Source organism: gamma proteobacterium symbiont of Scutellera amethystina (assembly GCF_059730845.1).
Genome location: NZ_AP035935.1, coordinates 3,999,716 through 4,056,647 on the forward strand (window position 1 = coordinate 3,999,716; position 56,932 = coordinate 4,056,647).

General features: G+C 59.2%; 52 protein-coding genes, 4 tRNA genes and 2 other RNA genes (2 of these 58 cut by a window edge). 14 read left to right on the plus strand and 44 right to left on the minus strand.

All coding sequences use genetic code 11. The features are described from left to right. Positions 1-372: the beginning of a Xaa-Pro dipeptidase gene (gene pepQ, locus AC6I79_RS18910; RefSeq protein WP_498027476.1), read on the minus strand. The gene continues 960 nt to the left of window position 1, outside the view; the window shows 372 of its 1,332 coding nt (coding positions 1-372); it begins with the start codon at positions 370-372; its stop codon lies beyond the left edge, outside the window. A 185-nt stretch (positions 373-557) separates the two neighbouring features. On the opposite strand from pepQ, the gene fadB reads away from it, so the two are divergent. Then, positions 558-2,741, plus strand: coding sequence for a fatty acid oxidation complex subunit alpha FadB (gene fadB / locus AC6I79_RS18915; RefSeq protein ID WP_127833540.1), 2,184 nt, complete (start codon positions 558-560; stop codon positions 2,739-2,741). A gap of 10 nt (positions 2,742-2,751) precedes the next feature. After that, positions 2,752-3,915: an acetyl-CoA C-acyltransferase FadA gene (fadA, locus tag AC6I79_RS18920; protein WP_031279606.1), complete on the plus strand. Its 1,164-nt coding sequence runs from the start codon at positions 2,752-2,754 to the stop codon at positions 3,913-3,915. Between the two features lie 88 nt (positions 3,916-4,003). Here fadA and fre read toward each other — a convergent pair whose 3' ends face one another. The 3 genes from fre to pepE form a co-directional block, all read right to left on the minus strand. Next, positions 4,004-4,705 carry an NAD(P)H-flavin reductase gene (gene fre / locus AC6I79_RS18925; RefSeq protein WP_021506940.1) on the minus strand — a complete coding sequence of 234 codons (702 nt, stop codon included), beginning with the start codon at positions 4,703-4,705 and terminating at the stop codon, positions 4,004-4,006. A gap of 31 nt (positions 4,706-4,736) precedes the next feature. Continuing rightward, a complete protein-coding gene (ubiD, locus tag AC6I79_RS18930) occupies positions 4,737-6,221 on the minus strand; it encodes a 4-hydroxy-3-polyprenylbenzoate decarboxylase (RefSeq protein WP_159378071.1) in 1,485 nt (494 codons plus the stop codon). Between the two features lie 73 nt (positions 6,222-6,294). Continuing rightward, positions 6,295-7,026, minus strand: a complete 732-nt coding sequence (gene pepE / locus AC6I79_RS18935) for a dipeptidase PepE (protein WP_275026857.1) — start codon at positions 7,024-7,026, stop codon at positions 6,295-6,297. Between the two features lie 209 nt (positions 7,027-7,235). Here pepE and rfaH point away from each other — a divergent pair, with 209 nt between their 5' ends. Continuing rightward, a complete protein-coding gene (gene rfaH, locus AC6I79_RS18940; RefSeq protein ID WP_031279607.1) occupies positions 7,236-7,724 on the plus strand; it encodes a transcription/translation regulatory transformer protein RfaH in 489 nt (162 codons plus the stop codon). Here the strand turns inward: rfaH and tatD are convergent. The 10 genes from tatD to udp all read right to left on the minus strand — a co-directional run bounded on the left by tatD (position 7,721) and on the right by udp (position 17,107). After that, entirely contained in the window at positions 7,721-8,503 is a 783-nt protein-coding gene (tatD, locus tag AC6I79_RS18945; protein WP_058758125.1) for a 3'-5' ssDNA/RNA exonuclease TatD, read from the minus strand. The two genes, rfaH and tatD, sit on opposite strands and share 4 nt — an antisense overlap. 107 nt (positions 8,504-8,610) lie before the next feature. Next, the gene (gene tatC / locus AC6I79_RS18950) at positions 8,611-9,372 is read right to left on the minus strand and encodes a Sec-independent protein translocase subunit TatC (RefSeq protein ID WP_058781591.1); all 762 of its coding nucleotides are present in this window, start codon (positions 9,370-9,372) and stop codon (positions 8,611-8,613) included. Between the two features lie 2 nt (positions 9,373-9,374). Then, on the minus strand, positions 9,375-9,902 hold the full coding sequence (gene tatB, locus AC6I79_RS18955) for a Sec-independent protein translocase protein TatB (RefSeq protein WP_498027477.1): 528 nt from the start codon (positions 9,900-9,902) through the stop codon (positions 9,375-9,377). Between the two features lie 9 nt (positions 9,903-9,911). Further along, a complete protein-coding gene (gene tatA / locus AC6I79_RS18960) occupies positions 9,912-10,154 on the minus strand; it encodes a Sec-independent protein translocase subunit TatA (protein ID WP_010618194.1) in 243 nt (80 codons plus the stop codon). A 110-nt stretch (positions 10,155-10,264) separates the two neighbouring features. After that, complete coding sequence (ubiB, locus tag AC6I79_RS18965) at positions 10,265-11,902, minus strand: ubiquinone biosynthesis regulatory protein kinase UbiB (protein ID WP_021506947.1); 1,638 nt, start codon at positions 11,900-11,902, stop codon at positions 10,265-10,267. Beyond that, a complete protein-coding gene (gene ubiJ / locus AC6I79_RS18970) occupies positions 11,899-12,504 on the minus strand; it encodes a ubiquinone biosynthesis protein UbiJ (RefSeq protein ID WP_058758122.1) in 606 nt (201 codons plus the stop codon). The genes ubiB and ubiJ overlap by 4 nt, the downstream gene beginning before the upstream one ends. Before the next feature lie 6 nt (positions 12,505-12,510). Further along, positions 12,511-13,269, minus strand: coding sequence for a bifunctional demethylmenaquinone methyltransferase/2-methoxy-6-polyprenyl-1,4-benzoquinol methylase UbiE (gene ubiE, locus AC6I79_RS18975; RefSeq protein WP_021506949.1), 759 nt, complete (start codon positions 13,267-13,269; stop codon positions 12,511-12,513). Between the two features lie 75 nt (positions 13,270-13,344). Then, positions 13,345-14,856: a DNA recombination protein RmuC gene (gene rmuC / locus AC6I79_RS18980; protein ID WP_166720200.1), complete on the minus strand. Its 1,512-nt coding sequence runs from the start codon at positions 14,854-14,856 to the stop codon at positions 13,345-13,347. A 117-nt stretch (positions 14,857-14,973) separates the two neighbouring features. Then, a complete protein-coding gene (locus tag AC6I79_RS18985) occupies positions 14,974-16,245 on the minus strand; it encodes a tetratricopeptide repeat protein (RefSeq protein WP_159378067.1) in 1,272 nt (423 codons plus the stop codon). A gap of 100 nt (positions 16,246-16,345) precedes the next feature. Continuing rightward, complete coding sequence (gene udp / locus AC6I79_RS18990) at positions 16,346-17,107, minus strand: uridine phosphorylase (protein ID WP_021506952.1); 762 nt, start codon at positions 17,105-17,107, stop codon at positions 16,346-16,348. 300 nt (positions 17,108-17,407) lie between these two features. Between udp and AC6I79_RS18995 the strand changes: the two genes are divergently transcribed. Next, on the plus strand, positions 17,408-18,247 hold the full coding sequence (locus AC6I79_RS18995; RefSeq protein ID WP_021506953.1) for a dienelactone hydrolase family protein: 840 nt from the start codon (positions 17,408-17,410) through the stop codon (positions 18,245-18,247). Positions 18,248-18,300: 53 nt separating this feature from the next. Here the strand turns inward: AC6I79_RS18995 and metE are convergent, their stop codons facing one another. Next, positions 18,301-20,571: a 5-methyltetrahydropteroyltriglutamate--homocysteine S-methyltransferase gene (gene metE / locus AC6I79_RS19000; protein WP_159378066.1), complete on the minus strand. Its 2,271-nt coding sequence runs from the start codon at positions 20,569-20,571 to the stop codon at positions 18,301-18,303. A 226-nt stretch (positions 20,572-20,797) separates the two neighbouring features. On the opposite strand from metE, the gene metR reads away from it, so the two are divergent. Continuing rightward, positions 20,798-21,730 (plus strand): HTH-type transcriptional regulator MetR, encoded by a 933-nt coding sequence (metR, locus tag AC6I79_RS19005; protein WP_021506955.1) that lies wholly within the window; start codon positions 20,798-20,800, stop codon positions 21,728-21,730. Between the two features lie 90 nt (positions 21,731-21,820). Beyond that, entirely contained in the window at positions 21,821-22,303 is a 483-nt protein-coding gene (locus AC6I79_RS19010; RefSeq protein ID WP_021506956.1) for a YehS family protein, read from the plus strand. Here AC6I79_RS19010 and AC6I79_RS19015 read toward each other — a convergent pair. Then, entirely contained in the window at positions 22,300-23,178 is an 879-nt protein-coding gene (locus AC6I79_RS19015) for a carboxylate/amino acid/amine transporter (RefSeq protein WP_021506957.1), read from the minus strand. The two genes, AC6I79_RS19010 and AC6I79_RS19015, sit on opposite strands and share 4 nt — an antisense overlap. A 404-nt stretch (positions 23,179-23,582) precedes the next feature. Here AC6I79_RS19015 and glpT point away from each other — a divergent pair, with 404 nt between their 5' ends. Further along, on the plus strand, positions 23,583-24,923 hold the full coding sequence (gene glpT / locus AC6I79_RS19020) for a glycerol-3-phosphate transporter (RefSeq protein WP_159378065.1): 1,341 nt from the start codon (positions 23,583-23,585) through the stop codon (positions 24,921-24,923). A gap of 34 nt (positions 24,924-24,957) precedes the next feature. On the opposite strand, the gene yigL is transcribed toward glpT, so the two are convergent. Both yigL and pldB read right to left on the minus strand, forming a co-directional pair. After that, a complete protein-coding gene (yigL, locus tag AC6I79_RS19025) occupies positions 24,958-25,758 on the minus strand; it encodes a sugar/pyridoxal phosphate phosphatase YigL (RefSeq protein ID WP_058758117.1) in 801 nt (266 codons plus the stop codon). Between the two features lie 32 nt (positions 25,759-25,790). Next, a complete protein-coding gene (gene pldB / locus AC6I79_RS19030) occupies positions 25,791-26,786 on the minus strand; it encodes a lysophospholipase L2 (RefSeq protein WP_159378064.1) in 996 nt (331 codons plus the stop codon). Positions 26,787-26,889: 103 nt separating this feature from the next. Here pldB and rhtB point away from each other — a divergent pair, with 103 nt between their 5' ends. Beyond that, a complete protein-coding gene (rhtB, locus tag AC6I79_RS19035; RefSeq protein WP_021506962.1) occupies positions 26,890-27,513 on the plus strand; it encodes a homoserine/homoserine lactone efflux protein in 624 nt (207 codons plus the stop codon). A gap of 81 nt (positions 27,514-27,594) precedes the next feature. Here the strand turns inward: rhtB and rhtC are convergent, their stop codons facing one another. From rhtC to pldA, 3 genes are read right to left on the minus strand one after another with little or no spacing between them, the layout of a single operon-like run. After that, a complete protein-coding gene (gene rhtC / locus AC6I79_RS19040) occupies positions 27,595-28,218 on the minus strand; it encodes a threonine export protein RhtC (RefSeq protein ID WP_021506963.1) in 624 nt (207 codons plus the stop codon). 12 nt (positions 28,219-28,230) lie between these two features. Further along, entirely contained in the window at positions 28,231-30,054 is a 1,824-nt protein-coding gene (gene recQ / locus AC6I79_RS19045; RefSeq protein ID WP_058758115.1) for an ATP-dependent DNA helicase RecQ, read from the minus strand. 20 nt (positions 30,055-30,074) lie between these two features. Beyond that, complete coding sequence (gene pldA, locus AC6I79_RS19050; RefSeq protein WP_021506965.1) at positions 30,075-30,953, minus strand: phospholipase A; 879 nt, start codon at positions 30,951-30,953, stop codon at positions 30,075-30,077. A gap of 164 nt (positions 30,954-31,117) precedes the next feature. Here pldA and AC6I79_RS19055 point away from each other — a divergent pair, with 164 nt between their 5' ends. After that, positions 31,118-31,588, plus strand: coding sequence for a thioesterase family protein (locus tag AC6I79_RS19055; protein ID WP_031279610.1), 471 nt, complete (start codon positions 31,118-31,120; stop codon positions 31,586-31,588). A gap of 42 nt (positions 31,589-31,630) precedes the next feature. After that, complete coding sequence (gene rarD / locus AC6I79_RS19060; protein WP_058771068.1) at positions 31,631-32,530, plus strand: EamA family transporter RarD; 900 nt, start codon at positions 31,631-31,633, stop codon at positions 32,528-32,530. Here rarD and AC6I79_RS19065 read toward each other — a convergent pair. The 9 genes from AC6I79_RS19065 to AC6I79_RS19105 form a co-directional block, all read right to left on the minus strand. Next, positions 32,501-33,553 carry an AbrB family transcriptional regulator gene (locus AC6I79_RS19065; RefSeq protein WP_159378063.1) on the minus strand — a complete coding sequence of 351 codons (1,053 nt, stop codon included), beginning with the start codon at positions 33,551-33,553 and terminating at the stop codon, positions 32,501-32,503. The genes rarD and AC6I79_RS19065 overlap by 30 nt on opposite strands. A 231-nt stretch (positions 33,554-33,784) precedes the next feature. Continuing rightward, entirely contained in the window at positions 33,785-34,738 is a 954-nt protein-coding gene (corA, locus tag AC6I79_RS19070; protein ID WP_010617090.1) for a magnesium/cobalt transporter CorA, read from the minus strand. Positions 34,739-35,059: 321 nt separating this feature from the next. Then, complete coding sequence (gene uvrD, locus AC6I79_RS19075) at positions 35,060-37,222, minus strand: DNA helicase II (protein ID WP_021506969.1); 2,163 nt, start codon at positions 37,220-37,222, stop codon at positions 35,060-35,062. Positions 37,223-37,395: 173 nt separating this feature from the next. Continuing rightward, positions 37,396-38,112: a 5-amino-6-(5-phospho-D-ribitylamino)uracil phosphatase YigB gene (gene yigB / locus AC6I79_RS19080; RefSeq protein WP_159378062.1), complete on the minus strand. Its 717-nt coding sequence runs from the start codon at positions 38,110-38,112 to the stop codon at positions 37,396-37,398. Then, positions 38,109-39,020 carry a tyrosine recombinase XerC gene (gene xerC / locus AC6I79_RS19085; protein ID WP_021506971.1) on the minus strand — a complete coding sequence of 304 codons (912 nt, stop codon included), beginning with the start codon at positions 39,018-39,020 and terminating at the stop codon, positions 38,109-38,111. Before xerC ends, yigB begins: the two co-directional genes overlap by 4 nt. Continuing rightward, a complete protein-coding gene (locus tag AC6I79_RS19090; RefSeq protein WP_021506972.1) occupies positions 39,017-39,721 on the minus strand; it encodes a DUF484 domain-containing protein in 705 nt (234 codons plus the stop codon). Before AC6I79_RS19090 ends, xerC begins: the two co-directional genes overlap by 4 nt. Further along, positions 39,718-40,542, minus strand: a complete 825-nt coding sequence (gene dapF, locus AC6I79_RS19095) for a diaminopimelate epimerase (RefSeq protein ID WP_031279612.1) — start codon at positions 40,540-40,542, stop codon at positions 39,718-39,720. The genes AC6I79_RS19090 and dapF overlap by 4 nt, the downstream gene beginning before the upstream one ends. Positions 40,543-40,571: 29 nt before the next feature. After that, a complete protein-coding gene (gene lptM, locus AC6I79_RS19100) occupies positions 40,572-40,778 on the minus strand; it encodes an LPS translocon maturation chaperone LptM (RefSeq protein WP_022548017.1) in 207 nt (68 codons plus the stop codon). 125 nt (positions 40,779-40,903) lie between these two features. Continuing rightward, positions 40,904-43,462, minus strand: coding sequence for a class I adenylate cyclase (locus tag AC6I79_RS19105; protein WP_058758111.1), 2,559 nt, complete (start codon positions 43,460-43,462; stop codon positions 40,904-40,906). 317 nt (positions 43,463-43,779) lie between these two features. Between AC6I79_RS19105 and hemC the strand changes: the two genes are divergently transcribed. Genes hemC through hemY form a run of 4 tightly spaced genes read left to right on the plus strand, consistent with a single transcriptional unit; the run spans position 43,780 to position 47,811 of the window. Continuing rightward, a complete protein-coding gene (gene hemC, locus AC6I79_RS19110) occupies positions 43,780-44,721 on the plus strand; it encodes a hydroxymethylbilane synthase (protein ID WP_127833526.1) in 942 nt (313 codons plus the stop codon). Then, positions 44,718-45,458 carry a uroporphyrinogen-III synthase gene (gene hemD / locus AC6I79_RS19115; protein ID WP_058758110.1) on the plus strand — a complete coding sequence of 247 codons (741 nt, stop codon included), beginning with the start codon at positions 44,718-44,720 and terminating at the stop codon, positions 45,456-45,458. Before hemC ends, hemD begins: the two co-directional genes overlap by 4 nt. Before the next feature lie 23 nt (positions 45,459-45,481). Then, entirely contained in the window at positions 45,482-46,612 is a 1,131-nt protein-coding gene (gene hemX, locus AC6I79_RS19120; protein ID WP_021506977.1) for a uroporphyrinogen-III C-methyltransferase, read from the plus strand. Between the two features lie 2 nt (positions 46,613-46,614). Continuing rightward, positions 46,615-47,811 (plus strand): protoheme IX biogenesis protein HemY, encoded by a 1,197-nt coding sequence (hemY, locus tag AC6I79_RS19125; protein WP_498027478.1) that lies wholly within the window; start codon positions 46,615-46,617, stop codon positions 47,809-47,811. Between the two features lie 628 nt (positions 47,812-48,439). Here hemY and AC6I79_RS19130 read toward each other — a convergent pair. The 14 genes from AC6I79_RS19130 to rffG form a co-directional block, all read right to left on the minus strand. Beyond that, a non-coding RNA gene (locus tag AC6I79_RS19130) (RtT sRNA) lies at positions 48,440-48,569 on the minus strand. A 37-nt stretch (positions 48,570-48,606) separates the two neighbouring features. Further along, positions 48,607-48,736, minus strand: a non-coding RNA gene (locus tag AC6I79_RS19135) — RtT sRNA. A 35-nt stretch (positions 48,737-48,771) separates the two neighbouring features. Continuing rightward, positions 48,772-48,848: transfer RNA gene (locus tag AC6I79_RS19140), tRNA-Pro, on the minus strand. Between the two features lie 36 nt (positions 48,849-48,884). Beyond that, a tRNA-Leu gene (locus tag AC6I79_RS19145) sits at positions 48,885-48,971 on the minus strand. Positions 48,972-48,987: 16 nt separating this feature from the next. Then, positions 48,988-49,063 (minus strand) — tRNA-His (locus AC6I79_RS19150). A 90-nt stretch (positions 49,064-49,153) separates the two neighbouring features. Continuing rightward, positions 49,154-49,230, minus strand: a tRNA-Arg gene (locus AC6I79_RS19155). Between the two features lie 159 nt (positions 49,231-49,389). After that, positions 49,390-50,124 (minus strand): lipopolysaccharide N-acetylmannosaminouronosyltransferase, encoded by a 735-nt coding sequence (gene wecG, locus AC6I79_RS19160; protein ID WP_059010782.1) that lies wholly within the window; start codon positions 50,122-50,124, stop codon positions 49,390-49,392. Positions 50,125-50,152: 28 nt separating this feature from the next. Next, the gene (gene wzyE / locus AC6I79_RS19165; RefSeq protein ID WP_021506980.1) at positions 50,153-51,496 is read right to left on the minus strand and encodes an ECA oligosaccharide polymerase; all 1,344 of its coding nucleotides are present in this window, start codon (positions 51,494-51,496) and stop codon (positions 50,153-50,155) included. Then, positions 51,493-52,563, minus strand: a complete 1,071-nt coding sequence (gene wecF / locus AC6I79_RS19170; protein ID WP_159378061.1) for a TDP-N-acetylfucosamine:lipid II N-acetylfucosaminyltransferase — start codon at positions 52,561-52,563, stop codon at positions 51,493-51,495. The genes wzyE and wecF overlap by 4 nt, the downstream gene beginning before the upstream one ends. Continuing rightward, positions 52,560-53,813: a lipid III flippase WzxE gene (wzxE, locus tag AC6I79_RS19175; protein ID WP_159378060.1), complete on the minus strand. Its 1,254-nt coding sequence runs from the start codon at positions 53,811-53,813 to the stop codon at positions 52,560-52,562. Before wzxE ends, wecF begins: the two co-directional genes overlap by 4 nt. Continuing rightward, positions 53,813-54,943, minus strand: coding sequence for a dTDP-4-amino-4,6-dideoxygalactose transaminase (gene rffA, locus AC6I79_RS19180; RefSeq protein WP_021506983.1), 1,131 nt, complete (start codon positions 54,941-54,943; stop codon positions 53,813-53,815). The genes wzxE and rffA overlap by 1 nt, the downstream gene beginning before the upstream one ends. After that, positions 54,943-55,638, minus strand: a complete 696-nt coding sequence (rffC, locus tag AC6I79_RS19185) for a dTDP-4-amino-4,6-dideoxy-D-galactose acyltransferase (RefSeq protein WP_058758102.1) — start codon at positions 55,636-55,638, stop codon at positions 54,943-54,945. Before rffC ends, rffA begins: the two co-directional genes overlap by 1 nt. Next, entirely contained in the window at positions 55,616-56,497 is an 882-nt protein-coding gene (gene rfbA, locus AC6I79_RS19190) for a glucose-1-phosphate thymidylyltransferase RfbA (RefSeq protein ID WP_159378059.1), read from the minus strand. The genes rffC and rfbA overlap by 23 nt, the downstream gene beginning before the upstream one ends. Positions 56,498-56,520: 23 nt before the next feature. Continuing rightward, positions 56,521-56,932, minus strand: the final stretch of a protein-coding gene (gene rffG / locus AC6I79_RS19195; protein WP_159378058.1) for a dTDP-glucose 4,6-dehydratase. Its footprint extends 665 nt past the window's final position; the window shows 412 of its 1,077 coding nt (coding positions 666-1,077); its start codon lies beyond the right edge, outside the window — the gene reads right to left on this strand; the stop codon is at positions 56,521-56,523.

Here is a 56,932-nt window from a genome sequence, read left to right on the forward strand (position 1 = left end):
GTCGCGCTGTGCCGGCAACAGCTGAGCGATATCGTCAGCGTTTTTCAGGCCGATGACCTCAACATCCTGGGTCCAGAAGCTGTCCGGCAGTGGCTCGACGTTGTGCCAGTAATCGACCGGCGAGTAGAACCACAGTTTGGGTTTATTCACGCCATCGATCCACAGCCAGCAGTTGGGCACCTGCGTCACTGGCACCCAGGCTTTAAACTGGGGATTCACCTTAAACGGATAGTCATGATCGTCAAGAAATACGGTCAGCAACTCGCCTGAATGAATCAGCATGGCGTCCAGCTTAAAGCGCGCCAGCACCTGTTGCGCACGCTGCTGCAGCGTTGAGATATGCGCGTGATACAGGGTTTTCAGTGAATCCATGGACTTGTCTCCGATGTCGCGAAAGTGGCGGCAGTGTAGCACAGCCGCGCGGGGGATGCCGTGCTGCGCGCGCTGTGATCGCCGTATCAAATAAGCAAACTCTCGTTTGCAAAAAATTAACATGACACCCACACTCCTGATCATCTGGTATGACCAGATCACCTTTCGCGTTTCAGGAGACGGACATGCTCTACCAAGGCGATACCCTTTCAGTGCACTGGCTTGACGATGGCATCGCCGAGCTGGTTTTTGATGCGCCCGGTTCGGTGAACAAACTTGATACCAAAACCGTCGCCGCCTTAGGCGAGGCGCTGAGCGTACTGGAGCAGCAAAGCACGCTGCGCGGCCTGCTGCTCTCTTCCGCCAAACCGGCGTTTATTGTCGGGGCGGATATCACAGAATTCCTGTCGCTGTTTGATGCGCCCGCTGAGCAGCTCAGCCAGTGGCTGACATTCGCCAACAGCATCTTTAATCGTCTGGAAGATTTGCCGGTGCCAACCATCGCCGCCATTGACGGCTACGCGCTGGGCGGGGGCTGCGAGTGTGTGCTGGCGACCGACTTCCGCGTGGCCACGCCCACCGCGCGCATTGGCCTGCCGGAAACCAAACTCGGCATTATGCCGGGCTTCGGCGGCAGCGTGCGTCTGCCGCGCCTGCTCGGTGCCGACAGCGCGCTGGAGATCATCGCCGCCGGTAAAGATATTGATGGCCCGGGCGCGCTGAAGCTCGGTCTGGTGGATGCGGTGGTCAGCAGCGAGAAGCTGCGCAGCGCGGCGCTGACCATGCTACAGGATGCCATAGCCCAGGGCAGCTGGCAGGCGCGTCGTGCGCCGAAGCTGGCACCGCTTAAGCTCAGTCCGATTGAAGCCGCGATGAGTTTTACCCTCGCCAAAAGCATGGTGCAGCAAACCGCCGGCAAACACTATCCGGCGCCGATCGCCGCGGTGCGAACCATCGAAGCGGCAGCGGGCTTAGGTCGTGATGATGCGCTGAAGCTGGAAACCGCTGCTTTTGTGCCGCTGGCGCAGAGCGATGTGGCACGCGCGCTGGTCGGCATCTTCCTCAATGACCAGTACGTAAAAGGCCTGGCGAAGAAACACAGCAGCGCGGCCGGCACGCCAGAGCAGGCGGCGGTACTGGGCGCAGGCATCATGGGCGGCGGGATCGCCTGGCAGTCGGCCTGGAAAGGCGTGCCGGTGAAGATGAAAGATATTAATCCGCAGGCGCTGACGCTGGGCATGAATGAAGCCAGCAAGCTGCTTAATAAGCAGCTGGAGCGCGGCAAAATCGACGGTACCAGGCTGGCGAGCGTGCTGGCGAGCATTCAGCCGACGCTGGATTACAGCGGCTTTGATCGCGCCGATGTGGTGGTCGAAGCGGTGGTCGAGAACCCGCAAATCAAAGCCAAAGTGCTGGCTGAAACCGAGCAGCAGCTGCGGGATGATGCCGTGCTGGCCTCGAATACCTCCACCATTCCAATCAGCCAGCTGGCGCAGGCGCTGCAGCGTCCGCAAAATTTCTGCGGCATGCACTTCTTCAATCCGGTGCCGCGTATGCCGCTGGTCGAAGTGATTCGCGGTGCGCAAACTTCTGAAGCCACCATCAGCAAAGTGGTGGCGTGGGCCAGCAAGATGGGCAAAACGCCGATTGTGGTGAATGACTGTCCCGGCTTCTTTGTGAACCGCGTGCTGTTCCCCTACTTTGCCGCCTTCAGCCTGCTACTGCGCGACGGCGCGGACTTCCGCCAGATCGATAAAGTGATGGAGAAGCAATTTGGCTGGCCGATGGGGCCGGCGTGGCTGCTGGACGTAGTGGGCATTGATACCGCGCATCATGCACAACAGGTGATGGCCCGGGGCTTCCCGTCGCGGATGCAGAAAGATTACCGCGATGCCATTGATGTGCTGTTTGAAGCCAAACGCTACGGCCAGAAAAATGGCCAGGGCTTTTACCGCTGGGAGCAGGATAAAAAAGGCAAAGCGCAGAAGCGCGCCGATGCAGATGTCGATGCGCTGCTGGAGCCGGTATGTGAACCGAAGCGGGTATTCAGCGATGAAGAGATCGCCAACCGCATGATGCTGCCGATGCTCAACGAAGTGGTGCGCTGCCTCGAAGAAAACATCATCGCTTCCCCCGCCGAGGCGGATATGGCGCTGGTGTATGGCTTAGGCTTCCCGCCGTTCCGCGGTGGCGCGTTCCGCTATATGGACACGCTGGGCATCAGCAATGTCGTCGATCAGGCTAAACGCTACCTCGCGCTCGGCCCGCTGTACGCGCTGCCTGAGCTGCTGGTTCAGAAAGCCCACCAGCATCAGAGCTGGTATCCCGTCGCCCAACCGATTGACGCAGCGGCGCTGCAAACTGCCTGAGGTAATGAACATGGAAAACGTAGTGATTGTTGATGCCGTGCGCACGCCGATGGGCCGTTCCAAAGGCGGCGCCTTTCGCCAGGTGCGCGCCGAGGATCTCTCCGCCCATCTGATGCGCGAACTCCTCAGCCGCAATCCGGCCGTCGATGCCGCCGCGCTGGATGACATTATCTGGGGCTGCGTGCAGCAGACGCTGGAACAGGGCTTTAATATCGCCCGCAACGCCGCGCTGCTGGCGGAGATCCCGCATCGCGTGCCGGCCAGCACCGTCAATCGCCTGTGCGGCTCGTCCATGCAGGCGCTGCACGATGCGGCGCGCGCGATTATGGTCGGCGATGCCCACAGCTGTCTGATTGGCGGCGTGGAACATATGGGCCACGTACCGATGAACCACGGCGTGGATTTTCATCCCGGCCTGGGGCGCACCGTGGCGAAAGCGGCGGGCATGATGGGGCTGACCGCCGAGATGCTGGCGCGCATGCACCACATCAGCCGTGAACAGCAGGATGCCTTCGCGCTGCGTTCACACCAGCGCGCTGCGGCCGCCACTCAGCGCGGTGATTTCAAACGCGAAATCGTGCCGACCTACGGCCACGATGCCGATGGCGTGCTGAAACGCTATGACAGCGACGAAGTGATTCGCGAGGACACCAGCCTTGAAGGCTTAGCCGCGCTGCGTCCGGCGTTCGATCCGGTCAACGGCACGGTCACCGCCGGCAGTTCCTCGGCGCTGTCCGACGGCGCGGCCGCCATGCTGATCATGAGCGAAAGCCGGGCGCGCGAACTGGGACTGTCGCCGCGCGCACGCATCCGCAGCATGGCGGTGGTTGGCTGCGATCCGTCGATCATGGGTTACGGTCCGGTACCGGCCAGTAAGCTGGCGCTGAAGCGCGCCGGGCTGAGCGTGCAGGATATCGATCTGTTCGAACTCAATGAAGCCTTCGCCGCGCAGACGCTGCCGTGCCTGAAAGATTTAGGGCTGCTGGAGCAGCTGGATGAGAAAGTGAACCTTAACGGCGGCGCAATCGCACTCGGGCATCCGCTGGGTTGTTCCGGCGCTCGTATCAGCACCACGTTGCTGAATCTGATGGAGCGTCGCGATGCACAGTTTGGTCTGGCAACCATGTGCATTGGCTTAGGCCAGGGCATCGCGACGGTATTCGAACGGGTTTAATACGTTGACCACTACACTTGCACGTGTTCCCGCCCAACCGGGCGGGCTTTTTTTTGCAGCGGCACGTGCATGCGCACCGTGTCACGCATCAGATAAAGGCAAACGCATCGCCATACATCTGTGCTTCTAACGCACCACGTTCGGCACAGAAGCGCTCGCGGGCAATTTTTGCCATCTCAAACCGGCCAGCAATATAGATATCGTGTCCGCTCAGGCTGGCATAATCCTGCATCACCGCGGTCAGCACCGTGCCGCTGCGCCCCTGCCAGTCCTCCGCCGGCTGCTCCACCACCGGAATCACTTTCAGGTTCGGATGCTTCACCGCCAGCGCATTGAGTTCATCCAGATCGTACAGATGTCTCAGCTCGCGGCCGCCCCAGTAGATAGCGATATCGCGATCCGGCTGCTGCGCCAGCGCGGTCAGCAAAATCGAACGCGCATAGGAGAAGCCGGTGCCGCCGGCAATCAGCACAATCGGCCGCGCGCTGTCTTCACGCAGCCAGGCGTCGCCGTGCGGCATATCCACGGTGATCTGCCGATCATTTTTGATGCGATCCATCACCGCCATGGCGTACAGGTTCAGCTCTGAGGCACCAATGTGCAGCTCAATGATGTCCTTTTCCATTGGCGTCGATGCCAGCGAAAACGGGCGCTTGTCGCGCTCATCCATCACCACCATCAGATACTGGCCGGCGCGGAAGCTAAAATCCGCCGCCGGAATTAACCGCACGCGGTAAACCGTGTCCGTAATTGCTTCAACCGAAGTCACTTTGCAGCTTAACGTCGTCATAGGTGCCCTTTTTTATGGTTCTCAGCCGCCATCAGCGCTGCGGCGGCTCGGCAAAGATCGCTAACTCATCCCAGATTGCATCAATACGCGCCGTAACCGCAGGATCTTTCACAATCGGCGTCCCCCATTCACGCTGGGTTTCACCCGGCCACTTGTTGGTGGCATCCAGTCCCATCTTCGAGCCAAGTCCGGAAACCGGCGAAGCGAAGTCGAGATAGTCAATTGGCGTGTTTTCTACCAGTACCGTATCACGCGCCGGATCCATCCGCGTGGTGATGGCCCAAATCACGTCGTTCCAGTCACGCGCGTTGACGTCATCGTCACACACAATCACAAACTTGGTGTACATAAACTGGCGCAGGAACGACCACACGCCGAACATCACACGCTTGGCGTGACCGGCATACTGTTTTTTAATCGTCACTACCGCGAGGCGATAAGAGCAGCCTTCCGGCGGCAGATAGAAATCCACAATCTCCGGGAACTGTTTGATCAGAATCGGCACCAGCACTTCGTTCAGCGCTACGCCCAGTACCGCGGGCTCATCCGGCGGACGGCCGGTGTAGGTGGAGTGATAAATCGGGTTGCGCCGCTGGGTCACGTGCGTCACGGTAAACACCGGGAAGCTGTCTACTTCATTGTAGTAGCCGGTGTGATCGCCATACGGCCCTTCCGGCGCCATGTCGCCCGGTTCGATGTAGCCTTCCAGCACGATTTCGGCGCTGGCCGGCACTTCCAGATCGTTCGAGACGCACTTCACCACCTCGGTTTTGTTGCCGCGCAGCAGACCGGCAAACGCATATTCCGATAGCGTATCCGGCACCGGCGTCACCGCGCCAAGAATGGTGGCCGGATCGGCGCCCAGCGCTACCGCCACCGGGAAGCGTTCACCGGGATGCGCTTTGCACCACTCCTGGAAATCCAGCGCGCCACCGCGATGCGACAGCCAGCGCATGATCACACGATTTTTACCGATCACCTGCTGACGATAAATGCCGAGGTTCTGCCGCTCTTTATGCGGTCCGCGCGAAACGGTCAATCCCCAGGTGATCAGCGGTGCCGCATCGCCCGGCCAGCACTTCATGACCGGGATGCGCGCCAGGTCGACCTCGTCACCACTGAAAATCTCTTCCTGACACGGCGCATTACGCAGCCGTTTGGTCGGCATGTTCAGCACCTGTTTGAACTGCGGCATCTTATCGAACAGATCGCGGAAGCCCTTCGGCGGCTCCGGCTCTTTCAGAAACGCCAGCAGCTTACCCACCTCGCGCAGCGCGCTGACCTCTTCCTGGCCCATGCCCATTGCTACGCGCTTCGGCGTGCCAAACAGGTTGCACAGCACCGGCATGCTGTAGCCCTTCGGTTTTTCGAACAGCAGCGCCGGGCCACCGGCCCGCAGCGTGCGGTCGGCGATTTCGGTCATCTCGAGGACAGGATCGATCTCCTGAGTGATGCGCTTTAACTCGCCGCGCTGTTCCAGCAGCGCGAGAAAGTCTCGTAAATCCTGATATTTCATGCGGCGTTAGTCTTCCGGCCAGAGTGAAGCGTCATTATAAGTTTGTTCACGCCAGCGTGTTTGAGTTTCTGCGTCAGGCGGGCTGACAGGAAAAGGGTACCAGCGACTGCAGGGCCAGCACATCGTGATAAGCGGCAATCGCTTCACCGTGACGGAACACTTTGAAATCTTCACCGCGCGCGCTGTAGTAGCGCAGACGGTTCTCACTGACGTGCAGGAAGCTGGCTTCCCGCAGCGCAATCACCGACTCCTGCGGATTCACCGCGCAGAATTCGGCCAGACGCTCATCACGGGTTTCGCCCATATGGCCGCTGACGTGCGCATCAAGATAGTGAGGATTGATTTGCACCGGGAACAGCCCCAGCGCAGGCAGCACCACGCTGCTGCGTACCGGCATATCATTGGTGGTGCGAATCGACGGTGTCGCCACGTTGCAGCCCGCGCTCCAGCCAACGTAAGGGACGTCGCGCTCGCGCACTGCGCGCTGAATCGCCACGATCAGCCCCTGCTCGTGCAGCATCTGGTTCAGCAGCCAGGTATTGCCGCCGCTCACCAGAATCAGCTCCGCCTGCTCAATGGCCGCAACCGGTGTCTCGAACTCGTGTAACGTGCGCACCGGAATGCCCAGTGACTGAGACAACGCCTGCGCACGCTGGGCGTGATCGTCACGAATAATGGCGTAGGGCACCAGCACCGCCGAGGTGATGCCGCGCTGGGCAATCATCGCGTGCAGCTGCGGATGCGCATAGCTCAGCAGCGGCGCATCGTCGGCCACTTTGCCATTGCTCAGTAAAAACAGTTCCATCAGCCCGTCCTTTTTCTTCGTCTAATGGGTTGGCAGTCTGATACAGATGATCGCCAGACGTCAATTTTCTTGCTGAAAAGCGTTAGTTCGCCGCACCAATCGGAAAATTCGTAGAGATTTTTCTTGTGTGACCGGGTTTCCGGCCGCCGATGCGCTATAACTCTGACAACAGGTTTGTTATTCTTAGCGTCCATTATTTGGGAGCAGTTATGGAATCCTGGTACTTACTCTATTGCAAACGTGGTCAGCTGTTGCGCGCGAAGGAGCATCTTGAGCGGCAGGAGGTGAATTGCCTCAGCCCGATGATCGCTCTGGAGAAGATTGTGCGCGGCAAACGCACCACCGTGAGTGAGCCGCTGTTTCCCAACTATCTGTTTATCGAATTCGATCCGGAAGCGATTCACACCACCACCATCAGCAGCACGCGCGGCGTCAGCCACTTTGTGCGCTTTGGTGCCATGCCCGCGACGGTGCCGTATGAAGTGATCGAAGCGCTGCAAACCGATGCGCCGCAGATCCTGCTGGATCCGGAAACGCCGCAGGTCGGTGATGAAGTGCTGATCACCGACGGCACCTTTGAAGGGCTGCGCGCTATCTTTGCCGAGCCCGATGGTGAAACCCGCTCAATCCTGCTGCTTAACCTGCTGAATAAACAGGTGATGCGCAGCGTGGACAACAAGCAGTTCCGTAAGGTTTAAGCCAGCCTGAATAGCTGACGCGCGTTGTGGTCGACGCGTGCCGCCAGTGCGTCTGGCTGTTCACCACGCCAGTGCGCCACCTGCTGAACGATATGCGGCAGAAAGCAGGGTTCGTTACGGCGCGAGGTCGGACGCGGACGCATATCGCGCGGCAGCAGATAGGGCGCGTCCGTCTCCAGCAGCAGACGATCTGCCGGAATCAGCGGCAGCATGTCACGCAGCGCCATTCCGCGCCGTTCATCGCACACCCAGCCGGTAATGCCCACCGATAAACCCAGCGCCAGGCAGGCTTCCAGCTCGTCACGCGTGCCGGTAAAACAGTGCACCACCGCGCCCACCAGTTTCGGCAGCCACGGCTGCAGCACCGCCAGAAAACGTTCGTGCGCCTCACGACAGTGTAAAAACACCGGCAGCTGCAGTTCTGCCGCCAGCTGGAGCTGCGCATCAAACGCGTACTCCTGCTGCTCGTGCGCGGAAAGATTACGGTTGAAGTCGAGTCCGCATTCACCAATCGCCACCACCTGCTCGCTGTCAGCCAGGCGGCGCAGCGTACTGGCGGTTTCCGCCGACCACTCGCTGGCATGATGCGGGTGCACGCCGGCGGTCGACCAGCAGTAGCCCGCGTGCCGGGTCGCCAGCTGACGCGCCTGCTGGCTCTCCAGGGCATTGGTGCCGGTGATTAACAGGCCGGTGACGCCTGCTTCGCGCGCGCGTTTTACCACCTGATCGCGATCTTTTGCGAATTGCGTGCTGGTCAGGTTTACACCGATATCAAACATGTTTGCTCCCCATTCCGTCTTAAAGCGACGGATAGAAAAACCGCCCGGCAGGCGGGCGGTTAAGATTCATCATCACCCCATCAGCGGGATGCCCTGCATAAAAGACATCAGGCGTCGGGGTTCTGTTCCTCATTGTCTGCCGCCTGACGTCCTTTACCCACATAGTAGCGGGAGAAGAATACGCCGACTTCAAACAGGCAGTACATCGGAATAGCGAGCAAAGTTTGCGAGAAAACGTCCGGCGGTGTGAGCAACATCCCAACCACGAACGCGCCGACCAGAATATAGGGCCGTTTCTTTTTCAGATCGTCCGGGCTGGTAATGCCGGTCCAGCACAGCAGCACGATGGCAATCGGCACCTCAAACGCCACGCCAAACGCCATGAACAGCGTCATGACAAAGTCGAGGTAGTTAGTGATGTCCGTGGCGATGGTGACGCCCTGCGGCGCGGTTTTGGCGAAGAAGCCAAACGCCAGCGGGAACACGATGAAGTAGGCAAAGGCCACGCCAACATAAAACAGCAGCGTACTGGAGAACAGCAGCGGCATCACCAGGCGGCGCTCATGGCGATACAGCGCGGGGGCGACAAACGCCCAGACCTGATAAAGAATCACCGGCACCGCAAGAAACACCGACACAATGATGGTCAGTTTGATCGGCGTAAAGAACGGTGAGGCCACGTCGGTGGCGATCATGCTGGCGCCGGCGGGCATCTGGCTAATCAGCGGCGCTGCCACCGCGTGATAGATGTCGTTGGCGAAGTAAACCAGACACAGGAAGATAACAAACACCGCGATGATGCAGTTCAGCAGACGCTTGCGCAGCTCAATCAGGTGGCTGATGAGCGGTTGGGTATCTTCAACGGCCATGTTTATCGTTCATCTTTTACGGGAGGAGTGGTCGCAGGCGCGACGGAATCGGTGTGGCTGGTGGCTGGTGCAGGCTGCGGCGCCTGCGCCGGGGCGCTGGCCTGATGTGCCGCGCTGGCCGGCGTCACAACGCTGTGCGGCTCAGCGGGCTGCGGTGCGGCAGCGGGCTGTGGCGCGGCAGCGGGCGGCTGATGAATGGTGTTGGCTTCATCTTCCGTTTTTTCGATATCGATGCTCTGCTGCACCGAGCGCTTCATGGAGTCCGCAGTTTTACGCAGCTCTTCCATGGATTGCTTCAGCTCCGGCGACAGCGTGCCGCGTCCTGCCTCTTCGACCTTTTTCAGGCTGTCCTGCAGCTCCTGCAGTTTCAGCTCCTGGGCCAGTTCGTTCTGCACATTAGCAGCCAGCGAGCGAATGGCCCGGATCCAGCCAACAACGGTTTTCACCGCAACCGGTAAGCGCTGCGGGCCCAGTACAATCAGCCCGATCACGAACACCAATACCAGTTCACTAAAACCAATATCGAACACAGTTTTACCTTACTTGTCCCGGGCGTCGTCTTTGCTCGCCGGGGTGTGCTGTTTGTCTGCCAGTTTGGCGTTGAAGTCAGCGTCCTGCTCTTTCGGTTGATCCTTTTTCTCGTCTTCATCGCTCATGGCTTTTTTGAAGCCGCGAATGGAAGAGCCTAAATCCGAACCCAGGTTACGAAGCTTATTGGTACCGAACAGAAGTACAACAATGACGGCAATGATTAACAATTGCCAAATACTGATACCGCCCATGAGATATGCCTCTAATATTCTGTGAAAAACGGTTAACTGTAACGCACAGAAAGTCCGTTTTTACCCGGACTTAAGCCTGCGACATTACGCGATTTGCACCAGGCAGACAATCAGTTTGTCTTGCGCCAGCCGATGAGCCAGGTGACGATGCCGGCGGCCATTAACAGCGCCGGGAAGAAGTCCCAGTCAGGCCGGCTCAACAGCACGGCGGTGCCACTTAATAACAGTGTAGCCCCGACGCCAAACAGATAACGTGCCTGATGATGACGGGTGCGCTGCGCGTTCAAATCGGTGACGAGTTTATCGACACTGTGCTGCAATAACTTGTGCTGGCGCATACTGTCGTAAAAAAGCTCCGGCAGCTCCGGCAGTTTCTCTGCCCAGAACGGCGCCTTCTCTTTCACCGCCCGCAGGATGGCCGGAATGCCAATCTGATCCTTAATCCAGTCCTCCAGGAACGGCTTGGCGGTTTTCCACAGATCGAGCTGCGGATAGAGCTGACGGCCGATGCCCTCGATGTACAGCAGGGTTTTCTGCAACAGCACCAGCTGCGGCTGCACTTCCATATTGAAACGGCGCGCGGTGTTGAACAGATTGAGCAGCACGTGACCAAAGGAGATTTCCGCCAGCGGCTTTTCGAAAATCGGCTCGCACACGGTGCGGATCGCGAACTCAAAATCTTCCACGTTGGTATCCGGCGGTACCCAGCCCGAGTCGACATGCAGCTCGGCCACTTTGCGGTAGTCGCGGTTGAAGAAGGCGATGAAATTTTCCGCCAGGTAGCGCTTATCTTCTTTGTTCAGCGAGCCAACGATGCCGCAGTCAATGCCGATATACTGCGGATCTTCCGGATGCTCGTAGCTGACGAAGATGTTGCCGGGATGCATATCGGCGTGGAAGAAGCTGTCGCGGAACACCTGGGTGAAGAACACCTGCACGCCGCGTTCGGCCAGCAGCTTCATGTTGACGCCGTGCTGCTCCAGCGTGGCAACGTCGGAGATAGGAATGCCGTAAATGCGCTCCATTACCAGCATGGTTTCGCTGCAGTAGTCGGAGAACACTTCCGGCACGTACAGCATGCGGCTCTGGTCGAAGTTGCGGCGCAGCTGAATCGCATTGGCAGCTTCACGCAGCAGATTGAGTTCATCAATCAGCGTTTTTTCGTAGTCGCGCACCACTTCCATCGGACGCAGACGGCGACCGTCCGGCAGCAGACGTGGCACCCAGCGCGCCAGGCGGTAAATCAGCTTCATGTCAGCTTTGATCACCGGCAGGATATCCGGGCGAATCACTTTGATCACCACTTCGCGGCCGTTGGATTTCAGCGTCGCGGTATGCACCTGGGCGATCGAAGCCGATGCCAGCGGTTTGATATCGAAGTCGTCGAACCAGGTTTCCACCGGGCCGCCAATCGAACGCTCAATCTGCGCTTTGGCTTTCACGCCGTCGAACGGTGCCACGCGGTCCTGCAGAATCGCCAGCTCATCGGCAATTTTCGGCGGGAACAGGTCGCGGCGCGTCGAGAGCATCTGACCGAACTTGATCCAAACCGGACCGAGCTGCTCCATGGCCAGACGCAGACGGATGCCCATCTCAGCTTCTTTGTGCCGGTTGGGGATCCAGAAAACACAGCGTCGCCACAGCCGCAGCGGCAGCGTAATGCGCATATGCGGAATCAGTTCATCCAGCCCGTAGGTCAGAAAAACTTTGATAATGAAGTATAAGCGCCGAATTTCTCCCAGCGTCATTTCGCCTCCAGCTGTGCCAAACGCGCCTCAAACGCATTAAGCGCACGTTCCATCGCTTCTACCTCCTCACAAAACCACGCCTGCTCCAGCGCCCCCGGTGCCACGCGCCACTCTTCGGTCAGCACCTGCCCCAGATAATCCTGACGGCGGGTGACCTGCTGTCTGAGCTGGGCCAGCGCACGCTGAGCGGCCTGGCTGATGCCCTGTGCCGCGATGTCGCCCACCCACGGCGCGAGATATTCCGCCGGGTCGAGTTCAGCCAGATCCATCAGCGCGGAGAATTGCTGTACCACCTGCAGATCGCCTTCCACGTCCAGCTCACCGCTGCGAATCAGGCTGGTCAGCTGCTGACGATCGCGCAGCTTAGGCAGCGTGCTGAAACGCAGGCTGACGCTGCAGTCGCTGCGGTCCTGCCAGTCACTCAGCACATCCAGCTGGTTTTCACTGAACACCAGCACCAGCGGAAAATCCAGCTCCTGCAGGCGCAGCAGCAGGACTTTGCCGGCCAGACGCTGGCGTGCGGTTTTCAGGCTGCGATCGCGGTACAACACACGGTTCAGGGCGGTCTCAAGACCGCCGGTGATGAGAGGGGTAAAAGTCATGATTAATCAGAACTTAAAGCCACGATGCAGCGCCACAATGCCGCCGGTCATGTTGTAGTAGCTGGTATTTTCAAAGCCAGCGTCGTTCATCATCGCCTTAAGGGTTTCCTGATCCGGATGCATACGAATCGACTCCGCCAGGTAGCGATAACTCTCCGCGTCTTTTGCCACCAGTTGGCCGATGCGCGGCAGAATGTGGAAAGAGTAAGTGTCGTAGGCTTTGCTCAGCGGATCGAAAACCGGTTTAGAGAACTCCAGCACCAGCAGACGGCCGCCCGGCTTGAGCACGCGGAACATCGACGCCAGCGCCTTCTCTTTTTCGGTCACGTTACGCAGGCCGAAGGAGATGGTGATGCAGTCGAAATAGTTATCCGGGAACGGCAGCGCTTCTGCGTTAGCCTGCACGTAGCTGACGTTGCCGGTTACGCCGAGGTTGCGCAGCTTTTCGCGTCCCATCTTCAGCATTGAGCTGTTGATGTCCGCCAGCACCACCTGACCGGTTTCACCGACCAGGCGCGAGAATTTTGCCGTCAGATCGCCGGTACCGCCGGCCAGATCCAGGACGCGCTGACCGCGGCGCACGCCGCTGCTGTCGATGGTAAAACGCTTCCAGACGCGATGGATGCCGAACGACATCAAATCGTTCATCAGGTCATATTTCGCCGCGACGGAGTGAAACACGTCCGCGACTTTATCGGCCTTTTCACTTTTGGCGACGGTCTGAAAGCCAAAATGGGTAGTTTCCTGCTGTGATTCATCTGCCATCGGTTTTACCTGTTCCACAAACAATACTTCCCGAAGTGTATCAGAGTCGGGCGATCCGAGCACGCCACCGGCGTGTTATTCGTTGATGCGGCGCAGGGAGGCGGCGGAAGAATCTGCCGCATTTTCAGCGGGCTCGCTGTCATCGGCCCATGTATCATCCGCCGCGTCGGGCTGCGCCTGCTCTGCCAGCTGCGGGTTGATGGGCCGTTTGATCTCCACGCCAAGCGCACGAAACGACTCGCTCTGGGCGATCAGATTGCCGCGCCCCTGCGCCAGCTTTTTCATCGCCAGCTGATAACTCTGCTGCGCTTTGTCGAGGCTATGCCCGATGCCGCTCATGTCATCGACAAACAGCCGCATCTTGTCGTACAAGCGCGCAGCGCGGTCGGCGATGCGCTGGGCATTACGGCTCTGATGCTCATAGCGCCACAGATTATTGATGGTGCGCAGCGCCACCAGCAGCGTGGTCGGGCTGACCAGCATAATGTTTTGCTGCAGCGCTTCGCTGATCAGCTCCGGCTGACGGTCGATCGCCAGCAGAAACGCCGGTTCGACCGGAATAAACATCAGCACATAATCCAGCGAGCGTAAACCGGGCAATTGTTGATAATCTTTACGCCCCAGCAGCCGGATATGGCCGCGCACCGCGTTGATGTGCTCCTGAATCGCCTGTTCGCGCATCAGCTCATCGTCGGCGTTGAAGTAGCGCTCATAGGCAATCAGCGTCATTTTGGCGTCAATTACCACATCTTTACCCTGCGGCAGACGCACAATCACATCCGGTTGCATACGGCCCTGTTGCTCCAGCTGCACGCTGACCTGGGTCTGGTACTCGTAGCCTTCGCGCAGGCCTGAGGCCTCCAGCACCCGGCTGAGCACCACTTCGCCCCAGTTGCCCTGAATTTTATTGTCGCCCTTCAGCGCTTTGGTGAGGTTGATCGCTTCCTGCGCCATCTGCGCGTTGAGCTGCTGCAGCTGACGAATCTCGTGCGCCAGCGTGTGGCGTTCACGCGCTTCCTGGCCGAAGCTATCGTTGACCTGGCGGCGGAAGCCGTCCAGCTGTTCGCGCAGCGGGCCGATCAGGCTATTGAGGCTCTGCCGGTTCTGCTCGTCGACGCGTTTTCCGCTGTTTTCGAAGATTCGGTTGGCGAGGTTTTCAAACTGCGCACTCAGGCGCTGTTCGCTGTTGGTCAGCAGACGCTGCTTCTCCTCAGCGGCGAAACGCGTCTCTTCTAATCGAATGGTGACTTCCCGCAGTTCGGCTTCCTGCGCGCTGTTAACTTCCAGCTGATTACGCAGCTCGCGGCTGAGCTGCTCACTCTCGGCCCGCCAGTAATCCAGCTGCTGCAGGCGCTCCTGCGCGCCGCTTAGCGTGCCGTGTAGCTGGCGCAGCTCCTGTTCGCGCTGCTGCAGTTGCTGTTGCAGCTGTTCCAGCTGCTGCTGCTGACGCTGCTGCGCCTGTTCCAGCAGGCGGCGTTCGGTGGTGAAGCTGGCGTGCTGATGGCCGGCGCGCAGCTGGGCAATAATCCAGCCAATGCCCAAACCGGCCAGCGCCAGCGCGCCGCTGATGATAAGTTGCTGATCCATAATCCCCCCGCGGATCGTCTCGCTGAGGAGAAGGTAGAGCGCCACTGTATGAATGTCCAGAACATTCATGGCAACCCGCGGATTTTATCGCGGGCGCAATAGGCACCGTCCGGGTAACTACAGGGCGCGTACGGTCAGGTCGCCGGCTTTCCAGGCGTCGATCAGGAAAAACGGCATCGGCAGCACCCATTCGCTGTCGCTTTTCACCTTCGCCGGATAGCACCAGCTGTTGCCGCCGTAGGTCAGCTCAACCTGCTGCTGGCCATTTTCGGCGTTGGCCACTTTGCCGGCCATGCTGGCGAAACCGGCATTGCTGCCGACGTGGAAGCTGTCGGTCTGCCAGCGAATCGGCGCATGCGCCGGCCACGGCTGCGCGTGGTGGAAGTGAAAGATATCGTCGTGATTGAGGATGCTGTCGCGCACCGTCGGCCACAGCGCTACCTTGAGGAAGTACTGGTCGGTAAAGCGCTCGCTGCCTTCATACTGCGCGATAAAGTCGCGCATCTGCTGCTCCACGTTGTGAAACACGCCGTGACAACCGCCCCACATGCCGGCCAGTAACAGCTCGGTGTGCGAATAATAATCGCGCATGTGGTGGAACCAGAATGGCGAAGCCAGCCAGGCATCGACGGCCGCCACTTCGCGCTCTGACAGCAGCGAATCCGCATCGCGCACGATGTAGCGTTTTACGCTGGCATCGTCCATCACCAGAAAGCGCCACAGCGTAGGGAAAATGGTTTTCTCCTGCGACATATCCACCAGCTGGGTGTTTGGCTGGGTCAGGCGCTGCCACACGTGCTGCGGCACGCTATCGTCGAGATAGATGCGACACATCCAGTCCGGATAGAGCTCGCGCGCCACCTCAACGTTTTTAATCAGGGTTTCGCAGTAGCGCGGCTGACCGCCGTACAGGCTGAAGGAGATGATATTTTCTGCCGGATTGCTGCGGTTAATCGGCGCAGGCGCCGGTGCGGGAAAAGTCGCTTTCGCGCCCTGACTGAAACGCATGTCGGATTGGGTGAGCGATTCGAGGCCATAACGCGCCACTTCATCTGTCTTACCCAGCCAGCCACACACTTCCGTCAGGCCATCCAGCCAGGTTTCCGACGCCTGCGCGCGCTGCGCCGCCGGTGCCTGATAGATTTTCTGGTAAATCTTGTAGGATTTTTTATGTTCGCCGACGCGCATCAGCGTTAGCGCATAGTCGCTGAGCACCTGCATCTGGTTAGGCATGACGCGCAGCACTTCTTCGCAGCACTGGCGCGCCAGAGGATAATCTGACGCGGCCATTGCCTGACGAAAGCGCGCGGCGGCACTCTCAACGCGGGCCTGCATTGCAGCAGGGCGGCTGGTAAAACCCGGACGTGGGACAGAGATCGTTTTGCGCATAGGAAATTTCTCAGAATCGGCTGAAATTGCGCGCATTCTAATCAGGCAATTGCTGAGCTCCCTATAAGCCTGGTCTCGAAATCATTCCCTGACTGGCGCGCTAAAGTAAACGACGCGCGGCATCCACCACAATTTTCACCGCATCGCTTTCTGTCTGCTTCATAGTGGCCGCATCCGGGATCTCTTTTTGCGTGCGATTCACGATGACGCCAGCCACCATGCCGGCACGCAGTCCCTGACTGGCGCACATGGTTAACAGTGTAGCGGATTCCATCTCATAGTTAAGCACGCCCATTTGCTGCCACTCTTTCATCGAGCCCTGGAAGCGGCTCACCACGCGTCCGGAGAAGGTGTCGTAGCGCTCCTGGCCAGGATAGAAGGTGTCTGACGAGGCAGTGACACCAATATGCGTGGTCGCGCCGCAGGCTTCTGCCGCGGCCACCAGCGCGGTGGTACAGGCGAAGTCAGCCACCGCCGGGAATTCCATCGGCGCAAAGTGCAGGCTGGCACCGTCCAGACGGACCGAGGCGGTGGTCACCAGCACATCACCCACGTTGATGTGTGGCTGAATCGCGCCGGTGGTACCCACACGCAGGAAGGTACGCACGCCCAGCTGCGCCAGCTCTTCAACGGCGATAGAGGTAGACGGACCGCCAATACCGGTGGAACAGACGACCACCGGTTTGCCGTCGATCTCCGCCAGCCAGGTGGTGAATTCACGGTGCGACGCGAGGTGCTGCGGATTCTCCATCAGCGCTGCGATTTTCTTCACGCGCTCCGGATCGCCAGGAACAATCGCCAGCGTGGCTCCTTTCAAATCGGCTTTGGTGATGCCAAGGTGGAAAACGTCAGACTGGGCCATATCAGACTCCTGGAAGATAAGGGGAATAAGCGCGCCACTTTACGTCAGCGGCCCGGATAAATATGTGACTGAATTCACTATCAATAATGAAAGTTACATTGAACTAAAGATATTGTGTGACTCTAATCACATATTAGCGGTCTGCTGCGCTGAATTGCTACAAGCGGTGCTGTGTAACCGTAAAAGGCAGTGTTAATAGAGAAGCAGATCAGGTTAACCATCCCCCGTACCCTACGCCAGCCTTGCCGTAAGGCCAGGCTATAGTTACGTGATTGCGCACTTGCTAGCACGGAGAGAACCATGAAAACCGAAGACAATATGGCACAAAAATCCGCCACCGACGGCTTTGCGCCAGCGGTGCAGCCCACCGCAGCCAGCACCATCATTACCGCCAGCGATGCCATTCACGCGGGCGAGACGTCCGTGCCGAGCCAGGGTGAGAACCTGCCGGCTTATTATGCTCGTCCGCAACAGTTTAGCGGCACGCTGCCGGTCGTGCTGGTGGTGCAGGAAATTTTCGGCGTGCACGAGCACATCCGCGATCTGTGCCGCCGTCTGGCACTGGAAGGCTATCTCGCCGTGGCGCCGGAGCTCTATTTCCGCGAAGGCGATCCCAACGATTACAACGATATCCCTACCCTGTTCAAAGAGCTGGTGAGCAAAGTGCCGGATTCGCAGGTACTGTCGGATCTCGACCACGTGGCCAACTGGGCGGCGCGCCACGGCGGCGATATCCGTCGTCTGGCGATCACCGGTTTCTGCTGGGGCGGTCGCATCAGCTGGTTGTTTGCCGCCCATAATCCGCAGGTGCGCGCCGCCGCCGCCTGGTACGGTCGCCTGGAGGGCGAGAAAACGCTGAAGCAGCAGAAACATCCCATTGATATTGCAGTGGATTTGAATGCACCGGTGCTGGGCCTGTATGGCGGCCAGGATGAAAGCATTCCACTGGAAAGCATCGATAAGATGCGCCAGGCCCTGCACGCGGCTAATGCCAAAGCCGAGATTGTGGTGTATCCGGAAGCTGGCCACGCCTTCAACGCCGACTATCGTCCGAGCTACCACGCCGATTCCGCACAGGACGGCTGGCAGCGCATGCTGGCGTGGTTTAAGCAGTATGGCGTCGCGCCAAACGCGGAATAAAAAAAGGGGCGCCAGCGCGCCCCAACTCAACAACACAACGTATTATCCTGCCATCAAACGGTTTCGGCGCGCAGCTTCTGCGCCGCTTTCACCATGTTGGCCAGCGCCTGACGCGTTTCACTCCAGCCGCGCGTTTTCAGGCCACAGTCCGGGTTCACCCACAGGCGCTGCTGCGGAATACTCTGCGCCGCTTTGCGCAGCAGATCTTCCATCCACTCCACGCTCGGTACGTTGGGTGAGTGGATGTCATACACGCCCGGCCCGATTTCATTGGGATATTCAAACGCTTTAAACGCATCCAGCAGATCCATATCAGAACGTGAGGTTTCGATAGTGATCACGTCGGCGTCCAGCGCGGCAATCGAATCCATGATGTCGTTGAACTCGCAATAACACATGTGGGTGTGAATCTGCGTCTCGTCCTGCGCCACCGCGGCGTTAAGGCGGAACGCGTCCACCGCCCAGCGCAGATAGGCTGCCCAGTCAGACTGATGCAGCGGCAAGCCTTCACGCAGCGCCGGTTCGTCAATCTGAATGATGCCGATACCGGCTTTTTCCAGGTCCTGCACTTCGTCGCGCAGCGCCAGCGCAATCTGTTTAGCGATGGTTTCGCGCGTCACGTCTTCCCGCGGGAACGACCAGCACAGGATGGTGACCGGTCCGGTCAGCATGCCCTTCACCGGTTTGTCGGTCAGCGACTGCGCATACTTTGCCCACTCGACGGTAATCGGCTGCGGGCGGCTGACGTCCCCGATGATCACCGGCGGCTTAACACAGCGCGAGCCGTAGCTCTGAACCCAGCCGTTCTGGGTGAAAACAAAGCCGTCGAGGTTTTCGCCGAAGTACTCCACCATGTCGTTACGCTCGGCTTCGCCATGCACCAGCACGTCGAGCCCCAGACGCTCCTGCTCCGCAATCGCCTGCCGGATGTGTTCCGCGATACCGGTGCGGTAGTGGCCGCCGTCAATGTTGCCTTTTTTGAAGTCGAGGCGCAGGCCGCGAATCTCGGTGGTCTGCGGGAAAGAACCGATGGTGGTGGTGGGCCACGCCGGCAGGTTAAAGCGCTGACGCTGCGCCTGAGCACGCACGGTGTAGCTGCTGTTGCGCTCAGTGTCTCTGGCCTGGATTTGCGCCAGACGCTGCGCCACGGCGGGGTTGTGCACGCGAGCAGAGTTTGCCCGGGCGCGAATCGGCGCGCTCCAGGCGTGCAGCGCAGCGGCATCGTGCTGGTTCAGCGCCTGACTCAGCAGCGACAGCTCCGTACACTTCTGTAACGCAAAGGCGAACCAGCTTTTTACCTCGTCGTCGAGGCGGGTTTCCACGCTCAGATCAATGGGGCTGTGCAGCAGCGAACAGGAGGAACCGATCCACAGCTGCTGACGCTGGCCGATCAGCGGCTGCAGGCGCTCAAACCAGCGGGTGAGATCGGCGCGCCAGACGTTACGGCCATTGATCACCCCGAGCGACAGCAACCAGTCCGCCGGGATCTGCTTGTTGAGCCGCTCAAGGTCGTCTTTGCCGTGCACCAGGTCCACGTGCAGGCCCTGCACCGGCAGCGTTTTGATGACATCAAGATTCTGACCAATGCTGTCAAAGTAGGTGGTCAGCAGCAGTTTCACTTCGCCCTGTAGCGCGTCGTACGCCGGTTTAAACGCCTCGCGCCACGCCTGCGGCAGTTCCAGCGCCAGCACCGGCTCATCAATCTGCACCCATTCGATGCCGCGCTGACGCAGTTCTGCCAGCACCTGACGGTACACCGGCAGAATGGCCTGCAGCAGCGACAGGCGGTCAAAGGCGTCACCTTTCACCTTACCCAGCCACAAATAGGTCACCGGCCCCAGCAGCACTGGTTTGATGGCGTGGCCGAGCGCCAGCGCTTCATCCACCTCATCCAGCAGTTGCGTCCAGCTGAAACGGAACTGCTGACCCTGGGTAAATTCCGGCACGATGTAGTGATAATTGGTGTTAAACCATTTGGTCATCTCTGCCGCCGCCGCGGGCTCACCGCTGGGCGCCCGACCGCGACCGATACGGAACAGGGTGTCGAGGTCAATCGAGCCGTCTTTATTCTGGTGCCGTGCCGGTACGTTACCGAGCAGCAGACTGGTGGTCAGCACGTGATCGTACCAGGCAAAATCGCCGACCGGCAGCAGATCAACACCGGCGTCTTTCTGCTGCTGCCAGTGACGGGCGCGCAGTTCACGACCCACCGCCAGCAGTTCGTCCTGTGAGCTGTTCCCGGCCCAGTAGCTTTCCTGTGCTTTTTTCAGTTCGCGGCGCAGTCCGACGCGAGGGAAACCGAGAGTATGGTTCAGAATGGTCATGTGAGATTCTCCAGAAGTTGTTCGCTGTGCGACAGTCGCAGCAACCGATTTACGTTCATCCAGCGGGCAATCCTGCCGTGCGCTGAGCGTGTTAGCTGGACAAAGGTAAAGTGGCCGTCGCGTCTGACTGAGATGTTTAGCCGTCCAGATGTTTACACCGCTATAATCTGCGGGTACTGTATGTGTCTCAAGCGCAATTTGTTCAATCTCGATGTGAAGGACTCTCATGATCGAACTCAAACACCTGCGGACGCTGCAGGCGTTACGGCACACCGGCTCGCTGGCTGCCGCCGCCGCCCAGCTTCATCAGACGCAATCGGCGTTGTCTCACCAGTTCAGCGACCTGGAACAGCGGCTGGGCTTCCGGCTGTTCGTGCGTAAGAGCCAGCCGCTCCGTTTTACGCCGCAGGGAGAGATTCTGTTGCAGCTGGCGGAGCAGATTCTGCCGCAGATCCAGCAGGCGCTGCAGGCCTGTCATGAGCCGCATCAGACCACGTTGCGCATCGCTATCGAATGCCACAGCTGCATCCAGTGGCTGACGCCGGCCCTGAACAATTTCCGTCAGAGCTGGCCGCAGGTAGTGATGGACTTCAAATCCGGCGTGACCTTTGATCCGCAGCCGGCGCTGCAGCAGGGCGAACTGGACGTGGTGCTGACGTCCGATATTCTGCCGCGCAGCGGTTTGTTCTATGCGCCGATGTTTGATTTTGAGGTGCGGCTGGTGCTGGCGCCAGATCACCGTCTGGCGCAGCTGGCCCACATCACGCCGGAAGATTTGGCCGATGAGGTGCTGATGATCTATCCGGTACAGCGTCAGCGGCTGGACGTGTGGCGTAACTTCTTACAGCCAGCCGGCGTCAGCCCGGCGCTGAAGAGCGTGGATAATACGCTGCTGCTGATCCAGATGGTGTCGGCCGGCATGGGCATTGCCGCGCTGCCGCACTGGGTGGTAGAGAGTTTTGAGCACCAGGGGCTGGTGGTAACGCGCACGCTGGGCGACGGATTGTGGAGCCGTTTATACGCGGCGATGCGCGACGGCGAGCAGCGGCAGCCGGTGCTGGAGGCCTTTGTGCGCTTTGCCCGTCAGCACGCCTGCGAGCACCTGCCTTACGTGCGCGATGCCTCGCGCCCCGGCTCCCTGCAGCCGGTCTCGTCCTGATGCCGCGGGCGGCCAATGTCGCCCGTGCTGTTATCCCCGCCCTGCCTGCTCTATAATGCGCCGCCTTAACCGCTACCGGAGAGTTTCACCATGACCAATAACGATGTGCTGCGCAGCGTGCGCTATATGCTGGATTTGAGCGACAGCAAAGTGGTGGAGATTTTTGCGCTGGCGGGCAGTGAAGTACCGCGTGAAGATGTGCAGGCGTGGCTGAAGAAAGATGACGATGAAGCGTTTCGTAAACTGCCGGATGTGCTGATGGGTTACTTCCTCAACGGTCTGATTTTCTACCGTCGCGGCAAAAGCGAAGACGCGCCGGCCCCGTCGGTTGAGCGCCGCATGAACAACAATATCTTTCTCAAGAAGTTACGCATCGCCTTCGCGCTGAAAACCACCGATATCCCGGATATCTTATTGAAGGCTAACTTCAAGGTGTCACAGGCCGAGATCGGCGCGATTTTCCGTAACCCGGATCATAAAAATTATCGCGAGTGCGGTGACCAGATTCTGCGTAACTTCCTGAAAGGCTTAACGCTGATTCAGCGACCATCGACACCCGCGAAAAAAAGCTAAGCGCCTGAACTGCCGCTTTTGGCCGTGTGTCCCAGTACCCAGCGTTTATGCACGTACAGGGACGCAAAAATCACTATCGCCCCGGCGATAAAGCTCGGCCAGTGCGGCTTCTCCTGCCAGATCGCCAAATTCACCAGTAATCCTGCCGGCACGTGCATGTTGTTCATAATGCCCAGCGTCCCGGCATCGACCTGGGTCGCGCCGTAGTTCCACATGAAGTAACCCAGCCCGGACGCGACCACGCCCAGCCACACCAGCACGCCCCACTGCAGCGTGGTGGTCGGCAGCTTGTGCGGATTGCCCCAGATGCACCAGGCGATCACCGCGATCAGCACTGCGCCGAGATAGAACCACGAGAACGCGGTGTGCTGCGGCATCGGGCGGACTTCCTGCAGGCGCTTATAGCCCACCATGCCAATCGCAAAGCAGATGTTAGCCGCCTGCACCAGCAGCAGTCCGAACCAGAAATCATCGCTGACTTTGTCGTAGCGGATAATGGCCGCACCGAGCACCGCCAGCAGCGCGCTGAAAGCATAGCCAATGCGCAGCGGGCGCTTGCTGAGCAGGTCATAAATCAGCGTGACATATAGCGGCGTCATCACCGTAAACAGCAGGAATTCCGGCACGCTGAGATAGAGATAAGCCTCGAAACTGATCAGATACATGATGCCTAATTGCAGCATGCCCACCAGCATATAGAGCAGTAACGTTGAGGCGCGGTAACCGCGCCAGCGCAGAAACGGCAGAAAGACCAGCGCCGCCAGGCCTAAACGCATCAGCACCGAGAACCAGGTATCCACCTGCCCCGCCAGATACTCCCCGATTAAACTAAAAGAAAAAGCCCACAGAATGGTGGTAACGATCAGCAACAGCACGGTTATGTATCCTAAAGTTCAACACTGGCGCTAGTGTAAACAAACTACAGCGCGCTGGCGGGATAATCTGGTTGACATGTGATGAAATTAAACACGATCGCATCTTCCCTGCCCGGTCAGCAGGCACGCGTCCGCATGGCGGGTTGACCGGCGGGCGGCGATTTTTATGAGGCAGCGCGCCGTTTTCTCTGACAGAAATGCGCGAAATCCAACATTTACTGGTTTATATCGCTCTTTATTGTCATAAAACTGTAACATATGTGTCACACGTCACAGTAACTGCGCGTAACCATCACTATTCTGTGCGCGAAATGGAAAGGTTGCTTTCTGTTCGCTGTCGTACTTTTTTTGCCCCAACCTGCTGGGAATCGATAACTATATTGCGCCCTTGGAGGGCCATTCTGATGTTGAGTATTTTTAAACCTGCACCACACCAGCCCCAGGTGGCGGATGATCGCGTCGATCCGCTCTATCGTCGTCTGCGCTGGCAGATCTTCTTCGGCATTTTCTTTGGCTACGCCGCCTATTATCTGGTGCGCAAAAACTTTGCGCTGGCGATGCCTTACCTGGTCGAACAGGGCTTTTCCCGCGGCGACCTTGGCTTTGCCCTCTCCGGCATCTCCATCGCCTACGGTTTTTCCAAATTCATCATGGGATCGGTCTCGGATCGCTCCAACCCGCGGGTCTTTTTGCCCGCCGGCCTGATTCTCGCCGCCGCCGTGATGCTGGTAATGGGCTTCGTGCCGTGGGCAACCTCGAGCATCATGGTGATGTTCGTGCTGCTGTTTCTGTGTGGCTGGTTCCAGGGCATGGGCTGGCCACCGTGCGGACGCACCATGGTGCACTGGTGGTCGCAGAAAGAGCGCGGCGGCATTGTGTCGGTATGGAACTGCGCGCACAACGTGGGTGGCGGCATTCCTCCGCTGCTGTTCCTGCTCGGCATGGCGTGGTTTAACGACTGGAAAGCCGCGCTCTATATGCCGGCGTTTGGTGCCATCCTCGTCGCCATCATCGCTTTTGCGCTGATGCGCGATACGCCGCAGTCGTGCGGGCTGCCACCGATTGAGGCATGGAAGAATGACTATCCGCCGGATTACAGCGAGAACCACGAACAGGAGCTGACGGCGAAGCAGATTTTCATGCAGTACGTGCTGCCGAATAAGCTGCTGTGGTACATCGCGCTGGCCAACGTGTTCGTTTATCTGCTGCGCTACGGCATCCTCGACTGGTCACCAACCTATCTGAAAGAGGTGAAGCACTTCACGCTGGATAAATCCTCGTGGGCCTATTTCCTGTACGAATACGCCGGGATTCCGGGCACGCTGCTGTGCGGCTGGATGTCGGACAAGGTATTCCGCGGCAATCGCGGTGCCACCGGGGTGTTTTTCATGACGCTGGTGACCATCGCCACCATCATTTACTGGCTGAACCCGCCGGGCAATCCGGGCATAGATATGATCTGCATGATCGTCATTGGCTTCCTGATCTACGGTCCGGTGATGCTGATTGGTCTGCACGCGCTGGAGCTGGCACCGAAAAAAGCGGCCGGCACTGCGGCAGGCTTTACCGGTCTGTTCGGCTATCTCGGCGGATCGGTAGCAGCCAGTGCGATTGTCGGTTACACCGTGGATTTCTTCGGCTGGGACGGCGGTTTCTTAGTGATGATTGTCGGATCGGTGCTGGCGGTGGTGTTACTGCTGCTGACCATGGTCAGCGAGCATCGCCACAAGCAGCAGCAGGTGTAATCTGAGCGGGCCGGTGCATACCGGCCCGTTTTATTCAGGCGAGGAACAATTTGCGCAGCGTCTGCGGCACCGCGTCATCGGCGTTGCTGCCAATCACTTCCAGCGTCGGCAGGGTATCTTTCAGGCGCTGATGGGCGTTACGCATGATGCAGCCTTTGCCCGCCATACTCAGCATCTCGACATCATTCATGCCGTCGCCAAACGCGATGCACTCTTTCAGCGAATAGCCAAGCTGTTTCGCCACCGCTTCCAGCGCGTGCCCTTTCGAGACGCCGCCAGCCATCACTTCCAGACAGGTGGGCAGCGAGAAACTGACGTTAACCCGGTCACCCCAGCGCGCTTCAATCGCCTGTTCCAGCGGAACCAGATGCTCCGGATCGTCGCAGGTGAAGAACACTTTGCTGATGCCGTCGGTGGCCAGCATGCCGGGCTGATACACCTGATAGGTGAACACCGATTCCTGGAAAAACTCCGCTTCCTGCGGATTATGGCGGCTGATGTGCCACTCATCGTCGCGGTAAACGTGCGTCAGGATTTTCTCATCGTGATACTTCAGGCCATACAGCTCGCTGGCGATATCGCTGTCCAGATTGTGGCTGAACACCAGTTCGCCGTCGGCATTATGCACGCGCGCGCCGTTTGAGGTGATCATATACGCCGGAATGCCGAGCTTATCGCGCATCTGACCGACGTCGATGTAGTGGCGTCCGGTGGCAAAGATAAAATGCACATCGCGCGCCACCAGTTCCTGCAGCGTGGTGCGGGCAAACGGCGTCAGACGATGTTGCGGAGAAAGCAGCGTGCCATCCAGGTCGGATGCAACGATGTGGTACATGTAGGCCTCTGGTATTGATGTCTAAGAATACATTAGTCACGGTGGCGCTGATAAAAGTCGACCATCGCATTGAGCGCTTCGGCGCGCATGGCGTCTGTTTCAAACAGGATCTCGTGACGCGCGCCCTGAATGATGTAAGGCGTGGTGCCTTCCACCGCATGTCCCGCTGCCGCCATGGCTTCACAGAACAGATCCTGCGCGCGGTTATCCACCACGTCGTCTTCACTGGCCTGCAGCAGCAGAATCGGTGTCGTAATCTGCGCCACCTGATTAAGGATATGGCGTCCGGCCTGAATCCCTTCCCGCACCCAGTGATAGGTAGGGCCGCCGACGCGAATCGCCGGATCGTCAGCGTAAAAGCGCAGATTGCGACGATAGCGTTCGCGACTGTGCGTCAGCCGGTTAATGCCAAACGGGCTGGCGCGCCAGCGTCCGGTGCCCAGCGCGTAGCCGTCGCGCAGCGCGGGCAGCTTTTCCGCCCAGTCGAGAATGCGGCGCGCCAGAAACGGCGGCAGCGGCAGCACGATACCAAACATCGGCGCACAAAACACCGCCGCGTGGAAGGCCTGCGGCTGACGCGCCAGGAACAGCGCCACAATTGCGCCGCCCATCGAGTGCGCCAGCACGTAGCGCTGCTGATAGTGATGGCTGACGATCTCTTTCAGATACAGCGTTTCCAGATCGTCGACATAATCGCTGAACTCCACCACGTGTCCGCGATGCGAATCGGCCAGCAGCCGATCTGAACGCCCCTGACCGCGATGGTCGATAATCACCACATCGTAGCCGCAGTGGAACAGGTCATAGGCCAGCTCGGGGTATTTGATGTAGCTTTCAATGCGTCCGGGCACAATCAGGATGACACGCCGGTGTTGCGGTGAGGTGAAGCGCACATAGCGAATGGTCAGATTGCCCACGCCGCTGAATTCACACTCTTCACGCTGACGCCAGAAGTCGAGCAGCGGACCGGTAGCAAAGGCTGAAAAAGCGTGCTCACGTCCGAGCCAACTCTGTTTATGCTGCTGCATCCGTCCCCCTGAAAAAACGTCAAACGCGGCTCTGCACTTAATAGCGCAGCGCGATTTTCTGGCGTATTGTGTCACACTTCACTCTCTTCAGGGAATGTCACCCATGACCATTGAATGGTGGTTAACCTACCTGTTAACCACGACTATCCTCAGCCTCTCGCCCGGTTCCGGCGCGATCAACACCATGAGCACCGGCATCAGCCACGGCTATCGCGGTGCGGCAGCCTCAATTACCGGATTACAGCTGGGTCTCGCCGTGCATATTGTGCTGGTGGGCGCCGGTCTGGGCGCGCTGTTTTCGCAGTCGGTGCTGGCGTTTGAGGTACTGAAATGGGCGGGCGCGGCCTATCTGGTGTGGCTTGGCATTCAGCAGTGGCGCTCAGCGGGCGGAATCGATCTCAATGCGGTGGCCAAAGCGATGCCGCGTCGTCGTCTGTTTCAGCGCGCGCTGCTGGTGAATCTCACCAATCCGAAGAGCATTGTGTTTCTCGCCGCGCTGTTTCCGCAGTTTATCGTGCCGCACCAGCCGCAGCTGATGCAGTATCTGGTGCTCGGCGTGACCACCATCGTGGTCGACATCATTGTGATGATTGGTTACGCCACGCTGGCGACGCGCATTGCTGGCTGGATCAAAGGTCCGAAGCAGATGAAACTGCTGAATCGGGTGTTTGGTGGCTTGTTTATGGCGGTCGGCGCACTGCTGGCCAGCGCACGTAAAATGGCGTAACGATTGGCATTGATCGTAGCGGCACGCTTTATCGCGCCCAGTTGAAACGCGCAAAAAATTGCGCCGCTACGGTTCGGGATCTTATCGGGAGATGATGAGGTGAATACCAAACCCGGCAAACAGCACGCCCGCCATACCGTCCACCCACTTCGCCATCCGCTGATACTTATCGCGCATCCACGGCAGGGCAAAAATCGCCGCCACCAGGGTAAACCAGGCAAAGGTTTCACCGACGATCAACAGGAACAGGCCCCAGCGCTCAATCGCGCCCACATCGTTACCCACGAACAGTGAAAACACACTGCCGAAGTAGATGATGGCTTTCGGGTTAGACAGGTTGGTGAGAAACCCTTTGAGGAAGCTCATGCCACGCTTTGGCAGCTCAACCACCGGCGCTTCCGTATGAGGTTGCTTGTGACGCTGACGCGCTGAGCGCAGCAGCTGCCAGCCCATCCACAGCAGATACAGCCCGCCACCGACCATGATGATTTCATGCAGCCACGCCATTTTCTCCAGAATCAGATGCAGGCCCATCAGCGCGACACCGGCCCAAATCACAATCCCCAGCGTAATGCCGAGCACGCCCATCATCGCCTCTTTGCGCGAGCGGCTGGCGGCGGTCTGTGAGACAAAAAAGAAGTCCGGTCCCGGACTCATCAGCGCAACCAGATGCACCAGCGCGACGGTGGCAAATAACATCAGCATGGTTTATTTCCCTTATTCTTCATCAAGATGTTCTTTGATCATCAGCAGGAACGGCTTACCGAAGCGCTCCAGTTTGCGATGACCGACCCCGTTCACGCTCAGCATCTCTGAAGCGCTGACCGGCATTTGTTCTGCCATTTCAATCAGCGTGGCGTCGTTAAACACCACGTAAGGCGGAATATTCTCTTCGTCGGCGATGGCTTTACGCAGCTTACGCAGCTTGGCGAACAGCTTGCGATCGTAATTGCCGCCGTAGACTTTTGGCGCGCTGCTGCGGCTTTTCACCGTCACGGTACGCGGTACCGCCAGCATCAGCGGCACTTCAGCGCGCAGCACCGGGCGCGCGGCCTCGGTGAGCTGCAGCGCCGAGTGCATGGCGATGTTTTGCGTCACCATGCCCAGATGGATCAGCTGGCGCAGCACGCTGACCCAGTGCTCCTGACTCTGCTCGCGCCCGAGGCCGTACACCGGCAGTTTGTCGTGGCCGTTATCGCGGATGCGCTGGTTGGTTGAGCCGCGCAAAACTTCAACAATATAGCTCATCCCAAAACGCTGCCCGGTACGATAAATGCCCGACAGCGCTTTTTGCGCTTCGACCAGGCCGTCATAGCGCCGCGGCGGATCGAGGCAGATATCGCAGTTGCCGCACGGCTGCTGGCGACCTTCACCAAAGTAGTTAAGCAGCACCAGACGACGGCAGGTTTGCGCCTCGGCAAACGCGCCCATGGCGTTGAGTTTGTGGCGTTCAATATCCTGCAGCGGCCCGGGCGCTTTCTCTTCCAGACACTTACGCAGCCAAGCCATGTCAGCCGGATCGTACAGCATCATCGCTTCGGCCGGCAGGCCATCACGCCCGGCGCGGCCGGTCTCCTGATAGTAGGATTCGATATTGCGCGGAATGTCGAAGTGCACCACAAAACGCACGTTGGGTTTGTTGATGCCCATGCCGAACGCCACGGTCGCGACCACGATTTGCAAATCGTCACGCTGAAACGCTTCCTGCACGCGTGCGCGCTGCTCGCTGTCGATGCCGGCATGATAAGCGCCAACGCTGATGCCGCGACTCTGCAGACGCGCAGCGGTGTCTTCCACTTTGGCGCGGCTGTTACAGTAGATGATGCCGCTTTTGCCGCGCTGATCCTGCACATAGCGCAGCAGCTGCTCGGTAGGCTTGAACTTCTCCACCAGCGTGTAGCGAATGTTGGGACGGTCAAAACTGCTGATCTGAATCAGCGGATCGTGCATCTGCAGCAGATGCACGATGTCGTTACGCGTGGCTTCATCGGCGGTGGCGGTCAGCGCCATCACCGGCAGCTGCGGAATGCGCTGGCGCAGCTGACCGAGCGCGCCATATTCCGGACGGAAATCGTGGCCCCACTGCGAAATACAGTGCGCTTCATCGACGGCCAGCATCACCGGATTCCAGTGCTGCAGGGTGTCGAGGAAGTTATCCATCATCAGACGTTCCGGCGCGATGTACAGCAGCCGCAGTTTGCCGCTGCGGCAGTCCGCAAACACCTGCTGCTGCTGCTCACGCGTCTGCGTCGAGTTAAGGCACGCCGCCGCCACGCCGTTCGCCAGCAGCTGATCGACCTGATCTTTCATCAGTGAAATCAGCGGCGAAACCACCAGCGTCAGCCCTTCGCGCACCAGCGCCGGGATTTGATAGCACAGCGATTTGCCGCCGCCGGTCGGCATCACCACCAGGCAGTCGCGCCCTGACAGCGCGGTTTCGATGATGGTTTGCTGACCCGGACGGAACTGCTGATAGCCGAAGGTATCCTGTAATACCTGCTGCGCCAGCATTTCCTGATTAAGCACTGCCGATGTTGCCACGGTAATCCTGTTTTGACTGGTTAGAACAGATCGTTAAGCGTTACGCCGACGCCAAGACGCGTCTGGCGATGGTTATAGTCAATAAGGGATTCACCATAACCGCTGAACAGCTGCGTGTAAAAGCGCACGTGTTCAGAAATCGGATAGCTCCACGCGAAGGTTGCACCGCCGTAGCCGCTATTCCAGTTGTAGTTGCCTTCCACGCTGAAAATGCTGTCGCCGAGCATATAGCCCAGCTTCGCGCGGTAGTAGCCCATGTACTTGGTGATGTCCGGGTTATCGTCGTTGCTGGCACTTTCCGGCAGACGATACCAGGGTTTGATTTCCGCCAGGAAGTTGCCGTTCTCCGCCATCAGACGGGCGTAAGCGCGGTTCCAGCTGCGTGACGTGGGATCGCTGCGGCCATTTGACTGATGATTCAGACCCAGCTCGACGTCGCGTAATGTCCAGCCGCCCAGCGAATAGTCGGTGGCCCAGCCGAGAAAAATCTGCGGCTCATAGTTGGTTTCACGAAACGGTGATGAAGCCCCCCGGTTCGACAGCTGCCACCAGGAGCGCTGAGTATACGACGCGGCCAGCACCGAGTTGTCACCCAAAATGCCGCGCCACAGCGGAAACGCCAGGCTGAGCTGGAATTTTACTTCATCCTTTTTCGCTTTGTCTGCCCAGTTGTAAGAGGAAATCGCCTCTTTATTCATGTCGCTGGTGTAGGTGTAAAGCAGATAGTTATTTTCATAGGGATAAAGCACGAATGGGTTATCGTGTTTTTCCAGCAGGTTAGCGATAATACTGCCCTTCACTGCTGGTGCGTCATGAACCTCTTTCACGGTGGCTTCATCGGCCTGCGCCAGCGCAGGGACCATAAATGCCGCGGCCAGCAAGGCGTACTGCTTACGCATAGAATTCTCCAGAGCGCTGCAAAAGTTATCGTCGGGCGACGGTTCAAAAAGCACGCCATTCTACACGCAAACCCGGTGGTTGATTAGCGCGGATTTCTGAAACTGGAAAGCGGCGCGAACGCGGCATAATATACACAATTCTTTAACATCTTAAGGCAGGAAAAATGTCATCCCCGATGCTGACACAGCAGGAAGCGCGCCGGCTGATTGGCGAAATTTTTGTCTATCACATGCCGTTTAATCAGGCACTGGGCCTTGAGCTGGATCGCCTTGAAGCCGATTACGCCGAACTCGGCTTTGCCAATAAAACCATGCTGGTGGGTAATGCCGCGCAGCAGATTCTGCACGGTGGCGTGATTGCCTCAGTGCTGGATGTTGCCGCCGGGCTGGTGTGCGTCAGCCATGCGCTGTCGCGCCAGCAGAGCATCAGCGAAGAGGAGCTGCGTCAGCGCTTGTCGCGCATGGGCACCATTGATATGCGCGTCGACTACCTGCGCCCGGGCCGCGGCGAGCGCTTTGTCGCCACCAGCAGCCTGCTGCGCGCCGGGAATAAAGTCGCGGTTGCGCGCGTCGAATTGCACAATCAGCAGGGCGATTACATCGCCACTGCGACTGCGACCTATCTTATTGGTTAACTTCGCGCGGCCTGCCACACTCGCCGCTTTCTGGAATAGATGATGGATACGCAACAAACGCGTCAGGGCATTTTTTATGCGCTGGGCGCTTACTTTATCTGGGGCATCGCACCGGCCTACTTCAAGCTGGTCAAAGAAGTGCCTCCGACAGAAATTATGACCCACCGTGTGATTTGGTCGGCCCTGTTTATGCTGGGACTGATTACCCTGAGCCGCAGCTGGCGTCAGGTGCGCAGCGTGCTGGCCCAGCCGAAAAAAGTGCTGCTGCTGGCGCTGACCGCACTGACCATCGGCGGCAACTGGCTGCTGTTTATCTGGGCGGTGAATAATCAGCATATGCTGGAGGCCAGCCTCGGCTACTTTATCAACCCACTGATTAACGTGGTGTTTGGCATGCTGTTTCTGCGTGAGCGCTTCCGCCGTCTGCAGTGGCTAGCGGTGCTGCTGGCGGCCACCGGCGTGCTGGTACAGCTGTGGCAGTTCGGTTCGCTGCCGATCATCGGTCTCGGTCTGGCGCTGAGCTTTGCGCTGTACGGGCTGGTGCGCAAGAAGATTCAGGTTGATGCACAGAGCGGTATGCTGATTGAAACCGCGTGGCTGTTCCCGCTGGCGGCCATCTATCTGTTTGGCTTTGCTGACAGCGCCACCAGCCACCTCAGCGCTAATCCGCTCAGCCTGAACCTCAAGCTGATCGCCGCCGGCATCATTACCACCATTCCGCTAATGCTGTTTGCCGCCGCCTGCGCGCGCCTGCGCCTGTCGACGGTCGGTTTCTTTCAGTACCTCGGGCCGACGCTGATGTTCCTGCTGGCGGTGCTGTTTTACGGTGAGAGCCTGACGCCGGATAAAATGGTGACCTTCGGCTTCATCTGGCTGGCGCTGGCGATCTTCATTCTGGACGCGCTGCTGTTTTCAGCCCGCACGCGCGTGCGCATAGCGTGAGATAAAACGGGCCATCGCCGGGCCGGTGAGCAGAATGGTAAACAGACGCAGCGTCTGCAGCGCCATAACAAACGCAATATCGACCCGGCTGCCAGCAGCAATAATCGCCACCGTATCCAGCCCGCCCGGACTGGTTGCCAGATAAGCGGTCATCAGATCGACGTGCAGCACGCGCGTCAGCATCCACGCCAGCCCCCCGCACAACAGCATCAGGCCGATAATCGAGGCGATCATTTGCGGTAGCGTGCGCAGCGCCAGCAAAAAGATCGGCCGGGTAAAGCGCAGGCCAACGCTCCAGCCGATCAGCGCATAGGCCAGTGCCAGCAGCCACTCCGGCACCTGCAGCGTCGCGACACCTGTTCCGTGCAGCGTGGTACCCATCAGCGCCGGCAGCAGCAGCGCGCCGGACGGAATACGCAGTTTCTGCCCCAGCCACGCACCCGCCACCATCACCAGCAGCGTCAGCGCGAAGCCACTGTGCAGCGGCGGCAGCCAGACGATGTGGGCCGCTGCCCCGCTGCTGCCGAGGCCGATGCGGGCCACCACGGCCGCGGCGGTGGCAACAAACAGTACGCGCAGATATTGCATGAACGCCACCAGCCGCACGTCGGCGCCAAAATCGCCCGCCATCGCCACCATTGCGGACGCACCACCCGGCGACGACCCCCACGCGCCGGTGGGTCCCGGCAGCGAGCTAAAGCGCACCAGCAGAAAACCAGACAGCCCGCTGGCCGCCAGCGTCAGCAGCAGCACCGCCAGCACCACCGGCCAGTCATCAAGCAGCGGCGCGAGGATCGCCGGTGACAGGCTCTGGCCGATCATGCAGCCCAGCACCGCCTGCGCCAGCACGAACAGCCGTTTGTCGATGCGCACGGTTGCGCCGCTCAGACCCATAATGGTACCGACAATCATCGGACCGAGTAGCAGTGCAGCCGGCAGGTGCAATAGCTGGAGCAGGCAGCCCAGCACCAGCGAAGCCGTCAGCAGCAGCGCCCACTGCTGCCGCAAAGAGAAACGCGCCATAAGGTGGAAATCAGAAAGTGAGTTGAGGCAACAGGTTAGCAGATTAGCGCTGGCGCGTCAGGGGTAAGGCGCCAGCAAAAGACCGCACGCTGTTGTAGCGGCGCAATTTATTGCGCTCAGGTTTGCGTATTAATAACGCGAATGCCACGGCGCAATATGCTGAGCATCCGTTAGACAAAGCGCGATGAATCGCGCCGCTACGGTTCTGTGCGATGATGCAATGCTGTGCGATTACAGCCAGTTCTTCCGTTTGAAATAGAGATACGGCGCCAGCCCGGCGAGAATCATCAGGCCAATCGCGCCGGGATAACCAAAGCTCCACTTCAGCTCCGGCATAAACTCAAAGTTCATACCGTAGCTGGAGGCCACCAGCGTCGGCGGCAGGAACACCACGGACACCACCGAGAAGATTTTGATAATGCGGTTCTGCTCGATGTTAATAAAGCCCATCGCCGCCTGCATCAGGAAGTTAACCTTCTGGAACAGCGATTCGTTGTGCGGCAGCAGCGATTCGATGTCGCGCAGGATCTCGCGCGCCTGCTCCAGCTGATTGCCCGGCAGCCGCGCTTTACGCACCAGGAAGTTCAGCGCACGCTGGGTATCCATCAGACACAGGCGTACTTTCCAGCCGATATCCTCCAGCTCCGCCAGGCGCGATAGCGCGTCGTCGTACTCTTCGCCCTGCTGCCCTTCCATGATCACGCGGCTGAGTTTTTCCAGCGCGCTATAGATGTTCTCGATCTCATCCGCCAGCTGCTCGATTTTGGTTTCGAACAGATCGAGCAGCAGCTCGTAGGCGTTGCCGTCGGTCAGTTGCTGATTGCGCGCGCGCATGCGGTACAGGCGGAACGCCGGCAGCTCACGCTCGCGCAATGTGTACAGGCGATCTTCACGGATGGTAAACGCCACGGTGGAGTTGCCAGCGTGGTCTTCAGCATCTTCAAAAAAGAAAAAGGAGTGGATGTGCAGGCCGTCTTCGTCTTCGAAGAAACGCGCCGAGGCCTCAATGTCCTCCAGCTCGGGGCGCGTTGCCAGGCTCTGCCCCAGTTCCGACTGCACGCGCTCACGCTCGCTGTCGTCCGGCTCGATCAGATCGACCCACACCGAGGTGTTGAGTTTGTCGTTGTTGTCTTCCAGCTCGATGCGCGTCAGGCGATCGCGCTCCAGTTTAAATGCGCTCAGCATAGCAATACTCCCCATTGCAGACGACATGGGACAAGGCGGTGAACCGCAGTGCTGCTGGCACCACGGGCACGGCAAAGCCTGAACGCGGAAACTTTCGCTTCAAGGGTAAATCAGTGCTGACTCGTGCGACGGGATCAAAAAGGGAGGTCGCTGATAACCGCTAAGGCTACCCGCGTTAAAGAGGTAGCCTTAGAAATTGTCCCTGTTAACCAGGGTATAGAGCCAGCATCGACTGGGCGCGTCCAAGGCATTGTCCTCTCATGATAATAGTGCGCGCATGTTACGCTGAGACGAAAAAGTCGTCAAGGTAGCGCAACCGCGCTACACGGTTTCCAGCCGGGCGTAAGCCGCCACCAGCCACTTGATGCCCTGGCCCTGGAAGGCCACCTGCAGACGGCTGTGCTCGCCGCTGCCTTCCAGATTGATAATGGTGCCTTCGCCGAACTTAGCGTGGCGCACGCGCTGCCCGAGCGCGAAGCCGCTGTCGCTCTTCGCCACCGGTGTGCCCATGCGCTGATGACTCACCGGCCGGCTCACGCTGGCGCGCAGCCGCACCTCTTCCACGCACTCTTCCGGCAGTTCACCAATGAAGCGCGATGGCCGGTGATACACTTCCTTACCATAAAGGCGACGGGTTTCGGCGTAGGTGAGCGTCAGCTTCTCCATCGCACGCGTCACGCCGACATACGCCAGGCGACGCTCCTCCTCCAGCCGGCCGCCTTCGTCCAGCGACATCTGGCTCGGGAACATGCCCTCTTCCATGCCGACGATAAACACCTGGCTGAACTCCAGCCCTTTCGCCGAGTGCAGCGTCATCAGCTGCACTGCATCCTGCCACTTGTCCGCCTGGCCTTCGCCAGCTTCCAGCGCCGCGTGCGACAGAAACGCCTGCAGCGGCATCAGATCTTCGTCTTCGTCCTGATAGCTGAACTGGCGCGTGGCAGTGACCAGTTCCTCTAAGTTTTCGATACGCGCCTGGCCTTTTTCGCCCTTTTCCTGCTCGTACATCAGCCACAGACCGGAGTCTTTAATCACCCGATCGGTCTGTACGTGCAGCGGCAGCTCAGCGGTTTCCGTCGCCAGCGCATCCACCAGCTCGCAGAAGCGCTGCAGTGCTGAGGCAGCACGGCCAGCCAGCGCTTTGGATTGCAGCAGTGCGCGCGTGGCCTGCCACAGCGTCAGCTGCTGCTCACGCGCGGTCTGGCGCACCACGTCGAGCGTGCGATCGCCAACGCCGCGCACCGGCGTGTTGACCACGCGCTCGAATGCCGCATCGTCGTTGCGGTTGGCCAGCAGCCGCAGATAGGCCAGCGCATCTTTGATCTCCTGGCGCTCGAAGAAGCGCATGCCGCCGTAAATGCGGTACGGCATACTGCCCTGCAGCAGCGCCTCTTCCAGCACGCGCGACTGGGCGTTGCTGCGGTAGAGAATGGCGCAATCCTGCAGCGCGTTGCCGTTTTCATGCCAGGTTTTGATGCGATTGACGACAAAACGCGCTTCATCCAGCTCGTTGAACGCGCAATACAGCGAAATCTTTTCGCCGTCGCTGCCGTCGGTCCACAGCTCTTTCCCCAGACGGCCATTGTTGTTGGCAATCAGGGCGTTGGCTGCTTTCAGAATGTTATTGGTGGAGCGATAGTTCTGCTCAAGACGGATGGTTTCCGCGCCTGGGAAATCCTGCAGGAAACGCTGGATGTTCTCCACCTGCGCGCCGCGCCAGCCGTAAATGGACTGATCGTCATCGCCAACGATGATGACCCGGCCGCTGTCGCCTGCCAGCATGCGAATCCACGCGTACTGAATGTTGTTGGTGTCCTGGAATTCGTCCACCAGAATATTGCTGAAGCGCTCACGGTAGTGATTGAGAATCTGCGGCTTGTTGAGCCACAACTCATGCGCCCGCAGCAGCAGTTCGGCGAAGTCGACCAGCCCGGCGCGATCGCAGGCTTCCTGGTACGCCTGATAGATACGCAGCCACGTCTGCTCCACCGGGTTGCCGTAGCTTTCGATGTGCTTAGGCCGCAGCCCTTCGTCCTTTTTGCCGTTGATGTACCACATGCCCTGACGCGCCGGCCACTGTTTCTCGTCGAGGTTCATGGCTTTGATCAGGCGCTTGAGCAGACGCAGCTGATCTTCGCTGTCGAGGATTTGGAAATCCTGCGGCAGCCCGGCATCCAGGTGGTGCGCGCGCAGTAAACGGTGCGCCAGGCCGTGGAAGGTACCAATCCACATGCCGCCCTGGCTGGTACCGATCAGCTGGTCGATACGGTGGCGCATCTCCGCCGCCGCCTTGTTGGTGAAGGTCACCGCCATGATTGAGTAAGGCGAGCAGTTCTCTACCGACAACAGCCAGGCGATGCGATGCACCAGCACGCGGGTTTTACCGCTGCCTGCTCCGGCCAGCACCAGCAGATTGCTGCGCGGCGCGGCGACCGCTTCGCGCTGTTTGTCATTCAAGCCGTTAAGCAGATCGGAAACGTCCATAAGCACCGTTTTAAGCAAGTAGGATGCGTATCCTGCACCGTTCGCGTTGCCGCCAGGCGGCAAGGGCAAATATCTGCGAGGGCGTAATCAGCTAAGCGATCAGGCTGGTGACACACAGCCTGCACGGCCGCGCGTTGCAGAATACAGAATACGACTGGATAAATTTACAGCCATTATAGCAGCGAGGTCAGCGATGCCAACTGATGAATTTCCACGTGTGGCAGCAGGCGCGCGTCATCAATCTTCATCAGATTGCCGTCACGCAGGTTGATCCAGCACGCCTGCAGACCGGCGCGCAGCGCACCGGCGACGTCGTTGGTCAGGTCATCGCCGACGTGCAGAATATGCTGCGGCGCAATGCCCAACCGTTCGGCGGTCAGATGGTACATATCCTGCCACGGCTTGGCGCGCCCGTGCGGACCGGCGCGCAGCGCGAACTGGAAGTAGTGATCAATGCCGAGCTTTTGCGGATCGGCGTTGCCGTTGGTGATCGCCACCAGCGGCACGCGCTCGCCGAGCCAGGCCAGCGTCTGATGCGTCTCTTCTGGCATCTCCACCGCACTGCGCCACTGATGAAACACGCTCATCACGTCGCGGGCACCTGCGCTGGCTTGCGCGGCCGGCAGTCCGGCGTTGAGCAGCGCCAGCTCTACCGAGCGGCGACGCCACTCAGAGACATCGTGATAAATTTCCGGCTCACGCAGCAGCAGTTCATCGCGCAGCGCCTGATAATCTTCCGGCGTAAACTCGCGCAGCGCCGGGTGATACGCCTGCAGTGCAGCGTGCGATTCCGCCGTGGTTTTACGGATCACCGGATAGTTGTCATACAGCGTATCGTCAAGATCGAAGGTGATGGCTTTGATCGGGCCCAGCGGGCGATAAAACTTCATTCAGACTTTCCTCGTTTGGCACGCGGGTGTGCCGCATCGTATACCGACGCCAGATGCTGGAAATCCAGGTGGGTATAGATTTGCGTGGTCGAGAGGTTGGCGTGGCCGAGCAGCTCCTGCACCGCGCGCAGATCGCCGCTCGATTCCAGCAGATGGGTAGCAAACGAGTGGCGCAGCTTATGCGGGTGGATATGGCTGGCGACGCCCTGCTTAATGCCCCATTCGGCGAAGCGTTTCTGCACATTGCGCGCCGAAATACGGCTGCCGCGCGTCGACACAAAAACCGCATCATCCTGCGGCGCGAAGCTGTTGCGTAACGGCAGCCAGTGCTGCAGCCAGGTGACGGCGGTGCCGCCAATCGGCACGCGGCGCTCTTTGCTGCCTTTACCGCGCACCCAGACTTCACCGCTCTCCAGGTCCAGATGACGACAGTCGATGCCCACCAGCTCAGCGAGACGTAAACCGCCGCCGTACATGGTTTCCAGCATGGCGCGGTCGCGCACCGCCAGCGGATCGTCGAGGTCGATCTCCAGCAGCTGGCTGACTTCGTCGACATCCATATTTTTTGGCAGATGCCGTGCGTTGCGCGGCGTGGCGATGCCTTTCGCCGGATTGGCGCTCAGCATGCCCTGGCTGACCTGCCAGTCGAGAAAGCTGCGCAGCGCCGACATGCGCAGGGCCAGGCTACTGGCACCGAGACCGCCGCGCCGGCTGCGCGCCGCCAGACTGCGCACCTGTGCCGGTTCCAGCTGCGACCACGCGGTAATGTGCATGTCATCCGCCATGGCGATAAGCGCCTGCAGCTGGCGCTGGTAATTCTTTTGCGTCAGCGGGCTGAGCTGGCGTTCGACTTTCAGATAGCGCAGAAAGCCCTCAACGGCCGGCAACAGCGGGCTGGCGCTGCTCATGCACGCTCCACCCAGCGAGACAGCAGGTCGGGCAGCATTTGTGCCAGGTGCTGCAGCAGCAGCGTGCCCATGCCCGCCTGATAGTGCTGGTTGTCGCGGCTGCTGAAGATCAGTACGCCGAGATCGCCCTGCTCGCCCATCAGCGACATCGCCACCGATCCGACGGCTTTCGCCTGCGGCAGCAGCAGCAGCAGCTCCGGTCCGTTCAGGCTGCCAAGGTAGTGATGCTGCTGACCAAAGCGCTGGATGCGCAGCGGCTCAAACGCCTGGCGTGACAGACCAAGCTGGGTGAAATCGGAGGGTGCGCCGATGCGCCAGCGGTCGCTGAACAGCCGCACATTAGCGCCCGCCAGGCCAAGCTCGCGCGCCCAGCGATGCAGGCGCGTCAGCATCTCCTGCAGGCTATCGGCCGCCGCGAGATGGCTCTGCAACGCCAGCAGGCGATCGAACAGCTGATGATTGGCGGTTGCCTGCTCCATCAGCAGCGTAATCTCCTCTTCCAGCTGCTGGATGTGGTTGCGCTGACGCGCCATATGCCACTCCACCAGCGATACGCTGCCGCGCACCGGATGCGGCACCATCATTTGCTCAACCTGGCGCGCATTGCGAATAAAGAAATCGGGGTTGTGACGCAGCCAGGCGCTCACCGCCTGATCGTCCAGCAAAACCGCGCTGTCGGTCTGCTCTTCGATATTTTTCATAGATGAATAAACCCATCATAGACGTGTGTGGCTGGCCCGGTCATAAACAGCGGCTGACCGGCCCCTTTCCAGGCGATATGCAGCGTGCCACCGGGCAGATCGACGCGCACTTTCTCCGCCAGAATGCCCTGCTGAATGCCGCAGGCCACTGCGGCGCAGGCGCCGCTGCCACACGCCTGGGTTTCGCCCGCGCCGCGTTCATACACGCGCAGACGGATGTGTTCCGGATTGACCACTTCCATAAAGCCGACGTTCACGCGCTCGGGAAAGCGCTCATGGCTCTCCAGTGCCGGACCGAGCGTCTCCACCGCGGCGGTTTTCACGCTTTCAACCTGAATCACGCAGTGTGGATTGCCCATTGATACCGCGCCAAACATCACGGTCTGCTCGGCCACGCGCTGCAGATAGAGGTTTTCCGCCTTGTTAGCGCGCAGCGGCACCTGCTGCGGGTCAAAGTTGGGCTCGCCCATGTTAACGCGTACCAGCTCATCGCTGGTGACGCTCAGTACCATGCGGCCGGTCTGGGTGCTGACGCGAATGTCGCTTTTATTGGTCAGCCCTTTGAGGCGAACAAAGCGGGCAAAACAGCGCGCGCCGTTGCCGCACTGTGCCACTTCGCTGCCGTCAGCGTTGAAGATGCGGTAGTGGAAATCGAGATCCGGATCGTAAGGTGGCTCGACGATCAGCAACTGATCGAAGCCGATCCCCAGATGCCGATCCGCCAGGCGGCGAATCAGTTCCGGCGAAAAAAAGACGTTTTGCGTCACGGCATCGACGACCATAAAGTCGTTACCGAGACCGTGCATTTTCGAGAACTGCATTTTCTGCTCCGCCGGATGACTCATCGGGTTTAATTCGCCTGCACGCCAGCCGGTTTGCTGGTGACCAGGCCGCTGGTATCCGCATCCTGTGCCGCTTTCTGCTGCTGCTCAGTCACCGGCTGATTTTTCTGTTGCGGCCGATCGTTGGGCGGGAAATACAGCGGTCCTTTCAGGCCACAGCCTACCAGGCTGACCAGTGCCAGCGCCATACCCAGCTGGCTCATCACTCGTATCATTCTGTCTGCTCTTTTTATCCAAATCCCAGCTGCTTATCATCGCAGTTGACGTTGTAAAAGCAACAGGAAATATCCGGCAGAAGGTTCAGAAACGGGGGCAGGCCACTGCGTGCAGCACAGCGGCTTTAGTGCATCTGGTAGCGCGGCTGGAAGTCGCCGTTGTCGTTGTCCGGCTGGGTGGCGCACAGCTGCGTCAGCGTCTGGCTGCGGAACGGAATCACCTGGAAGCGATCGCCGGCGTGCACAATCTGATAGAACTGCGGCAGGTTGAAATTGATAAAGCTCGAGCCGTAGGTAAAGCGATCGTGCGACGACGAATAGAAGCGGCTGACGTCACGTACCAGCTCCTCTTTGCTGCCTTCGCAATGGTGATACACCTCAACCCGGTTGCTTTCATCAAGGATATAGATGTTGAAGCCGCGATCGTCACTGGTGTCTTCAAAGAAGAACTGAATGATGCCTTCGCTGGCGTAGCCGTTGACCACCGGTGGCAGCGGCGTCTGGTTCGATTCAACTTTGATCGACAAACCGTGCAGCTTGTTGTTGGAAATCGCGCCGTAAAACTCGACCGCGTTTTCCAGTTTCTGCACCGAGACGCTCATGCGTTCGAAAAACAGGCCCCAGGTCTGACCGGCCATGCGCAGCGCTTTAAAGCGGCCCGGCTCCTGACGCGTGCTCGACAGGCGCAGCTCAATGCATTCCGACACCAGCTGCTGCACGCGGGTACGAATCAGGCCGCGCAGATGCTGGCTGTAGCAGAATACTTCTACCGTGTCCGGCGGTGCGGCGTCCTGATGCATTTTGCCCAGAATGGTTTTCAGCGCTTCAATCATCGCCTGCTCGCCGCTAAAGTGCAGCGTACGCACTTCGTTCCATGAGTTGCGGTACAGCAGATCGATGCTGCCGATCAGGCACTGCTGCTGCTGACCAAAGCTGAATACATCCAGCTTTCGGAAGTCGAAGTGCACCACCTGATTGCGGAACGCCGAGGTCGGATCGTGTTCGAGGTTAACGATGATCGCCAGATGCCGGATTTCGCACGGGCTATAGAGCGCTTTCGGCGTCGGTGCCGGCAGACGCAGCGGGAAGTGGCTGGAGACATCGTTGACCAGCTCCTGCAGGCGCGGCAGATCGCAGAACTCGTTGCCCTTAATGTGCAGACGGGTTTTGCGCGTCAGCAGTCCGTTAAACCACGCCCATGCCACTAACTTGTTGAGATAACGGTTATATTCCAGCGGCTGATGGCTGATGATTGAGCTCATGTCCGGCGACTGGTTATATAAATACCAGCCGGCACGGTTGGCGCGCCCCGCCGGCACATGAATAAAGGTCAGGTTCTCTTCCGACAGATCGGGCGAGATTTGCGGGTTCACCAGCGTGACTTTGCCCGGCAGCGCTTCAAACGCGGCGTACAATTTACGCGTCAGCACGCCGATGTCCTGCGGGCTGGCGCTGACGCTTAAATTGTTGCGACGGGCAAAACGGATCAGGTTGCGATAGCTCTGCATCATCGCATCCAGCAGCTCGTTGTGCGCCTCGCGCACCCGTTCGATTTTCCACTGCGCGCGATTATCCAGCACCGCCAGCTTCTCATCGTCCCAGCCCCACTCTTTCACCAGCTGCGACAAAATTTCACGCCGCCAGCCCGCGCGCGGATGCTGCTCCTCGCTGGAGAGTTTTTCGCACACTTTGAGGTAGAAACAACGGCGCACCAGGTCGAGGCGCGCGGTGTCATCGACGCTGGTCAGGTAGCGCGTCACGCGCTCCAGCATCATGCAGTAGGGATCGAGACCGAAGCAGACAATTTCGCCGTCGTGCAGCCGCTGTTTGATATCCATCGCCAGCAGCTGCGTGTTCGGGTATTCCCAGCTGTAAGCTTCCAGCAGCAGGGTTTTCAGCACCGCTTTGTACGGCGAATCGATACTTTTATACAGCTGCCACAGGCTGGCACCGAAATACTCTTCCGCCGACAGCGTGCCGAGACCGCCGAGATCCAGCCACTCATTCGGCGTCAGCACGCCCTGTGAATAGAGCGACATCACGTAATCGTCGTAGTGATGTTCTTCTTCTCCAGGCACCATGTTCCACAGAATGCGTTTGCCCGCCATGCGCACGGCGGTACGGTAGAACTCATCCAGCAGTAAAATATGTTGGGTAGAACCGCAGTCCTCACCGCCGAGGCTGCCGCTCTCATTATGGCGGAAACGGTTTTCGTCGATCAGGAAGAAGCTGACTTCCACACCCAGCGACACACACCATTTTTGCAGGAGCGTACACTTGCGCTGCAGATTGAGACGCTCTTCGTTATCCAGCCATGACTGATGGCATACCCAGATGTCGAGATCGGAGACGCTGTTCTGGCCGACGGACGAGGTGCTGCCCATCGAGTAGATGCCGGTGATAGGCAGTTCGCCCTTCACCGCGCTGCTGAGTTCGAGCGGATGGTCGCCCGCTAACTGTTGCAGCAGCTGCTGTTGGTTTTCATCAGGCGCAAAGAAGCTGACGCCATGGGGAACGCTACCTTCAAGGTAACCCGGCATCAGCGGATGATGATAATGCAGTAATGTTGGCAGCAGACTGTAGACGTGCTGGAAAGCAGGTCCCATGGCAGCCAGTGCGCGATCTACACGCAGCTGGTTAATCGCATCCAGTCTCTGTTTCAGTGTCTCAATGTAGAGGTACAAGACGTTTCGCCTGATTGTCCCAGTGTTAAGCACCCTGTTTCCAAAATCTGCCGCTTAATAATAAAGATGTCGGGCAAATTATTGCTGGAAACGTGATCAATCTAACACCTGGAAGATTGACCGTAAAGAAAGTTGCGCTACCTGACAGTTTAGCACGTTCCAAACGTAGCCCTGCATTTTCGGACTCCAGCCTCAGAATCTGACGCCGTAAAAAGCGGGCTCCGGTCTGAGATTGCAGCCTGGTCAATCCGTTGAAACTGACAGCATTCCCCTATCAATGATAGGATAATCGATGAACGATCAAAATGGTTAACAGCATGTTAAACAAAATTTTCAGAATTGCTACCAGGCAAAGCCCGCTTGCCTTGTGGCAGGCACAATATGTCCAACAGCGCCTGATGGCTGCGCATCCCGGCTTGCAGGTTGAGCTGGTGCCGATGGTCACCAAAGGTGATGTCATCCTTGATACGCCGCTGGCGAAAGTGGGTGGCAAAGGACTGTTTGTCAAAGAGCTTGAGCTGGCGATGCTGGAAAACCGTGCCGATATGGCGGTGCATTCCATGAAAGATGTGCCGGTCGATTTTCCCGACGGTCTGGGACTGGTGACCATCTGCGAGCGCGAAGATCCGCGCGACGCGTTCGTCTCGAATCATTATTCCTCGATTGACGCGCTGCCGCAGGGCGCGGTGGTCGGCACGTCCAGCCTGCGTCGCCAGTGCCAGATCAGCGCACGGCGCCCGGATCTGGTGATTCGCTCGCTGCGCGGTAACGTCGGTACGCGTCTCAGCAAACTGGACGCCGGCGAGTATGACGCCATCATTCTTGCTGCCGCCGGGCTGAAACGCCTTGGACTGGAAGATCGCATTCGCCAGGCGCTGCCGGCGGAGTTTTCCCTGCCGGCGGTGGGCCAGGGCGCGGTCGGCATTGAGTGCCGCCTCGACGATCAGCCGTTAATTACGCTGCTGCAGGCGCTGAACCACAGCGACACAGCCGTCTGCGTGCGCGCCGAGCGCGCCATGAATACCCGTCTCGAAGGCGGCTGTCAGGTGCCGATCGGCAGTTTTGCCGTGCTGGAAGACGATCAGCTGTGGCTGCGCGGCCTGGTCGGTGCGCCGGATGGCAGCCAGATGGTGGTGGGCGAACGCCGCGGCCCGCGTGAACAGGCCGAACAGATGGGGATTTCATTGGCCGAAGAGCTGCTGGACGGCGGCGCGCGTGACATTCTGCGTGAAGTTTATCAGGGACACCCGCCCGCATGACTATCCTCGTGACCCGTCCGGAACCCGCCGCCAGCGAACTGGTCGCGCGCCTGCGCAGCCAGGGCAAACTGGCGTGGTCGTTTCCGCTGATTGAATTCACGCCGGGTCGCGATCTCCCCCAACTGCCGCTGAAGCTGGCCGCCCTGCAGCCCGGTGACCTGGTATTTCTGCTGTCGCAGCAGGTGGTGCACTTTGCCCAGCCCGCTTTACAGCAGCAGCGCAGCGCGTGGCCGGCATTTCTCGACTATTATGCCATTGGTCGCAGCACCGCGCTGGCGCTGCACACCGTCAGTAATCTGAAAGTTGACTATCCGCATGCGCGGGAAACCAGCGAAGAGCTGGTGCGGCTGAATCGCCTGCAGCAGGTCAGCGGCAAGCGTGCGCTGATTCTGCGCGGCAGTCCGGGCCGTGAACTGCTGGCGGAGACGCTGATCGCCCGCGGCGCGGACGTGCAATACTGTGAGTGCTATCAGCGCTGTGAAAAGCAGTACGACGGCGCGATTGAAGGCCGTCGCTGGCGCGATCGCGGTATTACCACGCTGGTGGTGACCAGCGGTGAAATGTTACAACAACTGTTTGCGCTGTTTCCGCCAATCGATCGGCGGGAATGGCTGCTGCACTGTCGACTACTGGTCGTCAGTGAACGTTTGGCTACCCAGGCCGCCGAATTAGGCTGGCAGGAGATTGAGGTAGCCGATGGTGCGGATAACGACGCGCTGCTGCGTGCGTTACGCTGAACTTAACATTGGGATGAGCCACAATGACGGAACAAAAAGACTCCTCCGCCATGGTTGAAGAAACCACCCCTGCGGACACTTCCCCGACGCCAGCCAGCCAGCCGCCTCGCGCGAAAAAGAGCGACGGCAAGGTGCTGAGCGCGGTGGCAATTGTCATTGCACTGGCGATTGGCGCGGGACTTTACCTGAATGGGAAACACCAGGCCGACTTACAGGCTCAGACTAACCAGAACCTGAGCGAGCAGCTGAGCGCCCTGCAGCAGCAACTGGGCAGCGATAAACAACAGCTCTCGCAGCAGCTGGCGGATGCCAACACCGCGCTGCAGGAAGCGCGCAGCCAGCAGGATAACAGCGCGAAAGAGCTGGAGACGCTGCGTGAAAAAGTGGCCACTATTTCCGGCAACGATACCCGCACCTGGCTGCTGGCGCAGGCCGACTACCTCGTCAAACTGGCGGGTCGCAAACTGTGGAGCGATCAGGACGTCACCACCGCGGCAGCGCTGCTGAAAAGCGCGGACAGCAGCCTGGCGGAGATGAACGATCCCAGCATCATGAACGTGCGCCGCGCGCTGACTCAGGACATCAGTTCACTGGCGGCGGTCAGCCAGGTGGACTACGACGGCATCATCCTCAAGCTGAACCAGTTGTCGAACGGCGTGGATAATCTGCGTCTGGCCGATAACGACAGCGATGAGTCGCCGATGGATGCCGACAGCGGTGAGCTCTCCAGCTCGCTGCACGAGTGGCGTCAGAATCTGGTGAAGAGCTGGCACAACTTCATGGATGATTTCATCACCATCCGCCGCCGCGATAACACCGCGCAGCCGCTGCTGGCACCGAATCAGGATGTTTATCTGCGCGAAAATATCCGTTCACGTCTGCTGATTGCCGCGCAGGCGGTGCCGCGCCATCAGGATGAGATCTACAAACAGTCCATCGATGCGGTATCCACCTGGGTGCGTGCCTGGTACGACACTAACGATGCGGCGACCAAAGCCTTCCTCGCCCAGCTCGACGAGCTGAGTCAGCAGAGTATTTCGATGGACGTGCCGGACACGCTGGAGAGCCAGGCGCTGCTGGAAAAACTGATGCAAACGCGCGTGCGCAATCTGCTGGCGCAGCCATCGGCTGCGGCTGATCAACAGGGAGGCTAACCATGCTGAAAGTATTGGTGCTTTTCCTGCTGCTGATTGCCGGCATTGTGCTGGGGCCGATGGTTGCCGGCCATCAGGGCTACGTGCTGATCCAGACCGATAACTGGAACATTGAGACCAGCGTCACCGGTCTGGCCATCATCCTGATTCTCAGCCTGCTGGTGATTCTGCTGGTCGAATGGATTCTGCGTCGCCTGTTCCGCACCGGCGCCCGCACCCGCGGCTGGTTCACCGGGCGGAAACGTCGCAGCGCCCAGCGTCACACGCAAAGCGCGCTGATGAAGCTGGCGGAAGGCGATTATCGTCAGGTAGAAAAGCTGCTGTCAAAGAATGCCGATCACGCCGATCAGCCGGTGGCGAACTATCTGCTGGCGGCGGAAGCAGCGCAGCAGCGTGGCGATGAAATCCGTGCTAACCAGCATCTGGAGCGCGCCTCTGAGCTTTCCGAGAACGATACCATTCCGGTTGAGATCACCCGCGTGCGCCTGCAGCTGGCGCGTAACGAAGATCACGCCGCACGTCACGGTATCGATCGCCTGCTGGAAGTGGCGCCGCGCCATCCGGAAGTGCTGCGTCTGGCCGAGCAGGCTTATATCCGCACCGGCGCCTGGGGCGCACTGCTGGATATCCTGCCCTCTATGCAGAAGGCGCAGATTAACGATGAGAACCAGCGTAACGCGCTGCAGCAGCAGGCATGGCTGGGTCTGATGAATCAGGCCATGGCCGATCAGGGCAGCGAAGGCCTGAAAAAATGGTGGCAGAACCAGAGTCGCAAAACCCGCCAGGAGACCCCGCTGCAGGTGGCGATGGCTGAGCATTTGATCGAGTGCGACGATCCGGACACCTCGCAAAGCATCGTGCTGGAAGGGCTGAAGCGTCAGTATGACGATCGGCTGGTGCTGCTGATGCCGCGTATCAAAAGCGGTGACCCGCAGGCGCTGGAGAAAGCGCTGCGTCAGCAGATCAAGCAGCACGGCGCCACGCCGCTGTTGCACAGCACGCTCGGCCAGCTGCTGATGCGCCACGGTGAATGGCAGCAGGCCGCAGAAGCCTTCCAGCAGGCGCTGGCACAGCGTCCGGATGGCTTTGACTATGCCTGGCTGGCGGACGTTTACGATCGCCTGCATCGCCCGGAAGACGCGGCTAAAATGCGTCGCGAAGGTCTGTTACTGACGCTGAAGAACAATCCTGGAGCCTGATTTTACAGTTGTTATTTTTGTGCACGCCGGGCCAGTCCCGGCTTTTTTTTGCCTGAAAGAGCGTGCAGGGAATACGGCATCAATCCGTGAACGGCAGATAAAAAAACACCTGCCAGAAGCAGGTGTAAGATCAGGTCGGTAAGACAACTGATGGTATCCGACTCAACGTAATGTCCTTCTTACTGCAGTAGCGCGTGCACGTTACTGCCAGCTGGACAACGGATACCGTAAGGGGCTCTGCATCATTCCCAGGTTTATGTTGCATTGGCAAACATAAGAGGTGGAATGAGCATCTACGCAGAGATTATTGCACAAAGCGTGCCAGAATGGCATGAATCTCGGGAAGTTATTTTATATCAGTCATTTAGCCAGCAGTAAGGGACAGAGCGCGGCAGCAACGTCGGGAATTTGCGACACACCTGCTTAAAGCTGTCTCCGCTGAGCGACAGGCTGTGCAAGGAAAAGTAAGACTATTAAAAATCAGCAGGTTATATGTCGCGTAATAGCGACAACTTCCCCGACTGCTCTTCCTTCGCTGCGCCCGGCTCAAACCTCCTTCGGAGGTTCTCATCCTCTTTTGCTACAGACGAAAAAAACCTGCTTTTTTCAAAGCAGGTTTCATGAATGATGGTCGGCGAGAGAGGATTACGCTTCTCTGCGAGAAGCGCCCTGCGGGCCGTTGCTGACGCAACGTTGTCTCGCTTCGCTCGGCTCAAACCTCCTTCGGAGGTTCTCATCCTCTTTTGCTACAGACGAAAAAAAACCTGCTTTTTGCAAAGCAGGTTTCTTAAATGATGGTCGGCGAGAGAGGATTACGCTTCTCTGCGAGAAGCGCCCTGCGGGCCGTTGCTGACGCAACGTTGTCTCGCTTCGCTCGGCTCAAAACTCCTTCGGAGGTTCTCATCCTCTTTTTCTACGAACGAAAAAAGCCCGCTTTTTACAAAGCGGGCTTTTCGAATATGGTCGGCGAGAGAGGATTCGAACCTCCGACCCACTGGTCCCAAACCAGTTGCGCTACCAAGCTGCGCTACTCGCCGATTTTGTACTGCCTGTTACTGCTTACTTGTTTTGCCTGGTGCGAAGAGAGGGACTTGAACCCTCACGTCCGTAAGAACACTAACACCTGAAGCTAGCGCGTCTACCAATTCCGCCACCTTCGCATGTCCCAGCAAAATCTGGGGTGGCTAATGGGACTCGAACCCACGACAACTGGAATCACAATCCAGGGCTCTACCAACTGAGCTATAGCCACCATAATTCTGGTGCGTAAGCGTAACCGCTTACTTAATGCACTGCATAACGCGGTTAAACCAACCACCGAATCTCTTGCGCACAAACTAAATGGCGCGCCCGACAGGATTCGAACCTGAGACCTCTGCCTCCGGAGGGCAGCGCTCTATCCAGCTGAGCTACGGGCGCGTAGCGCCGTTGCGGATGGGCATACTACGTATTTGACTCCAGGCTGTCCAGTGCTTTTTCATAAAAAAATCGCGTTTGCTTACGCTTTGTGCATTCCGTCGATAAATAACGCAATTTGCCTGCTTAACCTGCCGGAATTACAGCACTATTCCTGCCGCGTTACAGATCGCCGCGCCAGTGGTAGCGTAAATATTTCAGCAGTTTTAACTGGCGGCGCCAGCGTGATGGCTGGCGTATCAGGCGATACAGCCACTCCAGCCCTAATTGCTGCCAGATGCGCGGCGCACGCGTGACGTGGCCGGTAAAGACGTCATAGGTGCCACCGACGCCCATATATAGCGCGTGCGGCCAGTGTTCGCGGCAGTCGCGCATCAGCAGCTCCTGGCGCGGCGATCCCTGCGCCACGGTCACAATCTGCGCCCCGCTGGCGGCAATGCGCGCAAACAGCGCCTCGCGTTCGGCTGGAGCGAAGTAGCCGTTCTGGCTGCCCACGATGTTGACATTCCACTGACGGCGTAATTTATCGCAGGTTTCCTGCAGCACCTGCTCACGCCCGCCGATTAAAAACACCGGAATACCGCTGCGGCCCGCCTGTTCCATCAGCGCTTCCCACAGATCGGCGCCGGCGATGCGGTTCACCGTTAGCTGCGGGTACTTTTTACGCAGCGAACGCACAATGCTGATGCCGTCCGGGTACTTGATCTCCGCGGCGGCGATCAGCGCGCACAGCTGGGCATCCTCTTCCAGCGTCAGCATCTTTTCGGCGTTGATCGCCACCAGCGTGCCGCTGCGCGGCTTGCCGTCCGGCAGCAGAAAGTGAAGAAAGCTCGCCATATCGGCGAAAGCGTGTAAATCGATGCCGCGCAGGGTATAACGCGGATGATCGGTTTCCATGGTCGGTATTTCCCGTCAGGCCCGGAGGTTAAGCAGAGCGCGATAAAACTGGCTCCGCGCGCGGGCGAATCAGCCCGGCACGCGCTAACAGCCAGAAAAGTAACTTCGCCAGCCCAACACAGGCGGCGAAAATCAGGCAAAAGAACACCACGCGCGAGCCGAATGCATCCAGCCCTTCGCGCGCCAGCACGATCATATTGAACACCGCGCCAAAGCAGAAGCTTTGCAAAATGGCACCGCTGTAGCGGTTGCCGGCTTCGCGCCCCTGCTGGTAGAGAGAATCAAACCCTTTCATCAACAGCCCGACCGCTATCGCCCCAAGGGGAATAAAGCCTGCGCCGCCCATGATCAGCAGCGAGCCGAGCAACGTGGGCGAAATCGCCAGCCCGGAGTGGTTATTCAGCACTTCCCAGGTGAAATAGTTGGCGCTGTTGAGCACCATCGATGGCCGATCCGGCCACAGCCAGCCCGGGATAAACACGTAGAAATCACGCCAGATCGGTGCCAGCCCCTGAAAATCGATTTTGTCGTAATTCTGCAGCAGCAGCGCAAGGTTTTCCCACGGCGAAAAGGTGTCGCGCGTCAGATAGAGAAACGTGTAAAACGCTTCATCACCCACCACGTCGAGATTGTAACGACGCAGCGCCAGCCAGAACATGCCGCCAATCGCCATCACGCCGGCCCCCACCAGCATCCACAGCGTAATCCAGCCGCGCGTAATGCCGATGAACAGGAACAGTGCAAAGGCAATGATGATATTGGCGCGCGTCCCGCCCACCAGCGCATAGGTCAGCAGACCAAACGCCACCGTGATCAGCAAAAACAGCAGCCACTGGCGCTGGGTAGGATTAAGGAAATAGCGGATCAGCATCGCCGGAATGAAGAAGTAGAAAAAACGCTTGAGCGCCACGCCGGACACTTCGCTGGAGAAGATCTGGTTATAGGCCGACAGCCGGAACAGCAGCAGGCCGTTATGCATAAAGAACACCGTGACGGTTCCCACCGCCACCAGCGCCAGCAGCAGGCAGGTCAGATGGGTTTCCACCCGGTTCATCGTCAGCCAGGGTTTGCGCGGCGCCGCCTGCGCAGGCCGCAGCCGCACTTTGTAGCTGACATAATAGATGGCGTAGAAACTGGTGGCGGCCAGCAGCGCCTGCAGCAGATAGTCTGCCGGCACCACGCTGACGTTAAAGCGGAATACCAGCACGCTGGTCAGCGGGAAGCCAAAGTAAAAGGTCAGCAAAAACAGCAGGGTAAAGAACAGGTGGAAATTAAAACGCACCCGTTTAAATTCGCGCCAGGTCAGCGTCAGAATGAAGCCCAGCGAAAACAGATACACCACCAGCAGACCACTAAACTGCAGCAGGCTCATGTCGACTCCCTTTCACTCTCCGCCAGGGCGTGGCGCCATCCCGCCAGATAGCCCGGGGCAAAAAAGGCGATAGCGGAACGATCGCACTGCGCCAGCTGACGCTGCGCCTCCGCCACGCGCATGCGATCCAGCGCATCAGCGCTAAATAACACCGGCAGCCCCTGCTCGCTCAGGTCACGCCAGAACGGATTCTTACGGTTGACCACAAACGGAATGCCGGCCTGAATCAGCAGGCACAGCGTACCGATGCCCTGCTGACGTTCGAACATAAAATAACCGAGCTGACAGCGACTCAGCAATTGCAGATAGGCAGTGAAGTCGATTTTGTCGCGCAGCAGCGTCACCTGGCCGCGCGGAAACAGGCGCTGCGCGGCAGCATCAATCTCATCGATGTACTCATAGTTGCTGGCCGGATAACCGAGCGGGATCACCACGTTAACCTGCTCACCAAACTGGCGGCGAATCGCCTGCAATCCTTCAATGTGCCGGTTGCTGCGATCGCCCGAGTTGCCGAGCAGAATGGTAAAGCTGTCGCTGGCGGCAGGGGCGGGTATCGCGGCCTCCGGCATACGCGTTGGAAAATAGAGCAGCGAAGTGGGTACGCGCGGATGGCGCTGCTGGAAAAAGTGCAGATCGCCGCGCGTGGCAAACACCTGCGCCATGCGCCCCTGGGCGATACGCCGCAGCAGATAAAACAGGCGGTACTTCAGCCCGGCGCCCTCTTCGTAGAGATCGGCGCCCCAGACGTGCCAGAACGCCTGTTGTCGCCGCAGTTTGCCGCTGAGCAGCGCCAGCCACAGGCGCGGATTGAACTGGCCATGAAAGAAGAAGCGCTGACGGCGATCGGCGGCGCGTGCGATCACCGCCTGCGCCAGCGCGCGCTTGCTGGGATACACGTCGATCTGCAGCTGAGGATAGGCCAGCAGGGTATCCGGCGCGGCCGATACCACCATAAACTGACGCGGCGCGTCGGCTGGCGCTTCGACGCTCATGACGTCGTTAAAGAAGCGCAGCAGCGTGTGATTGTGATGCGGGATATCGGAGCCCAGCACGTGAAATAGCGTCATTTTTTCCGGCAATAAATCAAGAAAGCGCCACAGCAAAGGGCAAAGTAGAGCACGTAGGTCGCCATATAAGCCTGCGCCGCGCCCGCCGTTCCGTGCAGTGGGATCAACCAGTGCGCAAAGGCGGTCAGCAGCACAAACTGGCTGATTTCCGTGAGAATATAAAAGCGCAGTGAGGCTTTGGCGATCACCAGGTATCCGAAAACATAGGCGCCTACTTTAAAGACGTCACCGCACAACTGCCAGACAAAAAGATCGCGCATGGCACTGAACTGCGGCGAAAACAGCAACCAGATGGCGACATCGCGCAGCAGCCAGACACAAAAGCTGGCCGCCGCCACCGCCGGCAGCACAAAGCGCAGCGCGCGGCCAATTTCGCGCGCGATGTCGGCTTTATGCTCCAGCCGCGCCAGCGTTGGCAGCAGCCAGACGCTGAACGTGGCGGTGATAAATTGCAGATACGCATCGGAGATGCTGGTGACGCCCTGCCACAGCCCGACCTGCGCCCAGCCCTGCTGCTGCGCCAGCAGATTACGCATCATCACCCAGGCTACCGGCAGGGTCACGGCCGTCATCAGCGCCATCAGGGTAAATTTGGCCAGATTACGCGCCAGTGCCTGCTGCCACTGCGGCATCAGCCAGCGCAGCGGCAGTTCCTCGCGGTGGCGTCGCAGCATCCACAGCGCCGGCCCGACCAGCAGCGCCGGCACCAGCGCCAGCCCGACCAGCGCACCGGCATAGCCACCCAGCCACCAGCACAGCACATAACCCACCACGCCGATCAGGCTGCCGGCGATCAGCGCCAGCGCGTTACCGCGCGCATCGCGAAAACCTTTCAGCAGCGCCAGTGTCAGGTTGGCCCAGGCAATGCCCAGCTGCAAAAAGGCGACGATACGCACCACGTTTTGCCAGGCGGCGTGGCCAAACAGCGCCCGGCTGATGGGCTCCGCCGCCAGCAGGAACAGCAGCGCCAGCAGCGTGGAAAACCCCAGCACCATTGCCGATGCAGTGCCGGTCACGGCGCGCAACTGCGCCGGCTGCTGGCGGAACTGCGCGACATAGGTGGTTACGCCGTTGAAGATACCCGCGCCGGCCAGCACGCCGAGCACGGTAATCAGCTGGCGAAAGTTACCCGCCTGGCCGACGCCCTCGGGGCCGAAGCTCACCGCCAGCAGTTTCACCACCAGCAGGCCAGCGACAATTTTTACCAGCGTGGACGAGGCGGTCCACACTGAGGCTCTGGCTAACGACATCAGGCAAAGAAGCTCAGCAGCGAACTGATTACCGTACGCTGGTTGTTGTCCGACAGGTTGTAGAACAGCGGCAGCCGCAGCAGGCGCTCGCTCTCGCGCGTAGTGAACGCATCCGTACCGTGGAAGCGGCCAAAACGCGTGCCGGCCGGTGAGGAGTGCAGCGGGATATAGTGGAACACGGTGAGGATCTCCGCTTCCTTCATCCAGTTAATCAGCGCCTGGCGATCCTCGCTATCGCGCAATTTGAGATAGAACATGTGGGCGTTGTGACGGCAACTGGCCGGCACCGCCGGTAACGCAATGCGTCCGCTGGCCGCCAGCGGCTGCAGCGCGTCGTAATAGTTTTGCCACAGGCGCAGACGCTGCTGGTTGATGCGTTCCGCCGCTTCCAGCTGTGCCCACAGATAAGCCGCCTGCAAATCCGCCATCAGGTAGCTGGAACCAATATCGCGCCAGGTATATTTATCCACCTGTCCGCGGAAGAACTGGCTGCGGTTGGTGCCTTTTTCGCGGATGATCTCCGCACGCTCGATCAGTTTCGCCTCGTTGATCAGCGTAGCGCCGCCTTCACCGCCAGCGGTGTAGTTTTTCGTCTCATGAAAGCTAAAGCAGCCGATATGGCCGATAGTGCCCAGCGCGCGCCCTTTGTACTGCGACATCACGCCCTGCGCCGCATCTTCAATCACATACAGCTGATGCTTCGCTGCCAGCGCCATGATGGTATCCATCTCGCACGCCACGCCCGCGTAATGTACCGGCACGATGGCGCGCGTTTTCGGCGTGATTGCTGCTTCAATCTGCGTTTCGTCGATATTCAGCGTATCCGGACGCACGTCGACGAACACAATGGTGGCGCCGCGCAGCACGAAGGCGTTGGCGGTGGAGACAAAGGTGTAGCTCGGCATGATCACTTCATCGCCGGGCTGGATATCGATCAGCAGCGCGGCCATCTCCAGCGAAGCGGTGCACGAGGGCGTCAGCAGCACTTTTTTGCTGCCAAAATGCTGCTCCATCCACTGCTGACAGCGCCGGGTAAAGCCGCCGTCGCCGCACAGCTTGCCGCTGGCCATCGCCGACTGCATATAGTCAACTTCGGTGCCCACAACCGGGGGCGCGTTAAATGGGATCATCAGGCTTTCCTGTAAAACCAGTAGGCGGTGCTTTCCAGCCGGGCACCGCTGCGTAAATAGAGGCGCATCGCCGTAAGATTGCTGAGCTGGGTTGCGACCCGCAGACGTTCGAGCTGGCGCACCCGGCCCCAGTCGGCTGCCGCCAGCAGCAAACGCTGCCCGACGCCGTTGCCCTGCGCCGCCGGCAGCACCGCCAGCAGACCGATACGCGCATCACCGGCGACTTCGCGCATGGAGACGAAACCCTGCAGCGCGCCCTGCTCGTCGCAGGCGATCAGGCACTGGTGATCAAAAGTGCCGCGCACCGCGTTCTCAATCCACTGTGCGTAGAAGCGACCGCTGTCTTCAGCGTCAAACCAGGGAGCACGAAAACGGCTCTGGCTAAACGCCTGGGCCGCTGCCGCGCGCAGCTGCGGGATCTGCGCTTCGCGCGCGATGCGCACGCCGGTCTGCCGTTCGGTGCGTTTGATATTGATCGCCAGATCCGCTTCGCCTTCCACCAGCTGAAAACCGTGCTGGCTCAGCGCATCTATCGCCGCGCTGTCCTGCGCTGGCACCTTAACCTGCCACAGCGTGTAAGGCTGCTGCAGCGCCTCGGCCAGCGGCACATCGCCATCCAGCGTCAGCCGCGCCGTGGCGCAGCGGAAGAAGTCGCTCTCCCACGCAAGGGGATCAATACTGACGCGGACGGGCATGCAGAATATCCAGCAGATACTGGCCGTAGCCGGTTTTGGTCAACGCCTGTGCCGCTGCCAGCAGCTGCTCATCGCTCAGCCAGCCGTTGCGCCAGGCAATCTCTTCGAGGCAGGCAATTTTAAAGCCCTGGCGTTTCTCCACCGTTTGCACGAACACGCTGGCCTCAATCAGGCTGTCGTGGGTGCCGGTGTCCAGCCAGGCAAAGCCGCGCCCCAGCAGCTCCACCGCCAGTTCGCCCTGCTCCAGATACATCTGGTTGATGGCGGTAATTTCCAGCTCGCCGCGCGCCGAGGGCTGCACCTGCTTCGCAAACTCCACCACGCGGTTGTCGTAAAAGTAGAGGCCGGTGACTGCCCAGCGCGATTTCGGCTGCTGCGGCTTCTCTTCAATCGACAGCGCGTTGAAGTCGTCATCAAACTCCACCACGCCAAAACGTTCCGGATCCATGACCTGATAGGCAAAAACCGTGGCACCGTGGCTGCGCGCGGCCACCTTTTTCAGTTTCGGACTGAAGCCCTGGCCGAAGTAGAGATTGTCGCCCAGCACCAGACAACAGCTGTCGTCGCCAATGAAGGATTCACCGATGATAAAGGCCTCCGCCAGGCCATCCGGGCTCGGCTGCTCGGCATACTGCAGCTGCAGGCCAAATTCACTGCCATCCCCCAGCAGCCGCTCAAAATGGGCGCGATCGTCCGGCGTGGTAATAATAAGAATGTCGCGAATCCCCGCCAGCATCAGCACCGACAGCGGATAGTAGATCATCGGTTTGTCGTACACCGGCAGCAGCTGCTTGGATATCGCCCGGGTTATCGGGTGCAGGCGCGTGCCCGAGCCACCGGCTAAGATGATACCTTTCATCGTTGCTCCTCCTGCATGCGCGCTTAAAACGGGGTGGCTAAGCCCAGACGCTCGCCGCGATAACTGCCGTTGAGAATCGCCTGCCACCACTGCGGATTGGCCAGATACCACTGCACGGTTTTGCGGATGCCGCTGTCGAATGTTTCCTGCGGCGTCCAGCCCAGTTCACGGGCAATTTTACTGGCATCAATGGCATAGCGCAGGTCGTGGCCGGGACGATCGTGGACAAAGGTGATCAGTTCCCGGTAGCTGCTCAGCCCGGCAGCGCGCTGTTGCGGTGCCAGCTCATCCAGCAAATCACACAGCGTCTCCACCACCTCAATATTGCGCCGCTCGTTGTGGCCGCCAATGTTGTAGGTCTCGCCCACTTTGCCGCTGCTGACCACGGTATACAGCGCGCGGGCGTGATCTTCCACATACAGCCAGTCACGAATC

Bases quoted from the DNA above. Each gene is read 5' to 3' on its own strand.
- fadB (WP_127833540.1), top strand. From the start codon at position 558: ATGCTCTACCAAGGCGATACCCTTTCAGTGCACTGGCTTGACGATGGC.
- fadA (WP_031279606.1), top strand. From the start codon at position 2,752: ATGGAAAACGTAGTGATTGTTGATGCCGTGCGCACGCCGATGGGCCGT.
- fre (WP_021506940.1), bottom strand. From the start codon at position 4,705: ATGACGACGTTAAGCTGCAAAGTGACTTCGGTTGAAGCAATTACGGAC.
- ubiD (WP_159378071.1), bottom strand. From the start codon at position 6,221: ATGAAATATCAGGATTTACGAGACTTTCTCGCGCTGCTGGAACAGCGC.
- pepE (WP_275026857.1), bottom strand. From the start codon at position 7,026: ATGGAACTGTTTTTACTGAGCAATGGCAAAGTGGCCGACGATGCGCCG.
- rfaH (WP_031279607.1), top strand. From the start codon at position 7,236: ATGGAATCCTGGTACTTACTCTATTGCAAACGTGGTCAGCTGTTGCGC.
- tatD (WP_058758125.1), bottom strand. From the start codon at position 8,503: ATGTTTGATATCGGTGTAAACCTGACCAGCACGCAATTCGCAAAAGAT.
- tatC (WP_058781591.1), bottom strand. From the start codon at position 9,372: ATGGCCGTTGAAGATACCCAACCGCTCATCAGCCACCTGATTGAGCTG.
- tatA (WP_010618194.1), bottom strand. From the start codon at position 10,154: ATGGGCGGTATCAGTATTTGGCAATTGTTAATCATTGCCGTCATTGTT.
- ubiB (WP_021506947.1), bottom strand. From the start codon at position 11,902: ATGACGCTGGGAGAAATTCGGCGCTTATACTTCATTATCAAAGTTTTT.
- ubiJ (WP_058758122.1), bottom strand. From the start codon at position 12,504: ATGACTTTTACCCCTCTCATCACCGGCGGTCTTGAGACCGCCCTGAAC.
- ubiE (WP_021506949.1), bottom strand. From the start codon at position 13,269: ATGGCAGATGAATCACAGCAGGAAACTACCCATTTTGGCTTTCAGACC.
- rmuC (WP_166720200.1), bottom strand. From the start codon at position 14,856: ATGGATCAGCAACTTATCATCAGCGGCGCGCTGGCGCTGGCCGGTTTG.
- AC6I79_RS18985 (WP_159378067.1), bottom strand. From the start codon at position 16,245: ATGCGCAAAACGATCTCTGTCCCACGTCCGGGTTTTACCAGCCGCCCT.
- udp (WP_021506952.1), bottom strand. From the start codon at position 17,107: ATGGCCCAGTCTGACGTTTTCCACCTTGGCATCACCAAAGCCGATTTG.
- AC6I79_RS18995 (WP_021506953.1), top strand. From the start codon at position 17,408: ATGAAAACCGAAGACAATATGGCACAAAAATCCGCCACCGACGGCTTT.
- metE (WP_159378066.1), bottom strand. From the start codon at position 20,571: ATGACCATTCTGAACCATACTCTCGGTTTCCCTCGCGTCGGACTGCGC.
- metR (WP_021506955.1), top strand. From the start codon at position 20,798: ATGATCGAACTCAAACACCTGCGGACGCTGCAGGCGTTACGGCACACC.
- AC6I79_RS19010 (WP_021506956.1), top strand. From the start codon at position 21,821: ATGACCAATAACGATGTGCTGCGCAGCGTGCGCTATATGCTGGATTTG.
- glpT (WP_159378065.1), top strand. From the start codon at position 23,583: ATGTTGAGTATTTTTAAACCTGCACCACACCAGCCCCAGGTGGCGGAT.
- yigL (WP_058758117.1), bottom strand. From the start codon at position 25,758: ATGTACCACATCGTTGCATCCGACCTGGATGGCACGCTGCTTTCTCCG.
- pldB (WP_159378064.1), bottom strand. From the start codon at position 26,786: ATGCAGCAGCATAAACAGAGTTGGCTCGGACGTGAGCACGCTTTTTCA.
- rhtB (WP_021506962.1), top strand. From the start codon at position 26,890: ATGACCATTGAATGGTGGTTAACCTACCTGTTAACCACGACTATCCTC.
- rhtC (WP_021506963.1), bottom strand. From the start codon at position 28,218: ATGCTGATGTTATTTGCCACCGTCGCGCTGGTGCATCTGGTTGCGCTG.
- pldA (WP_021506965.1), bottom strand. From the start codon at position 30,953: ATGCGTAAGCAGTACGCCTTGCTGGCCGCGGCATTTATGGTCCCTGCG.
- AC6I79_RS19055 (WP_031279610.1), top strand. From the start codon at position 31,118: ATGTCATCCCCGATGCTGACACAGCAGGAAGCGCGCCGGCTGATTGGC.
- rarD (WP_058771068.1), top strand. From the start codon at position 31,631: ATGGATACGCAACAAACGCGTCAGGGCATTTTTTATGCGCTGGGCGCT.
- AC6I79_RS19065 (WP_159378063.1), bottom strand. From the start codon at position 33,553: ATGGCGCGTTTCTCTTTGCGGCAGCAGTGGGCGCTGCTGCTGACGGCT.
- corA (WP_010617090.1), bottom strand. From the start codon at position 34,738: ATGCTGAGCGCATTTAAACTGGAGCGCGATCGCCTGACGCGCATCGAG.
- uvrD (WP_021506969.1), bottom strand. From the start codon at position 37,222: ATGGACGTTTCCGATCTGCTTAACGGCTTGAATGACAAACAGCGCGAA.
- yigB (WP_159378062.1), bottom strand. From the start codon at position 38,112: ATGAAGTTTTATCGCCCGCTGGGCCCGATCAAAGCCATCACCTTCGAT.
- xerC (WP_021506971.1), bottom strand. From the start codon at position 39,020: ATGAGCAGCGCCAGCCCGCTGTTGCCGGCCGTTGAGGGCTTTCTGCGC.
- AC6I79_RS19090 (WP_021506972.1), bottom strand. From the start codon at position 39,721: ATGAAAAATATCGAAGAGCAGACCGACAGCGCGGTTTTGCTGGACGAT.
- dapF (WP_031279612.1), bottom strand. From the start codon at position 40,542: ATGCAGTTCTCGAAAATGCACGGTCTCGGTAACGACTTTATGGTCGTC.
- lptM (WP_022548017.1), bottom strand. From the start codon at position 40,778: ATGATACGAGTGATGAGCCAGCTGGGTATGGCGCTGGCACTGGTCAGC.
- hemC (WP_127833526.1), top strand. From the start codon at position 43,780: ATGTTAAACAAAATTTTCAGAATTGCTACCAGGCAAAGCCCGCTTGCC.
- hemD (WP_058758110.1), top strand. From the start codon at position 44,718: ATGACTATCCTCGTGACCCGTCCGGAACCCGCCGCCAGCGAACTGGTC.
- hemX (WP_021506977.1), top strand. From the start codon at position 45,482: ATGACGGAACAAAAAGACTCCTCCGCCATGGTTGAAGAAACCACCCCT.
- hemY (WP_498027478.1), top strand. From the start codon at position 46,615: ATGCTGAAAGTATTGGTGCTTTTCCTGCTGCTGATTGCCGGCATTGTG.
- wecG (WP_059010782.1), bottom strand. From the start codon at position 50,124: ATGGAAACCGATCATCCGCGTTATACCCTGCGCGGCATCGATTTACAC.
- wzyE (WP_021506980.1), bottom strand. From the start codon at position 51,496: ATGAGCCTGCTGCAGTTTAGTGGTCTGCTGGTGGTGTATCTGTTTTCG.
- wecF (WP_159378061.1), bottom strand. From the start codon at position 52,563: ATGACGCTATTTCACGTGCTGGGCTCCGATATCCCGCATCACAATCAC.
- wzxE (WP_159378060.1), bottom strand. From the start codon at position 53,813: ATGTCGTTAGCCAGAGCCTCAGTGTGGACCGCCTCGTCCACGCTGGTA.
- rffA (WP_021506983.1), bottom strand. From the start codon at position 54,943: ATGATCCCATTTAACGCGCCCCCGGTTGTGGGCACCGAAGTTGACTAT.
- rffC (WP_058758102.1), bottom strand. From the start codon at position 55,638: ATGCCCGTCCGCGTCAGTATTGATCCCCTTGCGTGGGAGAGCGACTTC.
- rfbA (WP_159378059.1), bottom strand. From the start codon at position 56,497: ATGAAAGGTATCATCTTAGCCGGTGGCTCGGGCACGCGCCTGCACCCG.